This is a genomic window from Pedobacter nototheniae, assembly GCF_004335085.1.
Lineage (GTDB): Bacteria > Bacteroidota > Bacteroidia > Sphingobacteriales > Sphingobacteriaceae > Pedobacter > Pedobacter nototheniae.
This window is the reverse complement of record NZ_RQRS01000013.1, coordinates 57,672-115,342: the sequence shown is the minus strand read 5'-3', so window position 1 is coordinate 115,342 and position 57,671 is coordinate 57,672. Positions and strand designations below refer to the sequence as shown.

Here is a 57,671-nt window from a genome sequence, read left to right as displayed (position 1 = left end):
AAACCGTTAAATAAAGGTTTAAGCATGTAATCATTTTAGTTTTTTGTTATGGAAGAATTGGTTGTAGATGAGATTAGAGAACTACTTGAAAAAGAGAACGATAAGAGCTTAAAGCAATATCTCGACCAGTTAAACATATCAGATGTTGAACAACTAATCGATGAGCTACCACAATATGCCGCTAAATTTATTGAAACCATTTCTTTAAACCGTGCGGTTAATGTTTTTCGTATTCTTGATTTCCCTACACAGGAAAGAATTATTAAAAAACTTTCAGGCAATAAGCTTAATCAAATTATAAAGGATCTTCCGCCAGATGATCGTACAGCATTATTTAGTGAGCTTAAAGGTGATGTGGTAAAAAAAATGATTACTCTTTTACCACCAGAAGAACGTAAAGAATCACTAGCACTTTTAGGTTATAAAGAGGACAGTATTGGTCGCTTAATGACACCAGATTATATCGCCGTTAAACCAGAATGGTCTGTTTCCAGGGTTTTATCGCACATTAGGCGTTATGGTAAAAATTCTGAAACCATTGATGTTGTTTACGTAATCGATAAGGAAGGTGTTTTGCTTGATGATATTAGGATTCGTGAGGTTTTATTGGCAGATCCGGAAGCAATTATTGGCGAACTAACCGATAAACGTTTTATCGCTTTAAAAGCAAACGACCCACAGGAGGATGCTATTAATATCTTTAGAATGAACAACCGAGTGGCCTTGCCCGTGGTTGATGAAAATAATATTTTACTTGGTATTGTTACTGTTGATGATATTTTATGGATCGCTAACGAAGAATATACCGAGGATATGCATAAAATTGGTGGTACTGAGGCTTTGGACGAGCCATACCTTGATATTCCAATTTTAAAGCTAGTTAAAAAACGTGCAGGTTGGCTAGTGGTACTCTTTTTAGGCGAAATGCTTACAGCAACTGCCATGCAGCATTTTGAAGTTGAACTAGAAAAAGCGGTTGTGTTATCACTCTTTATTCCTTTAATTATGAGTAGTGGAGGTAACAGTGGTTCTCAAGCCTCTACACTAATTATACAAGCTATGGCTCTTGGCGAAGTTACAATTTCTGGTTGGTGGCGTGTTATGCGTCGTGAGTTAGTTTCAGGTGCTTTGTTAGGGATTATTTTAGGTAGTATTGGGTTTGTACGCATCATTTCGTGGCAAAAACTTCATTTATATGATTATGGTCAGCATTGGTTTTTAATAGCTACAACCATTTTCTTTACATTAATTGGAATTGTACTCTGGGGCAGTTTAATTGGTTCAATGATGCCTATTATCATGAAAAAACTTAAACTCGACCCAGCCACATCATCAGCCCCATTTGTAGCAACCATGGTTGATGTTACCGGAATTGTGATTTATTTTAGCGTTGCAGTATTAATTTTAAAAGGCGTGCTTCTTTAAGGTTTTTGAAATTTTAAATACCTTAAATTTATTTCAATACTGAAAAGCATTCAGTGGTTTCTTAGCAAATAAAGTCATCAAATATTTAATAACGATGACATTATTTCTCCAAATTTATGCCTAGCTTGTTGATGAGTTTAAACTAAAAAATAAACTCGATTACGCTATGGACTACAAACAAATAAGTGCCTTGTTGGGCAAAGAAAATGAAAATCTACTAACGCACACTTGTAATACTGTATCACGAGATCTTTTGCATTTACCATCACCAACTTTTATTGATGATGTAGTTTCAATCTCAAATCGCAATCCGCAGGTTTTAAAAAATTACCAATCTATATTTAATTCTGGGCGTTTAGCCAGAACCGGTTATGTTTCCATTCTCCCGGTAGATCAAGGCATTGAGCACAGTGCAGGTGCATCATTTGCAGCAAACCCTATTTACTTTGATCCGGAAAATATTGTAAAACTTGCCATAGAGGGCGGTTGTAATGCAGTTGCAACCACTTTTGGGGTTTTGGGCGCCGTATCCAGAAAATATGCACACAAAATTCCTTTCTTGGTTAAATTAAACCATAATGAGCTATTAACCTATCCAAATAAATTTAGTCAAATAATGTTTGGCTCCGTGCAAGATGCCTGGAATTTAGGTGCTACAGCCGTTGGTGCAACCATTTATTTTGGATCTGATGATAGTGATAGACAGATTATAGAGGTTGCAAAAGCATTTGAAGAAGCACATAAATTAGGATTAGTTACCGTTTTATGGTGTTATTTAAGAAATAATAGCTTTAAAAAAGACGGCATTGATTACCATGTTTCGGCAGATTTAACAGCACAAGCAAACCATCTTGGCGTAACTATTCAGGCAGATATTATTAAGCAAAAGCTTCCTGGAAATAATGGGGGCTATAAAGCTTTAAATGCGAATGGAGTTACGTACGGTAAATTTGATGAACGGATGTATACAGAATTGAGCTCAGATCATCCAATTGATTTGTGCCGTTACCAGGTTGTAAATTGTTATATGGGCAGGGCCGGACTAATTAATTCTGGAGGCGCCTCATCTGGTAAGGAAGAAGAAGATTTAATGGATGCCGTATGTACTGCAGTAATTAATAAAAGGGCAGGAGGAACAGGTGTTATTTCTGGACGTAAAGCCTTTCAAAAATCAATGAATGAAGGCGTAAAATTACTCCACGCCATTCAGGATGTATATTTAGAAAACAAAATTACTGTGGCCTAGTTTTAAAGGTCTTAATAAGATTTAATCAATGAAAAAAAATAAAATAACAACACTCTTTACAGATATTGGAGGTGTTTTACTAACAAACGGATGGGATAGACAAGCCAGATCCGAAGCGGCAATCTTATTTAAATTAGATTCTGCAGAAGTAGAAGAGCGCCACCACCTTACATTTGATACGTACGAGGTTGGTAAAATTACGCTGGATGAATACTTAGAACGCCTTGTTTTTTACGAGGATCGTGATTTTACACCCGATGATTTTAAGGATTTTATGTTCAAAAAATCATTGCCGTATAATGATATGATTCAGCTCATTTGTGATTTAAAAAAGAAATATAATTTAAAAGTTGCTGTAATTAGTAACGAAGGTCGGGAGCTTAATCAGTATAGAATTAATACATTTAAGCTAAACCAATTTATCGATTTCTTTATTTCTTCAAGCTTTGTTCATTTTAGAAAACCCGATGCAGATATTTTTAAAGTTGCAATAGATATTTCGCAAAGCGATGTAGAAACCAGTATTTATATAGATGACAGAATGCTGTTTGTGCAAATTGCTGAGGGATTAGGGTTAACCGGAATTTGCCATACAGATTACGAAAGTACTAAGCTTAGGCTTGCGGAATTTGGCTTGGAGGTATAAATTTATTAGTCCAGAAATGGTAACCTTAATTATAATCTAATACTTTAAATGGCTAATGTTGAGCTTGGTACCGTACATAAACAAAAAAAGCTGCCTTTTTGGGGCAGCTTTTCGCTCGTTATTATTTATTATACGTTAAATCTAAAGTGCATAATATCACCATCTTCAACAACGTAAGTTTTTCCTTCAACGCCTAATTTACCTGCATCTTTACAAGCATTTTCAGAACCTAAGGTTACAAAATCATTGTATTTAATTACTTCTGCACGGATAAACCCTTTTTCAAAATCTGTGTGGATAACACCGGCAGCCTGTGGAGCTGTAAAACCTTTTGTAATTGTCCATGCTCTTACTTCTTGTACACCTGCAGTAAAGTAAGTGTAAAGGTTTAATAATTTATATGCTGCACGAATTAATTTGTTTACGCCAGATTCAGTCAATCCTAAATCAGCTAAAAACTCCTGGCGCTCTTCATAACTTTCTAATTCAGCAATTTCAGATTCAATTTTTGCCGAGATAACTAAAACCTCAGCTTTTTCATCAGCAACATTTGCCTTAACTAAATCAACATATTTATTACCGTTTACTACCGAAGCCTCATCCACATTACAAACGTACATTACTGGTTTTTGAGTTAATAAACCCAAATCTTCAATAAAATCGAAATCATCTTGCTCCAAAGGCGCTGTACGGATAGATTTACCACTTTCTAAGTGTTTTTTAACGATTGTTAAAATTTCAAAAGTACGTTTTGCATCTTTATCACCACCAGTTTTAGCCATTTTCTCTACCTTTTGAATGCGTTTTTCAACAGTATCCAAATCTTTAAGTTGTAATTCAGTGTCAATAATTTCGCGATCCCTAATCGGATCAACAGAACCATCAACGTGAATTACATTTCCATCATCAAAGCAACGTAAAACATGAATAATGGCATTTGTTGCACGGATATTTCCTAAAAACTGGTTTCCTAAACCTTCGCCTTTAGATGCGCCCTTAACCAAGCCAGCAATATCTACAATTTCAATTGTATTTGGTTGTACTTTATTTGGCTTAACAAGTTCGGCAAGTTTAGTAAGCCTATCATCAGGCACTGTAATTACGCCAATATTAGGCTCAATAGTACAAAACGGAAAGTTTGCAGCTTGTGCTTTTGCGTTAGATAAACAATTAAAAAGAGTTGATTTACCAACATTAGGTAAACCTACTATACCACATTGTAATGCCATTTATATTTTTGATTTACGATTTACGATTTTGATTTTCACTTTAGTTTTAAACCTTCGGTTTATCCCTAAAAGTCGGCAAAGATAAGCTTTTAAAACCTTTAATAAAACTTATCCATTTGCATCAAATCTATATTTTATCTAAGTTTAACCCAAAATACATACAAAGATGGAAGAATTAGATCAGCAAGCGCCACAAGAAATAAAGTTAGTAGTAAGCGAAGAAATGCGCAGTTACATTTACGAATTAACGAAGTGGGCAAAATTTTTATCTATTGTAGGCTTTGTATTCGCAGCTTTTTTAATTATTGGCTCATTTGGTATCGGTGCTTTTTTAGCGAGTAATCCAGGGATGGTAGCGCAATTAGGCCCCTTGGCAAAAAGCGGCAGCACCATAGTTACAATTGTTTATCTTTTAATGGGCCTATTTTATTTCTACCCAAGTTTGTTGTTGTTCCGAATCTCAGGAAGAGGCCAGCAAGGTGTATTATACGGAGATCAGGAAAGTTTAAATGCAGCCATGCTAAACTTAAAATCGCTTTTTAAATTTTGGGGTATTATGACCATTGTTATTATTGTAGGTTATTTTGGCCTTATCTTTTTAGCGGGAGCAAGTATGGCAATGCGCTAAATTCTATTTAAAATATTTTTGCATTCCTTCCGGTTGTTTCCAGTTATAATTAGGCTCGTAGTAATTCCACAAGGTTTTACTCAGGTTTCTAATTAGCGTCCAACCCTCATTACTATAATTCCAGGAGGTATCTTTTTGGTTTTTTGTAGTGATACAAAATACGTAATCACCATGTGGCGCATTTACAAGTAAAACTTCTGATCGGGCAGCATCTACCGCACCAGATTTGGAAGCAACCTGTACCGTTGGTGGAATTTGCGATAAAGCCTCAGTATCCCAATAAATGCGGATTAAATTTCTGTAAATACGTTCGGAAGCAGCAGAATTAATCATTTTTCCATCTCTGATTAAGGTTAATAGCGTAGCCATTTCTCTGGGTGTAGTTTGTCCCCAGCCATATTTTTGTTGATGTTCCCTTCGTCCTGGCGTGCGAGAATTTACCCGTGTAAACTGTAATCCATTGCTTGCCATCACTTCATTAATAGCGGTTCCGGTTCCTGCCATTAATTGGCTCCAAAGGCTTGCCGTATTGTCGCTTGTGGTAATCATTAACATTAAAACCTTTCCAAGTTCTATCTTTTCACCATCCTTAAATGATCCTAAAATATCTTCGCCCGCATATAATAAACTATCACAATAAGTTAACCTTGCGTGATAATCTAATTCACCTTTTTCAATTTTATTAAAAATTCCACAAGAAATGGGCACTTTAACCATACTAGCCGTCGGAAAAATAGTATCAGCATTTACACTGGCAACCTTACCCGTTTTTAGGTTTTTAACATAAATACCCACTTCGCCATTAAAGCCTTTAACCAGTTCATCTAATTTTTGTTGCAACTTTCGATCGGTTTTTTCCTGTGCAGATAAAAAGTATCCGAAAGAACAAAGCAATAGAAAAGGGATGATTTTTTTCATAAAGGTGATATTAAATAAAGGACACAAAAAAAGCCTTTGTAATTAAACAAAGGCTTTGTATTGTAAATATATTACTTAAAAAGAAAAATCGTCTGATGATTTTGTAGAGTGTTCTCCATTTTCAGAATACTCATAGCGTTTTTCAACAACATCTTGGTGAGTTTTGATGTAATCAACCGTTTCATTAAGACCTTCTGCAAATTTCTCGAAATCCTCTTTGTACAAAAAGATTTTATGTTTTACAAATACACCGTCTTCTAATCTTTTCTTGCTCTCGGTAACTGTTAAGTAGTAATCACCTGAACGAGTAGCCTTCACGTCGAAAAAATAAGTTCTTTTACCTGCCCTTACTTTCTTTGAAAAAACTTCTTCTCTCTCTTTGTTGTCAAATTCTCCCATGGTTGGTATTGATGTTGGTTTTTGGTTTCGGTAAATATAAAGCAAATATTTAAAGTTCAAAATAGAATTTAACACAAATTAAATACTACGACTTTCTTCTTCAAGCAATTGGTTATTGTATAACTCCGTATACGTTCCATTAAGGTTAAGTAACTCGCTATGTGTACCTTGCTCTATAATGTTGCCATTATCCAATACCAAAATTTTATCTGCATTTTTAATGGTCGATATCCTGTGTGCAATAAGGATACTTGTTTTACCCTGCATAATTTTACCCAGATTTTGTAAAATATCTTCTTCTGTTTTCGTATCAACAGCAGAAAGACAATCATCAAATATTAAAATTTTGGGTGATTTAATCAGTGCTCTGGCAATAGATACACGCTGTTTTTGCCCTCCGGATAGGGTAATTCCACGCTCGCCAAGCATGGTTTCAAAACGCTCTTCAAAATCCATTATGTTGTTATAAACTGACGCATTTTTTGCCGCTTGGTGTACTTCATCATCCGTGGTACTATCTAAGCCAAAAGCTATGTTGTTTTTAATGGTATCAGAAAAAAGAAAAACCTCCTGTGGAACAAAGCCGACTTGCCCGCGATAATTTTTTAAATTTAAACCCTTAATGTTATCATTATCAATATTAATTTCGCCTTGCTCAACATCATACATCCTCATAATTAAATTGGCTAAAGTGGATTTTCCTGAACCAGTTTTTCCGATAATGGCTACAAACTCACCGCTATTAATTTCGAAGTTTACATTTTTTAAAGCCTGTATTCCGGTATCTGGATAAGTAAAACTTACATTTTTAAAAGTAATATTTCCCTTAATGTCCTTTTCAGTTTCATTGATCGATTGAATATCCGAAGGGATTTCTAAAAACTCATTAATCCTTTTTTGTGAAGCTGCAGCTCTTTGAATTAAAGAAGTTACCCAGCCCAACATCGTTACAGGGAAAGTAAGCTGATTTATGTAGATAATAAATTCGGCAATATTACCTGCTGTAATGCTACCATTCATTACCTGGATACCGCCAATATAAATGGTTAAAATGGTGCTTAAACCAATTAGTAAAAGCATAGTTGGGTAAAATAATGCGGATACCTTAACTAAACTCATCGAATCTTTCTTATACGCATTACTTTGGATTTCAAACATATTTCGGGTATAATCTTCCCTAACATAAGATTTGATAATTCTGATTCCTGAAAAACGTTCTTGCACAAAACTCGAAAGTTCTGAGAGGCGCTCCTGGATTTTACCACTTTTCTTAAAAATAACGGTATTTACATAATAAATAATAATAACTAACAGCGGTAGAGGTGCAAGACAATAAATAGCCAATTTAGTATTTACATCAAACATGGAGTAAATAATCAGCACAGATAAAACCAATGTGTTTGCCGCATACATAATTGCAGGGCCAACATACATTCTTACCCGGTTAACATCTTCGGTAGCTCGGGCCATTAAATCGCCAGTATTGTTTTTACGGTAAAAACCTAAGCTTAATTCCTGATAATGGTTGTAGATATCATTCTTCATATCAAATTCTATATGCCTTGACATTAAAATAATGGTTTGGCGCATAAAGAATAAGAATAAACCCCTGAGCAGATAAAGGACAATAACCATTAAACCAAAGTATAAAAGGCTGTTGCTGAAAATATCGTAGATAATTTGCTGGCGATTAAAACCATTAAAAAGATTATAGATTTGAATGTTTTCGGTAATTAAATCAAATGCATAACCTATGACCTGAGCTGGAATTACACCGAAAATATTAGATATAACAACGAAAATAATTCCTGGAATAATCCACCATTTATATTTATAGAAATACTTATTTAAATGACTAAGATGTTTCATGTAAAGGCAAACTTAGATAATTTGTGCAGGATTATATAAACATCATTTAAAAACAGGAATAAAAATACGAAACAATAACAAAACTCGCTTCTAATGGGCATAACAAGGACTGGTTTGGTTTTAACCAGTCCTAAAATTTTTAAATTGGCTCACACCTGTAACCTGTCGCGTTTCCACCACAATAATAAATTACACATTGTTCATTTACAGGGCAGCTGGAAGTTGGTCCACTCAAATCATCAAAAAAGAAGCAGTACGAAATACAGGATTCGCCAGTACCGCCAGCTACATTTTTCATTTCATTTCTGGTCATTTTCTGACCTTTGTTTTGCATTAACATAGTATAAAATTTAGGAATGATTATTTGCCCGGTCTTAAAAAGACACCCGAAGCTATGTCTGTTTTGTTGAAGTATAATAAAGATATGAAATGCTCTAAATTTCTAATCACAATTTTGGCTTGCAAGTAAATTTAATTAGCGCTCCAATCAGGTATTAGAACTAAATAGCAAGTAATTTTGTTATAGTTTAGTTAAAAGCGTGTAATAATGGTTTTTTATTTTAATTTTGCAGCAGGTTAGCTCTACGTAAAATTATGCCAGCGAATTCTTCATCAGAAACTTCAATATTAGATCAGTTAAGTGTTTACGGACATAAGAAACTGGTTTTCTGTAACGATGCGGATACAGGTTTAAAAGCCATTATTGCCATTCATGATACTACTTTAGGCCCTGCACTTGGCGGAACACGTATGTGGAGTTATGCTACAGAAGGAGAGGCTTTAGAAGACGCTCTTCGTTTATCTCGTGGCATGACTTATAAATCGGCAATCACAGGATTAAATTTAGGTGGCGGAAAAGGCGTAATCATCGGTGATTCAAGAAAAGATAAAACCGAGACCTTAATGCGTAGTTACGGCAGGTTTATTAAAAATCTTAATGGCGAATTTATCACTGCTGAGGAGATGGGAACCAATACACGCGATATGGAATACATTCGCATGGAAACCAGTTATGTTACAGGCGTACCCGAATCTATTGGTGGTGCCGGTAATCCTGCTCCGTTTACTGCTCAAGGTGTTTATTTGGGTATTAAAGCAAGTGTAAAAGAAGTTTTTGGTACAGATATGCTTGCTGGTAGAACAATTGTTGTACAAGGTATAGGTAATGTAGGTGAGCATTTAGTCGCTTTGCTGAGAAAAGAAAATGCAGAAGTATTAATTAGCGATATTAACCAGGAACAACTTACTTATGTTGCACGTAAATATAAGGCTAAACCTATTGAGGCAGATAAAATCTTCGGAATTGATGCTGATGTATATGCCCCGTGTGCAATGGGAGCTACGGTAAATAATAAAACCATAGAAAAAATGAAATTTGCAATTATTGCAGGTTCAGCAAATAATCAGTTAAAAGATGAACTTGCTGATGGCGAATTGCTATTAAATAAAGATATTTTATTTGCACCAGATTATTTAATCAACGCTGGTGGATTAATTGCATGTTATTCTGAACTAACAGGTTTCGGTAAAAAGAGAACTGTACAACTTACCGAGAATATTTACGATGCAACCAGAAATGTAATTAAATTAAGTAAAGCAGAAAAAATATCAACTATTACAGCTGCAAACCGCATTGCCGAAAAGCGGATTGAAGACATAAAAAAAATTAAATCATCATATTAATTATTATAAAAAAAGGTCTAAAAAACCGTATTCGTTCTTACATTCATGTTAAATAGAAGGCACCTTAGAATCAAAGCTTTGCAAAACATTTTTGCTTGGCACATGACAGAAAAAAAAGACATTAGAGGTTATCTGAAAACCTTGATGCAAAGTATCGACAGCGTATACGAAATGTATATTTGGATGCTTTCCTTGTTGGTAGAAGTTACGGAGTTTACAGCAAATGACGCTGCTGAACGCGCTAACAAGCACATTAAAACCGCTGATGATATTAATCCTAATTTAAAGTTACTGCACAACAAGTTCAGTGTATTAATGCAGCAAAACCCTGAATACATTGCGGCAATTAAGAAATATAAGGTAGATTGGGGTTTCGATCCTGAAATTCGTAAAACAGTTTACAATTCATTAAAAGCTTCAAAAGAATATGCTGAATATCTTGCTGATCCTAACGAAAGTTTAGAATCATCTAAAGATATTATCAAATTTATTTTCAGAAAAATCCTTTTAAAAAATCAGGCTATTCTTCAGGTTTTCGAAGAAAAATTTATCAATTGGCAGGTAGATCATGAGGTGATGAAAGGCATGGTTGCTAAAACCCTTAAAAACTTTACTTCTGAAGATCCTTTCAAGAATAAACTAACTGAAATTAGTGCAGATTGGATTGAAGATAGCAAGTTTGTTCAAGATTTATTCTTGTATACTTTGCAAAACGATGAGAAATACCAGGAAATGATTGCTGAGCGTACTAAAAACTGGGAATCTGAACGCATTGCTTTAATGGATACTATTTTAATGAAAATGGCGATTTGCGAATTGCTCAATTTTACATCAATCCCGGTAAAAGTAACCATCAACGAATATCTTGAATTATCAAAAGATTACAGTACACCGAAAAGTAATTCATTTATAAACGGTATTTTGGACAAAATTTTAGGCGATCTTAAGAAAAATAATACCATCAAAAAGATTGGTCGTGGTTTAATTGAAGAATAAAGATATAATAGAATGAAAAAAATATTTATCCTGGCTATAGCTGCATTATCTTTTTCAGCTTGTCGTAACGCAAATACTCAAAATAAAGTAGAAGCTACGGGTGTATCTGTAGGTAATGATACTTCTAAAACTGCTTCGAAAGTTGCACCAGCGGATGCTGCAATAATTTCTTTCGAGAAGGAGATTTACGATTTTGAAAAAATTCAACAAGGCGAAAAAGTTCAGCACAATTTCAAGTTTACTAATACAGGTAAAAGTCCTTTAATTATTTCTAATGCAACTGCAACTTGCGGTTGTACTATACCTGAGCCACCTAAAGAACCAATTTTGCCAGGTAAAGAAGGCGTTATTAAAGTGATTTTTAATAGTGAGGGTAAAATGGGAATGCAGGATAAGGTAATCACAATAGTTTCTAACGCAAACCCAAATGTGAGTACAGTACACTTAGTAGGCGAAGTTTTAGTTAAGAAATAAGCCTAAATAAAATTTAAACAACAAATAAATAAGAAATGACATCAACAGTAATTTTACAAGCCGCAGGTGGTAGCAATATGCTAAGTACAATTGTACCAATGGTATTAATCATGGTAGTTTTTTACTTCTTCATGATCCGTCCGCAAGTTAAAAAAGCTAAAGACCACAAAAAATTGGTTGAAGAATTGAAAAAAGGAGATAAAATTGTAACTACAGCCGGTATTCACGGTCGTATTGCTGATATGAACGATACAACTTTCTTAATTGAAGTAGAAGGTGGTGTTAAAATTCGTTTTGATAAAACAGCTGTATCTCTTGATGCAACTAAAGCAGTGGCTCCAAAAGATTTAGGCCCTAAAGCATAATTTTAAAATATTCATTTAGTAAAAGGTCATCTGAATTTTCGAGGGCACTGAAAAAGTCCCTTAATTGAAAAGGATAAAAGGAGTAGAAGACTAGTTTTTCTGCTCCTTTTTTTGTATTTTAAAGGTGTATTATTACTGTTTTTAGATGCTGCTTCAACAACAAAAAATCCATTTTAGCGCTTTTTCCAGGCTTTATGACCTGATTATCCCCAAAGAGAACTTACTGCGCAAGATTAACGAGCTTATAGATTTTGGTTTTATATATGATGAGCTTCTGGATAAATACTGCGCGGACAACGGTCGTAATGCTGAGAGTCCAGTACGCATGTTTAAATATTTGTTGCTGAAAACGATTTATACGGTTTCAGACGTTGATGTGGTAGAGCGTTCCCGCTATGATATGTCTTTCAAATATTTTCTGGGGATGTCCCCAGAAGAAGATGTGATCAATTCAAGCTCATTGACCAAGTTCCGAAAGCTCCGCCTTAAGGATATGGATCTTTTAAACCTTCTAATTGGCAAAACCGTTTCCTTGGCCTTGGAAAAAGGCATTATTAAATCCAGGTCCATCATTGTCGATGCGACGCATTCACTTTCCAGATCCAACCCATATTCACCTATTGAAGTACTCAGGCAACGCTCGAAACTGCTTCGAAAAGCAGTATATCTAATGGATGATGATCTCAAGGGTCAGATGCCTGAGAAAAATGATTCAAATGATATCCTTAAAGAAATAGAATACTGCAAGGAGTTACAAAAACTTATCGAGTCTGATGAAGCATTAAGTGAAATTCCTGCTGTGAAAGAGAAGCTAAACCTCTTAAAGGAAACAGTGGAAGATACCCGGGAGAATTATGCGATATCCAAAGATATGGATGCCAAGGTTGGCCACAAAACAGCTGACAGCAGTTTTTTTGGTTACAAAACTCATTTGGCAATGACAGAGGAACGTATTATAACGGCTGCTGTTGTCACCTCAGCTGAGAAAGGCGATGGTCCTGAACTGCCAAAATTATTGAACCAGACACAGTCAAACGGAATGGAGGTGGATACCATCATAGGTGATGCAGCTTATGCCGGCAAGAACAACCTCAAGCTTAAGGATTTGAACGGAAATAAGATTAAGATCGTTGCCAGGATGAACCCTGCTATTACCCATGGCACCAGGAAAGAGGAAGAAAAGTTCGACTATAATAAAGACGCTGATATGTTTGTATGTCCTGCAGGGCACCTGGCTATGTATAAACGGGTGCAGGGTAAAAAGGTAGATAAGAGCAATCAGGCGATGACCTATTATTTCGATATCGAAAAATGCAAAGTATGCCCGCTAAGAGATGGCTGCTATAAACCAGAAGCCAAAAGTAGGACGTACTCGGCTGCAATAAAACCAGATGAGCACAAAGAGCAGGAAATATTCCAACAAAGCGAGTACTTCAGGGAAAAGTCAAAACACAGATATAAAATTGAGGCGAAAAATAGTGAATTGAAAAATGTGCATGGATATCACAGAGCAAATTCCTATGGCCTTGAAAGTATGAAAATGCAAGGTGCAATAGCGATATTCGTGGTAAATCTAAAAAGAATACTGAAATTCTAAAGCGGGATCATTATTACCAAAAAACATCCTAAAAAGGACTATAAAACACTGAAATTCGGCGAGAGATCTTAATGAATTGGAATCAGTAAAAAATATAAAAACACTCAAAAAACAAAAAGCGGATGGAGATCTTATGACCTACTCATCCGATAATCTTTTTATAGACATTTTAAGCCTACTTTTTCAGTGCCCTCGAATTTTCAGATGACCTTTTTTTATAAACTAACTCGCTCTAAGATTGAAATTAATATTATAAGCAACCCTCACCGGAATACCATGCTGCTTTGCAGGAATCCATTTTCTGCAATTATTTAATACCCTTATTGCTTCTTGTTCAGTTCCATACCCCATATGGTTTCTTACTTTAATATCAGTTAAAGAGCCGTCTTTCTCTACCACAAAACTGATAAATATTCTTCCACTAACTCTGTTTTCAACCGCTTCTTTAGGATATTTATATTCTCTTGCTAAATAGCTGTAAAAAGATTGTATACCCCCTGGAAACGTTGGAAACTCTTCAGCATTTTTATAATTATTGGTTTTCCCATTACTCAAAGTTGCAATACCAGTTATTAGATTGCCATTTTTATACTGCTCTTCAAAAGTACCTTCGCCAACCCGACCTTTCCAAACCCCATCCTTTTCACTATTGATATAGTTACCCTCTTCAGCATAAAATTTGTCTTCAGTTTTATAATAACCGTTACCATCCTTAACCATTTGAGTACCTAAAGAATCATAAGCCTGAACAATTTTACTAAAAGTATGATCGCTTACACCCGGGATTTTTACGGAAGCATCATAAAGAATTACACTTTTAGGTTTACCATTCTGATAAAAATACGAAGCTGCTCCAATAGGTTTGCCACTCTTGAAATATGATTTCTCAATTAAAATTCCCTTATCATTAAACTTCTTTAATGTTCCTTCATAAACTAAGGCCGGTTCAAATACGGAAACAAAACCAATTGTTTTTTCAGTATTATCTGGATAAAATTCAAATAAATTAAATACGGTTGCACCAGAGTCGGGTTCGGTAATTACCCTTCGATAATCATAATTCTTCCGATCTGCGGTAGGTGCGTCATTTTTAAAGAAATAAACATTTTGCCGTTTCTGCGCATAATTATGTAAAGCTGGCAAAATCAATAGTAGCGTTAAAAAGTAGTTTTTCATTTTTTTCTAATGGTTTTGTGGATTGAAATCACAATAGGTGCTTATAAAAATACTGTTTACTTTAATGAAATAATAGTGGCGGAGAAGAAATAATCTGAGTTCGTTTTAGTTAACCTAATGATGTTATCTTTTTAATTTTAAGTTAACCCTTTCGTAAGATCGGATGTTCAGTCTATCTTTTAAAATTTTACTACATTTGGCTAAATTGTTGTGTGGTTAAGGGCAAATGTGCTCTAATTCATTTTCATTACTATATGCCTTTTATTAAGTTAACTCAAATAGAAAAAAGACGTGTTTTTAGTCTCCTGGCTTGCTTGGTACTGGCGGTTGCTGCATGGTTTTTTTTGGCATTAAATAACGAATATGAATACACGGCTAAAACAGTGTTAATTTATAAAAACTTCCCTCAAAAGAGAGCATTTCATCCTTTACAATCTGATACTGTAGATTTGAAGGTAAAAGGAACAGGCTGGCAGTTGTTATTTGCCCGTTTGCGTATAAATCCGCAATCTATTGCCGTAAGTTTAAATCAATTAAACTCAAAAGAGTTTATTGTATTTTCAGATCAATTGTACAACATAAATAAACAATTAGAAAGTTCGCAAAAAGTAATTTCAGTAAAACCAGATACCTTATATTTCGATTTTACCAAAAGAACCGTTAAAAGAGTTGCCATTAAACTTATTGAAAAAATTGATTTTACAAAGCAATATGGAATTTCAAGTGATATACAACTTAATCCAAAATATGTAACCGTTACGGGGCCAATTGAGGAGCTTGATAAGATTACAGAATGGTCTACTGATACTTTAAAGCTTAGTAAATTGCAAAATAGCGCAACCGTAAGAGTTGCTATGCAACACAGTACCCACAAAAATGTGAGTATCTTTCCGTCCACGGTAGAAGTTAAACTACCGGTAGATGAGTTTACCGAAAAAACTATTGAAGTTCCACTAAAAATTATTAATAACCGTAATTACAATAGTATTAAGCTTTATCCCAAAAAAATTAAGGTTACCTTTTTAGTTGCACTTGGCAATTATGAGCAGGTTGATGAAAGCTTTATTCAGGCAAGTGTTGATGTAGATGAATGGCTAAATTTAAATCACAACCAATTTACAGTTAAAATTACTGAGTTTCCAGATTACTGTAAATTAATCAATGTGTTTCCATCCAAAATAGATTTTGTAGTCGAAAAATAATGTATAAAGTAGGTATAACAGGCGGCATAGGTAGTGGAAAAACAACCGTATGTAAGGTTTTTGAGGTTTTGGGTATCCCTGTTTTTTATGCGGATACAGTTGCTAAAGAAATAATGGTTAAAGATTCTATTTTAGTGGAGGGAATTAAAAATACCTTTGGCCAGGATAGCTATTTCGAAGATGGTACACTAAATAATAAGCACATTGCAGCAATTGTATTTAACAATGAAACTGAATTAACTAAATTGAACGCACTTGTTCATCCAGCGGTTTTTAGGGCTTTTAATGAATGGGAGAATCAAATTGACCAAACAGTACCTTACACCTTAAAAGAGGCTGCTTTGCTATTTGAAAGTGGTTCTTATAAAATGTGTGATACCAGCATTTTGGTAACTGCCCCAATAAATGTAAAGGTAAGTAGAGTAATGCAACGCGATAATGTTTCTGCGGAACAAGTAAAAGCCCGAATGGATAAACAATTTAGTGATGAACAGAAGCGAAAAATGGCCAATCATTTTATTGTAAATGATGAGGAGAATGGCATTATTGAGCAAGTTTTAGCATTACATAAAATATTTTTAGAGGTAAGTAAAAAATAATGATACTGGAAGATTTTATTACAATTACCCCCGTGGGATTGTATTGTGTATATGGCGATTTTTATTTAGATCCTCAACAACCCGTTAAAGAAGCTGTTATTTCTCATGCGCATGGCGATCATGCGGTAGGGGGAAACCAAAATGTTTATTGTACTCAAGCCACAATGGCATTTATGAAACATCGTTATCGCAAGTTTGCTGGCGGCGATTTTCATATTAAAGAATATCATCAATCTTTCAAATTAAAAGATGTAACCATCACTTTTTATTCTGCCGGACATATATTAGGCTCCGCACAAGTAATGATGGAGTATAAAGGAATTAAATATTTATATACTGGCGATTATAAAATTGAACTTGATATAACATGTGAGCCCTTTGAGTTTGTTCAGGCCGATGTTTTGATTACAGAAAGCACTTTCGCCGACCCAGAAACTAAACATCCTGAGGCTGCAGATGAAATTAATAAGCTAAACGCTACCACAGCTAATATTATGTTGGGTGCCTATGCTTTAGGTAAAAGCCAGCGTATTATTCAGCTTATTAATCAGCATTGTACAGGTAAAAACATATTGGTACACCACAGTATTATGCCCTTTGTTAAAATTTACGAAGAGTATGGTATTAAGTTAGGTAAATATCAGGTTTACGATAGAAAAGTGATGAAGCAAAACACAGAGCATCAGGTTTATATTGTACCACCCATGGTTTTTCATAGTTACTTTAAGGCAGTAAATGTGGTTAGAGCCTTTGCTTCTGGGTGGAAAAATCTTCAGCAACAAAATGGAATTTCGCTTTATATATCAGATCATGCAGATTGGGCCGCAATATTAGAAACAATAGAAAAGGTTCAGCCTAAAGAAGTGTGGACATTGCATGGTGATGGAAAACAACTAAAACAACATTTTGCTGGAAAATTGACCGTGAAAATACTTAACGGTAAAAATGATTAATTGAAAGATAAAACGAATGAATGACGGTATGCTTGTTAAAAAGATTCAATAATCATTCATTCTCATATTCAAAATTTTTGCTTTATGTTAAAGGAAGGAGAAGACTTTTATTTTAATGAAGATGGGCTAATGGTTTTTACTGAAGCCTATCATTTAAAAAGAGGCTATTGCTGTAAAAATAAGTGTAAGCATTGCCCTTGGGGTTTTGGAAAAAAGAAGGAAAAGAAATAATTAACTTTCAATAAAAACCTTATTATAAATTTCTAATAAGGGAATTTCGAAACCAAGAGAAGTAAAGTTTAAAACTTGATGAATGTTTTTATATTCTGTTAATTCCCAGTTTTGTTTCTCATTAACATAAAAAGCTTCAATATATATTGATTCAGAATCAATTAAAATATATTCTTTCAATGAGGGGATATCCCTATAAAGTTTAAATTTATTCCCTCTATCGTAAGTTTTAGTTGAGGCAGATAAAATTTCTATAATTACAGAAGGAAGAACCGAAGTGTTTGTATCATCTTTACTTTCGATCAAATTGTTGCAATAGATAGAAATATCAGGATAAGTAAATAAACTATTTTCGGGAATTTGCAGGCGCTTATCACTACCAAAAGGACGACAGGGTTTACCTTTTAATTTAATGAATATATTTCCAAAAACGTTAGTGAAAATTTCGTTATGCGCATTACTTGCTCCAGCCATGGCAAAAATTTCTCCTTGAAAATATTCGTGCTTTTCATCAGATAAATTTTCCCTTTCAAGATATTCTGCAATGGTATACATTTGTTTATGGTAATCTACGGCAGGCTCATTAACTTCATTTTCCATTAGTCTAAATTAATGAAAATAAACTGTTTAGCGCAATAAAACTATCAACACCAAACGCAGTGTTAATGATGCAAATAAATCATCAACTAAATATTAGTTTATATTAAACAATTCAAATAAACTATTAAGTAAAACTTAATTTATATTAATAGATCTAAAGAAACTATCAAACAAATATTAGTTTACATTAAACAATTATAATAAACTATTAAGCAAAACTTAATTTGTTTTAAGAGAAACAAAGAAACTATTAAGCAAAACTTAGTTAAATGTTAATGGCAGAAAGAAAGTAGTAAGTAAACATTTATGGAGCGTTATTAATGCCCTATAAAAAAACCTATTAAGGCAACGCCAATACCCAGTAAAACGGCAATCATTTTTTTAATGTTTATTTTATGATCGGCGCTTGATTCAAATAATATAGTGGTAGAAATGTGTAGAAAGATACCAATTACAATACCCATTATTTTGTTGAAATAAGCCTCCACACCACCAATTGTTCCATTACTTAGGCCCATACTTACATAAAAACCTAAAGGAGCCATAACAGCAAATATGACAAGGTAGGCCATAATACTGCCTTTTTTAAAGTGGTTTTGCATTAAAATGCTTGCAAGAGCAAATGCAGCAGGAATATGATGTAACGAAATTCCGAAAATTAATTCGTTATGCTGATCTTTAGCTAAAGGCATTCCTTCTAAAAAAGCATGTAAGCACAAGCTAATCATAATTCCGTAAGGAAAAGCATGTCCATCATGATGTTTATGGATATGCCCATGTTCAACACCTTCAGAAAACTGTTCAAGAAAAACCTGGAGTAAGAACCCAATTAAAATAAATATTCCTATTTCTCCTTTATCCGGACCACTATATGCATCAGGAATTAAATGTAAAACAGTAATGGCGAATAAATAAGCGCCGCTAAAAGATAAAATAAGCTTTAGGAGCTTTGATTTATCGCTTTTTACCAAAAAGATAGCCGATCCACCTAAAAAGGCGCAGAAGAAAAGTACGCAAATTTTCCAGACTTCCATTTTAAAAATCGGGTTGAAGTTTTTTAAATATTCTTGAACAAATAAAACCAATTACGCTTCCTAGCAGTGCACCTGTAGTTACATCTACAGGGTAATGTACACCTACATAAACTTGTGCAAAACTAATAATGAAAGCCCAAAATAAACCAATTGGTAGAATAGGTTTCCATCTTTTGTAAAACACAAAAATTAAAAAAACAGCAATAGCAAAATGGTTCGTTGCATGGGCGGAAGGAAAACTCATACCACTACCGCAGGGCACACGGTGGATAATATCATTTATCAATGTTGGTTCGTTACATGGTCTTAATCTTGATACAAGCGGTTTAATTACTCTTGATGCAATTAAATCGCCCATGGCAAACGTAAAAAGAATCATTCCAATAATGTAGTAACCTTGCTTTTTATACTGTTTAATACAAAAAATTACAATAAATAAGTAAAGTGGTGCCCAAAAAAAACGATTGCGCATTAATGGCATCAACCAATCGAAAAACCCATTGGAAAGCCCACGATGAATTTTCAAAAACAACTCTGCATCAAACTGCTGAATGCTTTCTATCATGCTTTTTTGCAAATTAAAATTAACCGGTCAGAGTTTTCTTCGCTATAATCCTCAAGAGCATAACTGCCAAAGGTTTTTTCTATAACCATACCTGCTTTAGTTAGCATTCTTTCAAAATCCTGTAAACTAAAAGCCTGTACTCGTTCTTCAAAATTGTAAGTTTTATCATTATCTTCAAAATTAATTTTCTTGATAATTTTGCCATCCACAACCTTCTTATCAATATTAAAAGTAATATGATCTAATACTTTAGTTTCTTGATGATTTAAATTTCTAACTATTTTTTCAGTGTTAAAATAATCAATAACCAATATGCCCTTTGCATTTAAGCTTTTTCTAAAAGTTTTAAGTGCATTTACATGATCTTTCTCCGTATCAAAGTATCCAAAACTGGTGAAAAGATTTAAGGCTACATCAAAATAATTAATGTAAAATAAGCGGCGCATATCATGTACCAGAAAATGAAGTTTTTCATTTTCAAACTGCTTTGCATATTTAATGCTTTGCTCAGATAAATCGATGCCAGTTACATTAAACCCCTTTTTATTTAGGTAAATAGAATGCCTGCCTTTACCACAAGCAATATCCAGCATTTTAGAATCTCCTGTTGGATTTAGAAAATCAGTTAGGTTATCAATAAAAAATTCAGCTTCAGCGTCGTTGCGTTGTTGATAAAGGATATGATAATAAGGGGAATTGAACCAATACTGAAACCACTTGCGCTGCATATAAAAGCCGTATTTATTTTTTGAAAGGGGCAAATATAAGCTTTTGCAATGGCAACAAAACTTTTGAAGATCTATTTTATGCAATATTGTTGCATAATTATGCTGTGTTTTAATCTAAATCTATTAAATACATCGTGTAAATAGATATAAAGCGAATGTAAATTAAACGGTTAGCAAGTTCGAAACTTAAGTACAATCCTGAATTTTTTCTTATTTTTGGGCATATATAAAACTAACATAAGTGACTTTAATAAAATCGATTTCAGGCATAAGAGGAACCATTGGTGGACAAGCAGGAGATGGCTTAACACCTATTGATATTGTGAAATTTACAGCTGCATTTGGTAGTTGGGTAGTTCAAAAAACAAATAATAAAAGAATTGTATTAGGTCGTGATGCCCGTATTTCAGGCGAAATGGTTAATAATTTAGTTATCGGAACTCTTCAAGGTCTTGGTATTGAGGTTATTGATTTAGGCTTATCTACCACGCCAACTGTTGAGGTTGCTGTACCCGATGAAAATGCAGGCGGTGGTATTATTTTAACTGCCAGTCATAATCCAAAACAATGGAATGCACTTAAATTATTAAATAGCGATGGTGAATTTATTAGTGATGCTGATGGTAAGGAAGTATTAGACCTTGCCGAAAGTGCTAGTTTTGATTTTGCCGATGTAGATAAATTAGGCAAAGTAATTAAGAACGATACTTACTTGCAAAAACATATCGATAAAGTTTTGGCATTGCCTTTAGTAGATGTCGAAGCCATTAAAAAGGCCGATTTTAAGGTGGTAATTGATTGTGTTAATTCAACGGGTGGTATTTTTATTCCTGCTTTATTAAAGGCTTTAGGGGTTAATAAGGTTGTTGAACTATATTGCACTCCTGATGGTCATTTCCCACATAATCCTGAGCCACTTCCAGAAAACTTAACAGAGATTTCTAAAGAAGTTCAAAAGCAAAATGCTGATTTAGGTATTGTTGTTGATCCGGATGTTGACCGTTTATGCTTTGTAAATGAAGATGGTAGCATGTTTGGTGAAGAATATACCTTAGTTGCCGTTGCAGATTATATCCTTCAAAATACGCCAGGAAATACGGTCTCTAATCTTTCATCAACCAGAGCTTTACGCGACGTAACTGAAAAAGCAGGTGCAGAATATAATGCCTCTGCAGTAGGAGAGGTAAACGTAGTTAATAAAATGAAAGCAACAAACGCCATTATTGGTGGCGAGGGTAACGGTGGTATTATTTATCCCGAATCTCATTATGGAAGAGATGCCTTGGTTGGTATTGCCTTATTTTTAACGCACCTGGCAAAATTTGGTAAGCCTATTTCAGTTTTAAGAAACAGCTATCCTGGATACTTTATCTCTAAAAATAAAATTACCCTTACGCCAGAAATGGATATCGATAATTTATTAAAACAGGTAGAAGAAAAATATAAAAATCAACCATATAGCACTATAGATGGCTTAAAAATAGAGTTTGATAAAACATGGGTTCATTTACGTCGTTCTAATACGGAGCCAATTATTCGTATTTACAGCGAAGCAGAAAATGAAACCGTGGCCGAGAGCCTTGCCAATAAAATCATCTCTGATATTAAAGAGATTTTGAACTAAACACATACAAACACACAAATGAAAAGGGTTTATTTAGATAATGCAGCAACCACGCCTCTAGATCCTGCAGTGATTGCAGAAATGACCAACGTAATGGAAAACTACTTCGGTAATCCATCTGCCATTCATGCTTTAGGGCGTGAGGTTAGAACTTTGGTAGAGAAGGCACGTAAAACTGTTGCAGGCTTATTAGGCGCATCACCATCCGAAATATTTTTCACTTCAGGTGGTACCGAAGCGGATAATACTGCAATTAGATGTGGTATTTCAGCTTATGGTATTAAACACGCAATTACTTCTAAAATAGAGCATCACGCGGTAGAACATACTCTAAACATGATGCTAAAGGACGGACAAATTGATAAATTGAGTTTTGTTAATATAGACGAAAAAGGCAACATCGATTACGCCCATTTAGAAGAGTTATTGCAAAATAATGAGCGCACTTTTGTTTCTTTAATGCACGCCAATAACGAGTTAGGTACGTTAACGGACATGTATAAAGTTGGTGATATTTGCGAAAAATATAATGCAATTTACCATGCAGATACGGTGCAAACCATGGGACATTACGTACATAATGTTCGCGATTTAAAAGCTCATTTTATTGTTTGTGCTGCACATAAATTACACGGACCAAAAGGTGTTGGGTTTTTATATGTAAACAGCAATATTAAAATTGCACCGATGATTTATGGAGGTGCACAAGAGCGAAATATGCGTGGCGGTACCGAAAATGTTTATGGCATTGTAGGGTTAGCTAAAGCTTTAGAAATGGCTTACGCTGATATGGAAGCGCATCAAAACCACATTCAAGGCTTAAAAGATTATTTAAAAGAACAGTTAATAGCCGAAATTCCAGGAATAGCCTTTAATGGTGAAACTGACGCAAGCAAAAGCCTTTATACGGTTTTAAATGTATCATTCCCAGAAATGGATATGGCAGATATGTTGCTTTTTAATTTAGATATTAATGGTATTTGTGCTTCTGGTGGTAGTGCTTGTTCATCAGGATCAAACATTGGTTCGCATGTGCTAAATGGTATTAATGCCGATCCTAATCGTCCTTCTGTTCGTTTCTCTTTTAGTAAATACACAACTAAAGAGGATTTAGATTATGTAATTGAAAAAGTTAAAATGGTAGTTAAGCAAAACGCTTTAGCCTAAAAATATCAGTAACCAAATAGGAAGAGCCTTGACATGATTTGTTAAGGCTTTTTTTTTAACTAATATTTTAAAAGGATAAAATAATACAGCAATAATTCACCTAGATAAAAAATATGCCTTTAGTTTTGAAATAAATAAATTAAAAGAGTATATTTAAGTAGATATTAGAAAAAGGTAAATTGTAACGTCTTTATAAACAAAAGCAATTACCATCAGATATGCCAATTCCTTCAATAAAACCTTAGTCATACTCCACGCATAAGGTTAAGCAAGATTCATTTTTTTGAAATAGTTTTAATAGGTCTATACCTCAGATTAGATTAAACATTTGCTTTAAATTTTATTTAATTATAAAACCTAATTCTTATTGTTATGGAAACCAACAGCAACACTAACAACGGAACCGAAAACACCGGGTTAAAATCAGAAAGATCAAATTCAGAGAAAAAACATGTATACAATTTCGCATTGAACTCTTTTTCTATTGAATCATCCAGCCATTTCAGTAAAAGCCACAAAAGAAGATTTCATTCTTTTGGCTGCGGCCATGAACCTGGTACAACACCTGGCGGACTTTAAGCTAAGGTAATTGTAGCGGTTTTTGTATATCCTGTAAACTATATTGTATTGATGTGGTATTAAAACCTATGTGTTTTTGAATAAGAAAAACAAAAAGCTTTTTAGTATTGTTCTTTAACTATATCAATTACAATAGCTATGGAAACAAATAAAGAAAAAGGCAAAATTGTACAGAACGATTTGCTAGATAAAAAAGCAGAAGATGTTAGGGAAGATGAAAAGTTAGATGAAAATAAGTCTTCAAAAGTAACCACTAACTTATTTAATAAGGACGATGGTCGTAAAAATAATTCATTTGGTCCGGGCCACGAACCTGGAACCACACCAGGATCTGGAATTTAAATAATCCTAAATTTTATATCTAAAAAAAAATATTAAATTTAAACCACAGCAATTGCTGTGGTTTTTTAAGTTATTCCCTGCTATGGAAAGAAGAAATTTTATCAAAAGCTCTGCATTGGCTATGGCCTTGTTATCCATCTATAAAACAGATGTATTTGCACAAAACAATTTATTGCGTGCGTATAATTTTAAACCAATTCGCAATAATGTTGGCGTATTTACCGAGCAGGGAGGAACAATTGGTTGGCTAAACTCTTCAAATGGGTTTGTTGTTGTTGATGCGCAGTTTCCAACAAGCGCCCCCCACGTAATTGAAGAATTAAAGAAACTTGGCGAAAAACCTTTTAAATATTTAATCAATACACACCACCACGGAGACCATACTGCTGGAAATATAGCTTTTAAAGGATTGACAGAAAAAGTAGTTGCGCATCAAAACTCTTTAGTAAATCAAAGAAAAGCAGCAGAGAAGGCAAATAATTTAAATCAGCAGCTTTTACCTGATACCACTTTTGGAACAGGTTGGAAGGCAAAGGTTGGTGATGAAAAAATTAGTGCATTTTATTACGGTTCGGGGCATACCAATGGAGATGCCATTTATCATTTCGAAAACGCAAATATTGTACACGTTGGTGATTTAGTTTTTAATCGCAAGTTTCCATATATAGATAAAGAAAATGGAGCGCATATAGGAAATTGGATTACTGCACTTGATAAAATTACCACTCAATTTGATAATGATACCGTATTTATTTGGGGGCATAGTCTGGATCCGGAAAAGGTAACGGGGAATAAAGCTGATGTAAAAGCTTATCAAAATTACCTTCAAAGTTTACTAACCTTCGTTGGTAGTGAAATTAAAGCCGGCAAAAGCAAAGAAGATATTTTAAATGCCACAACTATACCTGGTGCACCAGAGTGGAAGGGCGAAGGCATACAAAGGAGTCTTACAGCCGCCTATGACGAGATTAAAGGCACCTAAATAAGCATGAAATTAATTTAAAAAAATGCTGGTGATTCTTATTAAAATCATCAGCATTTTTGTTTTATTAAAGTTTATTTTTACAATTTTGTAAATAGTATACGAAGTATCAATTATTTTCAATTTATAAACGTTCTATATTTAAAATAATCCTTTCATCATCACTAAATTACCATAAGCTTTAATCATTAACAGTTATATTTGTTACAATTCGATAAATAGAGCTTATGGATGATTTTATAGCTGCCCGTTCCCAAATGGCCCTATCACTGGGTTTTCATATTATTTTTTCTTGCATTGGTATGGTTATGCCATTTTTTATGGCGGTATCTCACTATAAATGGTTAAAAACAAATGATGAGGTTTATAAAAATATTACCAAGGCGTGGAGTAAAGGTGTAGCTATTTTCTTTGCAACAGGAGCAGTTTCAGGTACAATGTTATCTTTCGAATTAGGTTTGTTATGGCCGAAGTTTATGGAACACGCAGGTCCGATTTTCGGAATGCCGTTCTCTTTAGAAGGTACAGCCTTTTTTATAGAAGCTATTGCACTAGGATTTTTCTTATACGGCTGGAATAAATTAAATAAATGGTTTCATTGGTTTACTGGAATGGTAGTAGGCGTAAGTGGGTTGGCATCGGGTATTTTGGTGGTTGCCGCTAATGCTTGGATGAATAGCCCAGCCGGATTTGATTTCGTAAACGGACAATACCTAAATATCGATCCTATACAAGCCATGTTCAATAAAGCATGGTTTACCCAAGCCTTACACATGTGCTTAGCCGCATTTACAGCAACAGGCTTTGCTGTAGCCGGAGTACACGCTTTAATGGTTTTAAGAAATAGTAATAAACAATTTCACTTAAAAGCGTTTAAAATTGCAGCTACTTTTGCTTGCATAGGTGCCTTATTGCAACCTTTAAGTGGCGATTTATCTGCCAAGGATGTAGCAAAAAGACAACCAGCTAAACTAGCTGCAATGGAAGCGCTATATAAAACGGAAAAACCTGCGCCTTTATTAATTGGTGGAATTGTAAATGAGCGTGAGAAAACGGTTAAAATGGCTATTCAATTACCTGGCGCTTTAAGTTTTTTAGCACATGGTGATTTTAAAGCGGAGGTGAAGGGCTTAGATCAAATTCCTGAAGATCAGCATCCACCGGTAGCTATAACGCATTATGCCTTTCAAATTATGGTTGGCATTGGTACATTACTTTTATTAATAGCTATAATTTACTTCGTTACCATATTTAAAAAGAAACCCTTAACAGATAAGCGGTGGTTGCTTAAATTATTCGTTTATGCAATTCCTTTGGGATACATTGCTTTAGAAGCCGGTTGGATAGTTACAGAAGTTGGGCGCCAACCTTGGATTATTTATGGTATTATGAGAACAAAAGATGCCGTAACACCAATGCCAGGTATTGCTTATTCTTTTTATATTTTCTCGGCAATTTATGTTTCGCTAAGCATTATTGTTACCTTTTTACTATATCGTCAAATTAAAATGGTGCCAGTTTTATATAACAATCCATCAACAGAAACCCCAGAAAACTAATTATGGAATACGTTGTAATCACCTTTTTATGTTTGGGTATATTGTTATACTTTTTACTTGGCGGTGCCGATTTCGGTGCAGGTATTATTGAACTGTTTACCTCTACAAAAAATAGAAGCAAAACACGTAAAACCATGTATCAAGCCATTGGTCCAGTTTGGGAAGCTAATCACATGTGGCTAATTATTGCCATTGTAATTCTTTTTGTAGGCTTTCCACACATTTACACCACCATGTCAGTTTATCTTCATATTCCGCTGCTTATTATGCTTGTAGGAATTATAGCCCGAGGTACCGCTTTTGTATTTCGTCATTATGATGCCGTTCATGATAATATGCAAGAGGTGTACAACAAGATATTTGTTTATTCTAGCTTTATTACACCATTGTTTCTCGGCATTATTGCCGGAAGCGTAATTTCAGGGCATATAGATACCCAAGCCACTGATTTTGTTTCAGCCTATGTTTACAGCTGGTTAAATTGGTTCTCTGTTTCTGTTGGTTTATTTACTGTTGCACTTTGTGGTTTTTTAGCCGCCATTTACTTAATTGGAGAAACTAAAGATATTAAGGATAAAAAAAGGTTTATTAAAAAAGCCGAATTTATGAATATCGCAGCAGTGATATTTGGTGCAATGGTTTTCATTGCTTCAATTAAAGAAAATGTTCCCCTGGTAGATTGGGTTTTCAAAAATACTGTCGGACTTTCTGCTGTAATTTTAGCAAGTTTATCTCTTGTTTTACTTTGGTATTTATTGCTTAAAGGAAAAACTAAAATTCTACGCCTTTTAGCAGGCTTTCAGGTAACAATGATCTTGCTTGCTATAAGTTATGCCCACTTTCCTAATTTTATCCGTTTAAAAGGAGGTAATACAATTTCCTTGTTTAGTGCCGTAGGACCAGAGAAAACAATTTACAGCCTGGGATTGGCACTTTTACTGGGCAGTATTTTGATTTTACCCTTCTTAGGATATTTGTTTTATAAGTTTCAGCAAAAAGAAGAGTAGAAGTTTGTTAATATAGCGTAATCTCACTTTATCTTGTTGAAAATAGATAGGTTTCTATTATTGTTATTTGTTTATTCACTAGCCGCGGAGGCTTCTTTTCTTTTTGGTGTCAAAAAGAAACAAAAAACACCGGCTGAAAATTTTTGTATTTAAGTTAGTAGTTTGGCTTGGATGCTGCTACCCCAAAAATTTGTTAGGTCAGATTAAAGCTTAACGAAGAACAGTGGTTTGTCCCTTATAAATTATAAAGCATTAAGTAAAGAATAAGCTGCTTATGGAGTTTGCTATGCTTTTTTTCTTCACCCGATCATTGCCTCTTTTGAAGAGAAGCAGGAGACGATAATATTAAACCTCATACTCAATTTCGCCAAGATAATGCAAGGTAAAGTTCTTCCTTTTTACATTTACAGGTCTTTCAATCTCACTTTTGTTGATAAAAGCAATGGCATTTAAGTCTGTTAAGTTAAGTTCTTTAATTCTACTTTCCACGGTTTTCATCCACTCCGTTGAATAAGAATATTTGTTAAACTTTTCATTAAAAGGTTTAGCATTGTTTTCAAAACCACATTCTAAAAAGTCAAAGTCTATCCAATTTTCGGATTGGGAGGCAGAAAATTCTGAAACATATCCATTCTCATCAGCTTCTTCCTCATAGAACCTCTTATCTTCCTCAAAAAATTCATAAAAGAAATCTTCAGATTTAAAATTTCCAACCCAAAAATGACAGATTTCAGTTTTCATGTAGTGTATGTGTTTATAATAAAGGCCGAAATTAACAAAAAAAAAGAGGCTTCCTTTAAAAGAAAGCCTCTTAATATTAGAGATTAGAATGAATTTACCTACAATCCGCCTTTTCTCGTTGCTTTTTTCTGCTCAGGCCAAGTATTTGGCTTTCCAGTACGTTCATTTACGCCTAAATCTGTAACCTTTTCAGTTGAAGTTTTCTCAGGATCTTCACAAGCCATATAAACCATAATGGCAGCTAAAATTACGTTACTTCTAATTTCGTCGAAAACCAATTTGTCATAACTATCGCGATTGGTATGCCAAGTATATGTTCCATAATCCCAGCTTGTAGAACTTAGCGAGAAACCCGGAGCACCAACAGCAACAAATGAAGCAAAGTCTGAACCGCCACCACCTGGTGCACCAGGGAAACTGGTTTTAATTTGATTTTTAATTGTATCGGGTACCTTTGATAACCAACGCGTTAAAAAGTCTTTTGCTTTTGCATAACCCTGTCCTGATAAGTTCACCACTCTACCTGTACCATTATCCTGATTAAATAAGGCCTGTAAATTATTTACAATTTCTGGGTGATCCTCAACAAAGGCTCTTGATCCATTTAAGCCTTGTTCTTCGCTACCCCAATGTCCAACAAGAATAGTTCTTTTTGGGTTAGGATAAAATTTCTTTAAAACGCGTAATGCTTCCATCATCATAATCGTTCCAGATCCATTGTCGGTTGCGCCACTAGCACCATCCCACGAATCGAAATGTGCAGATAACATTACATATTCATTTGGTTTTTCTTTTCCTTTAATTTCAGCGATAGTATTAAAGGTAGGTACAACACCTAATTCTTTAGATTCTGCCTCAATTTTAATGGTCGGTTTTGAACCATATTGAGCCAAACGATATACTAATCCATAGTCTTCAACAGATAAATCTACTGTAGGAATTTTAGTCGTATTAGCACCAAATATTTTATCAACACCAAAACCCTGCGACCAGTTGTTGATGATAATGCCTGCTGCACCAGCATTTTCTATTGCTAAGGCTAAATTTTTAGCATTTAAGCCTGTTTTTGCAATTTTTGCCGCCCAAGCTTTAGTGGCTTCAGTTTTCTCTTTTTTAAATTTCTCAAATAAGTCTTTCGTTGCAAACTCTTCCCAGTTTTTTTCTGGGCGACCAGAAATTTGGTTCATCGAAATCATAACTAACTTTCCTTTTACAGCTGGTAACCATTTTTGGAAAGAAATTGAATCTGTAATTTCCGGTAAAATGATCGCTTCTGCATTTACGGCTTTTCCGTTGGTAGATGGGCTCCAGGCCAATTGAGTACCTTCTAATGATCTTACTCTTGGGCTAATTAAATCAATATGAGTAATACCACGTTGCCATCCTCTCCATTCGCCCCATTTTTCATTCTTGGCAGAAATACCCCAGTCGCTGTACTTTTTTACAGCCCAATCATTAGCTTGTTTCATTTGTGGACTGCCCACTAAACGTGGTCCAACGACATCTAAAAGTTCGTGGGCCAGTTTTTCTAGCTGAGAATTTTCATTTACCTCTTTAACAATTCCATCGATTACTTTATTAGTTTGAGCAAAAGCAATAGATGAGGTAAAAAGAAGGAGTGAGGGTAATAGTAATTTTTTATTCATAATTTCCAGTTAATTGATAAGCTAAATTAAGAATTAAGCTATGCTTAGCTGGAAGTTAATAGAAATGTTGCACTGGAGTATAGAATTATAACAACCTTCCATGGAGAATTTACTTCAATATTGAACTTGAAATAAATTTATTAGGCTTAATTTTTTTTAATAAGATGAATATATTTATCGCCACACTCCGATAATCGAGTATATTCATTCATGGAGTTCCCATAATTTTGAATTGCAATTTCTCCATCAGTAAGCGAACCTTGCAAATCTCCTTGATTTTCATCGCCAGGTAAACCAAAAAAAGTAATGTAATTTCCGTCTTTCTCTCTCGAAAAGTAAACCTTACCGCTCTTTTCTCTACTCTTTGTTTTTAAAAGATATAGATACTCACCTTTAGCAAAGGTTATTTTAATATTTATTTTACAATCGTTGTCGCCTTCACTTTCATTCGTACTATAATTTCCGGTTATAACCTTGGGCAATGGCCTATACTTCGTTTTAGAAACTTGTAGTTTAACTGGAAATTCTTTTTGGGTGGTTAAGTTTTTCCATATTCCATTAAAAACGCCATTTATTAAGGTGCCAATTATCTTTGCAGTTTTTTGATTTTTATAATCAGTTTCAAAGCACGTAAATTGGTTATTTTCAAGCTTCCCATCCGTTAATTTAATTTCAATACCCTTGCTTTTATAAAAATAAGTTCCAGATACGGTATTTCCATTAACCTTTAGAGATACATAAACATCAAACTTTCCAATCTTTCCCTGATAATTCTTCTCAGTATCTTGTTTTATAGAACTAAAAGAGTTTATGAATAAAAGCATTATGGAGGAGAGGAAAAATATAGATTTCATGTAAAGAAAATTTATTTAGAAAACTGTTTTTTTAATTTTATCGTCAAACCGTTGAACTACATTAATTAAATAACTTAAAAATCGAGCAGTTTGTTTTTAGCTGAGATTAGTTTTCAGCAACTGCCTTATTTCGTCTTTCCATTAGTATTAAAATAGAAGAGGCATCTTAAAATTAGAATAATTGCTTTAAAAAACGGCACAAAAAAAAGCAGGGAAGAAGTAACCTACACTCCAAAGCCCTGCTTTTTAAAAATATATAAAAAGTATACTAATTAATTGTTCATCATTTTAATAAAAGAAGCCAATTTAGCTTTCATAGCTCTTCTATCTACAATAAAATCAAGGAAACCATGTTCCAATACAAATTCTGAAGTTTGGAAACCTTTTGGTAAATCTTTCTTAATAGTTTCTTTAATTACCCGTGGACCTGCAAAACCAATTAGTGCACCAGGTTCTGCAATGTTAATATCGCCCAACATGGCATAAGAAGCCGTAACACCGCCAGTTGTAGGATCGGTTAATAAAGAAATGTAAGGAATTTTAGCCTGACTTAGCAACGCTAATTTGGCTGATGTTTTAGCCATTTGCATTAATGAAAATGCAGCTTCCATCATTCGTGCACCGCCTGATTTTGAAATCATTAGGAAAGGCACTTTGTGTTTAATACTGTAATCAATACAACGGGCAATTTTTTCGCCCACTACTGATCCCATAGAACCGCCAATGAAAGCAAAATCCATACAAGCAATAACAAGCTCTTGCCCTTCAATTTTACCAACACCAGCACGGATAGCATCTTTTAAGCCAGTTTTAGCCTGACTTTCTACCACTCTTTCCGTGTACGGTTTATTATCGTTAAAGTTAAGCGGATCACCTGAAGTTAAATTAGCAAAAAGCTCTTTAAACTCATTGTTGTCAAATAAAACCTCGAAATATTCTTTTGATCCTACCCTTAAGTGATAGTCGCAATAGTGGCAAACGTATTTGTTTTCTTGTAGTTCTGCCTGATGTAGCGGTTTTTTACAATTTGGACATTTATTCCACAAACCATCAGGTGCTTCTTTTTTCTCTTCAGTTGTGGTAATGATACCTTTATTTTCTCTTTTAAACCAAGCCATATAATTTTTTAAAGAATCGGATTGCAAAGAAACGAAAAATTATTTTAAGTCAAGTATTTCTATTTAGTGTAAAAAGTACACCATGGATAATGTAGTTTATACACTAAATACGCCTTGTTTTGATATTAAACGTATAAAACTGTTGTGATAAAAGCTTGAAATGTTATTTTTTTTTATAACTTCGGACTTAATAAAATTAACAAGAAATGAGTTTAAAAGGCTATAAAGGCGTAATTTACGGAGATGCCGTTCAAGAATTATTTGAGCAGGCTAAAAAACATCAGTTTGCTTTACCGGCAGTAAACGTTACTGGTACAAATACAGTTAACGCGGTTTTAGAAACTGCAAAGGCAGTAAATTCGCCTGTTATGATTCAATTATCAAATGGCGGTGCTCAATTTTATGCGGGCAAATCATTAGATAATGAGAAATTACAAGCATGTATTTTAGGTGCTGTATCGGCAGCTAAACATGTACATTTATTGGCAGAACATTATGGTGTTGCCGTGGTTTTACATACAGACCATGCCGCTAAAAAATTATTGCCTTGGATTGATGGCCTTTTAGACCATGGTGAAAAATTCTTCGCAGAAACAGGAAAACCTTTGTTTTCTTCTCATATGCTTGATTTATCGGAAGAATCCATTGAAGAAAACATGGAAATTTCTGCTAAATATTTGGCTCGTATGGCTAAAATGAATATGACTATCGAAATTGAACTTGGTGTTACAGGTGGTGAGGAAGATGGCGTAGACAATAGCGATGTAGATAGTTCAAAATTATATACTCAACCAAGTGAAGTTGCTTATGCATACGAAGAGTTGAGCAAAGTTTCTCCTCGTTTTACAGTTGCTGCTGCTTTTGGTAACGTACACGGTGTTTACAAACCAGGTAATGTTAAGTTGCAACCAGTAATTTTGAAGAATTCTCAGGATTTTGTTAAAGAGAAATTTAACTTAACTGCAGAGAAACCAATTAATTTCGTATTCCACGGTGGTTCAGGTTCTTCTCAGGAAGAAATTAGAGAAGCAATTTCTTATGGTGCAATTAAAATGAATATCGATACTGATATGCAATGGGCATTTTGGGAAGGTATTTTAGAATATTATAAAAAGAATGAAGCTTATCTTCAAGGTCAAATTGGTAATCCAGATGGCGATGATAAACCAAATAAAAAATATTACGATCCACGTGTTTGGTTGCGTAAAGCTGAAGAAACATTTGTTAAACGTTTAACACTTGCATTCGAAGATTTAAACTGCTTAAATGCTAACGATAAACTTTAATTCGATTCATTTTTAATAATGATCTAATTATTTAAAAATCAATCGTTCAATAATTAAAACAAAGCGCCATAGGTATAAAAACTTATGGCGCTTTGTTTTGTTAATGATATACTTAAGCAAACAAAAAATAATGAGGAGATCTAAAGACACCAAGAAGAATAGCTTTTTTGAGCGGTTTTCTGATGCAGCAACAAAGTTTACCGGTAGCTCGGCTGCATTTATAGCTGCAACAGCAATTGTTGTAATCTGGGCCATAAGTGGTCCTATTTTTAATTATTCTGAAACCTGGCAACTGGTTATTAATACGGGCACAACAATTATCACTTTTTTAATGGTGTTTTTAATTCAAAAGGCACAAAATAAAGATGGTAAGGCTATTCAACTTAAATTAAACGAATTAATAGCTGCTCATGAAAGGGCGAGTAACCGAATGGTGGATATTGAAGATTTAACAGAAAAAGAACTGGATCAATTACATAAATTTTACGTTACGCTGTCTGCATTAGCCAAAAAAGAAGCCGATATTCACTGTTCGCATTCAATTGATGTAGCAACAGAACTGAATGAATTAAAATTAGAAAAGAATAAACATTTTAAAAAATAAAATAATGAGTTTGCTGGTTCAAAAGGTAAATCACCCTGAAGATTTAGAAAAGGTTTTTGCCATCCGTAAAATAGTTTTTGTTGAAGAACAAAATTGCCCACCAGAGTTAGAATGGGAGCACGAAGAGGAATCAATACACTTTATGGCTACACAAAATGGACAGCCGTGCGGTGCTTGTAGGTGGCGAAAAACCGATGCAGGCTACAAACTAGAACGATTTGCGGTGCTTAAAGAATTTAGAGGTATGGGAGTTGGACGTGCTTTAATTGCCGAAGCTCTTTCTGATTTGCCTGAAGATGCACATTATATTTATTTAAATTCTCAACTTGATGCAATGAGCTTATATGCTAAATTTGGGTTTGTTGCCGAGGGCGAACAATTTGAAGAAGCAGGAATACAACATTTTAAAATGGTGAAGAAAGTTTGATTACAGCTTAAACTATAATTTATGGCTTATGATAAACTTTTAAATCTGATTTCTGCTCATGTAAAAATTAATGAGGAGGATATTGATTTAGTAAAGATTTTATTTAAACCCGTTAAGTATAAAAAAAATGATTTCCTGGAGTATGAAGATAAAATTCCAGGAAATTTATATTTCATAAATGATGGCTTTGTACGTGTTTTCCATTATCAAAATGGCAATGAAATAACTAGTCATATCAACTGTCCGCCTGGATTTATTACCTCATTTAACAGCTTTTTAAACTGTAAAACCTCTAAGGATAATGTAAAATGCATTACCGATTGCGAATTATTAAAAATCAGCAGAAACAACCTTGATATTCTTTATCAAAAAAGTGCCAATTGGGAAACTTTTAGTAAAATCATCTACGAAAAATCATTGTTATACAACGAACAAAGAACTCAGGAGATGATAACGTGCACAGCAGATGAGCGTTATTATAACTTAATGCAAAACTACCCTGAAATTATTCAGAATGTACCCTTGCAATATATTGCATCCTATCTGGGTATTGAACCACAATCTTTAAGTCGCATTAGAAAAAAGATAGCAACGCTTTCTTAACATTTGTTCAGTGTTTCTCGGCCTTATCTATTGAACTTTACTTCTTCAAAATCATAAAATTTTAAAGATGAAAAGTATAAATGGAAAAGTAGCTTTAGTTACAGGAGCATCATCAGGGATTGGCAAAGCTTTTGCCTATAAATTGGCAGAAATGGGTGCGATTTTAGTGTTAACAGCCAGAAGAGAAGATAACTTGAAGGAATTAGCGCTAAAATTGAATACTTTATATAAAGCGAAAGTTTATGTTTTTACTGCAGATTTAAGCAAAAAAGAAGCACCTCAGCAACTCTATAATCAAATTTTGAATTCGGGTTTAACTATTGATTTACTAATCAACAACGCTGGTTATGGTAAATGGACTAATTTTTTAGATGAAACTATAGAGGAGTACGATGATATGTTAGAGCTAAATATAAATGCAGTAGTTAAATTAACACACCTATTTATTCCTGCTATGCTTAAAAAAGGGTCGGGAGGCATTATCAATGTGGCTTCCACTGGTGCTTTACAGCCTTGCCCTTATGTGGGTGTTTATTGTGCAAGTAAATCATTTGTTTTAGCATTTTCTGAGGCATTGTATGGAGAATACCATAAAAAAGGCTTAACAATTACAGCACTTTGCCCTGGTAATACAAGTACTGGTTTTCAAAGTATTGCAAAAGCAAATACACAAGGAATGAGTGCCGATTTGCCAGACACAGTAGCAGAAGCTGGAATTAAAAGTTTGCTAAAAGGTAAAAGCTTTAAAATTGTGGGCTTTGCAAATTATTTAACTTCATTTGTTCCTAGATTTTTCCCTAGAAAAACAGTAATTAACATTGTAAGCAAAATGATGTACAAGAAAGTAAACGGGTAAATTGTATGGATTTCTTACCTTATTTTCATTAAAAATGATGTAAGAAATCTTACCCAAAAATCTGACTGGATAAAGCCATTGCTTCATTCCATTTTGCCATATTGAGGTTTAAATTTTCTCCTTTTGAATTTAAAAAGCTGATTACATCTTCTGTAGCAATGTTTCCGGTAAGATCATCTGCTGCCATTGGGCAACCTCCAAAACCTTTTAATGCAGAATCAATTCGTTTTACACCAGAATTATAAGCAGCTTCAATTTTTTCAAAACGCTCGGTAGGAGTAGAGTGTAAATGAATGCCAATTTCAATGTTTTCAAATTTCGAAATAAGCTTAGGTAAAATATCTTCGATTTTTTCGGGCGTAGAAACACCAACAGTATCGGCCAGAGAGAGAATCTGCACGCCTTTATTTATCAAGGCATCGGCCCATTTTTCTATAATTTCATAATTCCAATCATCACCATAAGGATTACCAAAACCCATCGATAAATATACAACGGCAGTTTTGTTGTTTTTATCGCAAAGCGAAATCATTTCTTCAACTGTGTTTAATGATTGTGCAATGCTAGAGTTGGTATTACGCTGCTGGAAGGTTTCAGAGATAGAAAAGGGAAAACCAAGGTAATTAATCTGCTCATGCATTACAGCCTCTTCAACGCCCCTTAAATTAGCCACAATAGCCAACAACTTGGTTGTTGTATAGCTTAGGTTTAAGTTTGCAAGCACTTCTTTAGTATCTGCCAGCTGCGGAATAGCTTTAGGCGATACAAAACTGCCAAAATCGAGTGTGTTAAAGCCTACTTCCAATAGAAGGTTTAAGTATTTAGATTTAAGCTCTGTCGGAATAAAATTATGCAGACCTTGCATTGCATCACGTGGGCATTCGATTAATTTGAATGGATTCTGGCTCATTTGGTTGAGAATTTCTTATAAAGTTCTGTTTTTATATGCATCGTAATCCGTTAGTGCTACCTGATAATTACCCAGCATATATGGCGAAGATATTAAAAAATCGGCTGTTGCCACATCACAAGCCATTGGTATATTCCATACAATGCCAATACGTAATAATGCTTTAACATCAGGATCGTGTGGTTGCGCCTCCATAGGATCCCAGAAAAAGATTAGAACATCAATTTCTCCTTGCGCAATTAAGGCACCAATTTGTTGATCGCCACCTAATGGGCCACTTAACAACTTTCTGACAGGTAAATTTAAGCGTTCTTCAATTAATTTACCTGTGGTGCCAGTAGCCAGCAACTCATGCCCGGCAAAGGCATCGCGGTTTGTAGTTACCCAATTTAACAAGTCGTCCTTACGGTTATCGTGTGCAACAAGGGCAATTTTTTTATTCGGCGTTAATGTTTTATAAGTCATTTATAAATTTTGAGATCAAACTTTTTTAACTTCTTCAACTTGTGGTACATCTGTACGATAATCTATACTTCTATCTTTTGCAAAGGTTCTAATAATCAGCCTTGCGCCTCTATCATAACTAAAATAGCACCAAAGCCAATTTACAAATACAATAATTTTATTTCTGAAACCAACCAAAGTCATAAGGTGAACAAACATCCAGGTAAACCAGGCAAATACCCCTTGGAAACGGATTTTACCTAAATCTACAACGGCTTTATTTCTACCAACTGTAGCCATTGAACCTTTATCAAAGTATTTAAATTTCTCCAGAGGTTTATTTTCTTTAATATTAATTAGGTTTTTAGCCAATTGATGCCCTTGTTGAATTGCTGCAGGAGCAACTCCAGGATGACCATTAGGAGTTTCCTCATCAATAATAGCGGCAACATCGCCAATGGCATAAATATTAGGATAACCAGAAATTAAATTCTGCGTATCGGTTTTTAATCTTCCACCTCTTACAATTTCTGCTTTATCCAATCCTGGAATAACCTGACCTTTAACGCCAGCACTCCAAATTACGGTAGATGCAAGTACAGATGGTTTATCCTGTAGCGTGAGTGTTTGTCCATCGTAACCCAAAACACGGGTACTATTCATCACATTAACGCCCATTTCGAGCAAGAAATCTTTTGATTTCTTTTGCGCCTGTGGCGACATTACGCCTAAAAGTTCTGGAGAGTTTTCTATCAAATAAATATTAACCTTACTTAAATCTAATTCAGGATAGTCGTTTGGAATAACGTGTTTTTTAAGTTCCGCAATGGCTCCAGAAGTTTCAACGCCTGTTGGTCCGCCACCTACAACTACAAAGTTTAATAGAGCAGTTTTTTTATCAGGATTGGTTTCTATCAATGATTTTTCAAAGTTTTGCAAAATTAAACTTCTTAAATCCAGCGCTTCTGGTATGGATTTCATTGGCATAGAATTATCTTCTATTTCCTGATTGCCAAAAAAGTTGCTGGTAGATCCTGTTGCAAGCACTAAATAATCGTAAGTAATACGACCTATATCTGTTAAAATACTGTTATCTGCAGAGTTAATTTCATTAACTTTTGTAACCCTGAAAATTAAGTTTTTCTGTCCTTTAAAAATCTTTCTAATTGGAAAAGCAATAGAATCAGGTTCTAAACCTCCTGTAGCAACTTGATAAAGTAAGGGTTGAAAAGTATGGTAATTATGTTTATCCAACATAACCACCTGAAAAGGTTTATTTTTTAATCTTTTTGCTAACTCAATACCACCAAAACCGCCACCAACAATCACTACTCTAGGGTATTCACTTTTAGGAAGTTCTAAATCCATTATTTTGGGTTTTATATATACAAATGTAAAATAATTATGCGCTTAAGCAGAACGTGGGATGGACAGAATAGTTTGATTTTAATAAAAATATGAAAGTAAAATTATATTTTATTTTGATGGTTAGATTAGATGCTGACGAGTTATACATCAAGCTCAAGATGTATATCTAATGGTTCCATCTTTAGTAATTCCTTATCGATATTTTCAGTGAGATTTGCGCCTTCTTTTAAATAAAAATCAACTGTTGCTTTGGTGGGGGTGGCAGAAATATAAAGTTTTTTAGCACCGAATTTTTTTGCGATTTCTTTGATTTTTAGAACTAAATTATGACCGATTTTATTTCCTCTACAACTATTGCTTACATACAAAATATCCATTTTGCAATATTGGTTTTTTTGCCCTCTTCTTTTATTTTCTACTGAACTTACACCAACTAGAGTATTATTTATAAAGGCGCCAATAATTTCTCCACCATGCGTTTTAAGTTGAATTTGATTTTGAATGATGGTACTAATTTCTGTTGGCTCGAAAGCCTCAACAATTTCTGGAGTGGGATAGAGGCGGAGTATTCCATTTTCGTACCGATAAGATTCATGGATTTCTTCGGCACGATCAATTTCAGCAATTTTATTTATTTCATCCAATCTCAATGCTCTATAAACAATATTTTGCATACGGCCCTATAATCTTTCCCCGAATGTAGATTAAGATTTGCTATAAAACAAAAAAGGGCATCTTTTTAAGATGCCCTTTAGTTTGAATATGATTGAAATTTATTTCTTCTCAGCTGAACTACCCAAATCAATTACAATAGGAGTAGAGATACATAATGATGAATATGTACCGATGATACGACCGATTAACAAGGCGAAAATAAATCCGCGGATGCTATCGCCACCGAAAATAAAGATTACCAATAACACGAAGAATACAGTTAATGATGTTAAAATAGTACGACTTAATGTACTGTTCAACGCGAAGTTGATTAAGTTGTTACGCTCTTCACCATGTAAATCTTCTTTACCAGATTCTTTTAATTTCTCACGGATACGGTCAAACACAACAACTGTCTCCGTCATGGTGTAACCCATTACTGTTAAAATTGCTGCGATGAAATCCTGACCAATTTCTAGTGAGAATGGCATAATACCATCCAAAATAGTATAGAATGAAAGTACCATTAATACATCATGGAATAATGCGATTACCGCACCTAAACCATATTGCCATTTTTTGAATCGTACTACGATATAGATAAACATGAATAAACATGAGATCAATACTGCATAGAAAGCACCGTTTACAATATCACTAGCGATAATTGGAGTAACTTTTTGCGAGCTTACAATTTCATATTTAGAACCTGATAAACCTTTATTTAAAGCATCTTCTACAACTTTATCAGTTTTAACATCTTGATCTTCAATATGGAAAGTTGTAGTAATTTTAACCTGGCTATCTTCACCTGCAGTTTTAACTTCTGGCGTTTCGTTACCGAATACCGGGTTTAACTTAGATTTTAAATCTTCAGTATTAACAGCTTTATCAAAGTGAACTAAGTAAGTTCTACCACCTTTAAAATCAACACCTAAGTTTAAACCACCGTTTTTGAAGTACATTCCAATACCAGCAAGAATAATGATGGTAGAGATTACATAATAGATTTTACGACGACCAACAAAGTTGAAGCTGATATTTTTGAATGCGTTACGAGTGATGCTGTTATCGAAGCTAACTTCAATTTTGCGGTTTAACAACGATTCGAAAACTACTCTCGAAATAGCTACAGCAGCAAATAATGAAGAAAGGATACCAATACATAATGTAGTTGCGAAACCTTGAACCGGGCCACTACCGAAAGCATAAAGGATAGCACCTAAAATAAATAAGGTAACGTTTGAGTCAATGATTGAAGGCATTGCATGTTTAAAACCTTCTTTAATTGCTGCAGAAGTACTTTTGCCATGGGCAAGTTCTTCACGCACACGCTCAAAGATCAGGATGTTTGCATCAACAGATAAACCTATGGTTAATACGATACCAGCAATACCAGGCAATGTTAAAACTGCACCTAATGATACTAAAATACCAATGATGAAGAATAAGTTTAATAACAATGCAAAGTTAGCAACCCAGCCTGCACGGTGATAATATAACGCCATGAAAACTAAGATTACAATAAATGCAATTACAAATGAAATTAAACCATCGTGAATTGCTTGTGCACCTAAAGTTGGTCCAACTACAAAGCTTCCAGCAATACGAGCAGGAGCAGGTAATTTACCAGCTTTTAAGATGTTTGATAAATCTTTAGTATCGTTTTGAGTAAAGTTACCGGTAATTGAAGAAACACCGTTAGGAATTTCGTTTTGTACTGTTGGTGCAGAATATACTGCGTTATCCAATACAATGGCAATTGCTTTTAAGTTATTTCGATCAGCAGAAGCTTCAGCAGTAATTTTTTTCCATTTTGCAGCACCTTCGCTGGTCATGTACATGGTTACTTCTGGTTTACCTTTTTGATCAAAGTCATTACGAGAATCGCTAATTGCCTCACCGCCTAAATCTGGCTTGCCATCAGCATTAACTGCTTTAATAGCATAAAGTTCGAAAACTTTAGTGTTTTCCATTGGTTTAACGCTCCACATAAACTTCATAGTAGAAGGAATAGATGCAGCAACCTCTGGAATTTTGAAGTATGCATTTACTTTAGCAGTATCTTTTTGAGCAACCCAACCAACAATTGGTCCTGGACGTAATTGTTGTTGTCCGTTTTCTGCAGTATAAGTAGGAACACTTAATACAGAGAATAATGGGTTAGATTTTGCTAATTCTGCTTTAACAGCAGTAGAATCTTTTTTACCTAAGCCAGCAAGTTTACCACCTTTATCGGTTGAATCTTTAGTTGCTGCTTTTTCTAAACCAGCTAACTTACCACCAGCAGCCGGAGCCGCAGCGGTTGTATCTTTAGCAGCAGTTTTAGTATCTTTTAAAGTAGCGGCTAAAGTTTTGTTAATTCCTTCTAATACCGGAAGAACTTCCTGTATTTGATATACTTGCCAGAATTGTAATTCGGCAGAACCTTGAAGTAATTTAGAAATACGATCTTTATCCTGTACACCTGGCATCTCGATTAAGATACGGTTGCTACCTTCTTGCTTTTGCATGTTAGGACTTACCACACCAAAACCATCAATACGTGAACGTAAGATGTAGAATGAACGATCGATAGCACTTGTTGCTTCTTTCTCTAAGAAAGATTGAACTTCACCATTGCTTGCTGTGGATTTTAACTGAGTAGCGTTATCCTGATTAGAAAAGTAATCTGCAAGTTTTACACCTGGGCTTAATTTCTCAAATTCATTAATAAATAATTTGATGTAATCTTTACCACCAGCGTTAAGTTGGGTTTGTGCATTTTGCAATGCTTTGTTAAAATTAGCATCAGTAGGGTTGCCCGCTAAAGATTTAACTAATTCTGATAACGATATCTCCATCGTTACGTTCATACCACCTTTTAAGTCTAAACCTAAGTTGATCTCTTTGGATTTAACTTCTTGATAAGTGAAGCCTAATAAAGGATAAACCTTAACTGTGCTCATCGAATCCAGATATGCCTTTTCTTTGGCCATATCCCCTTTAGCATAGTTTTTAGCATCTTTCTCTACACTGGAAGATACCAGAGTAAAGGAAAGTGCGTACGCACAAACGATAGCCAATACTATCGCTATAAACTTAATAAAACCTTTTCCTTGCATTGTTTGTTTAAAATAATTTGTCTTTCGCTGTTTTTTAACAAGTCGGCAAATCTAATTAAATTTTTAAATTATAGAACCCCTTAATTGATAATTTATTAAGATTAATTTTTATGGAGCAATTATCATCGCTTCCGTTACACTAATGTTTTTCAAAAATGGAGTGTTTCTGCTTATTTTATTTGAAAAACAGGTGTAGTAGCTTTTAGCTTCAGTTTGGCCCCGCTAATGTTTCTGCCGAAGAAAAATCGGCATCCACGAATATCGGGTTTAGATGGCTTAGACAGCCGTTACCAACGAAATACTTACAGATTTAAATGATCTATTTTCGTTCAAAAACCTCAAAAGTATAATCGTATTTGTTTTTCTCGTCGGCTTTATGTTGTTCACTACTCACTAATTTCCATTCACTTTTATCAATTTCAGGAAAAAATGTATCAGCCTCAAAATTATGGTGGATTGTTGTTAAAAATAAAGTATTTGTTTTAGGTAAGGCTTGTCTGTAAATTTCAGCTCCGCCAACAATAAATACATCCTTTTCTTCATTCTTGCTCATAGATAAAGCATCATCAAGGCTATTTACTACTTCTACGCCATCAATTTTTAAAGTTTTATCACGGGTAATTACAATATTTCTTCGGTTTGGTAACGGTTTACCAACTGAATCGAAGGTTTTGCGCCCCATAATAACCGTATGGCCACTGGTAGTTTGCTTAAAGAATTTTAAATCAGCGGGCATATGCCATAATAGCTGATTGTTTTTACCAATGGCGAAATTTTCGCCAACAGCAACTGCAATGGAAAGGAAAGGAAGTTTTTGTTCAATAGTCATTGGTCATTTGTTTATTAGTACTTTGCATTGTGCCTTAGTAGCAATGTTAAAAAAGTATGCAATTTATTAATGAATTAAGATTTGATTAAATTTTTTCCAATATACTTTATATAGGCATTAAGCTTTAAATGAATGGTTTCTAATTCAATATAAAGTTCAGAATAACGGTCCTCAGTTATTAAATTTCTGTTTTTTGATTTCCTAAGAAATGATTTTACTTCTAAAATTGAACCGCGGCTATAATAGCAAAAGTTTTTATTTTCTTTAAAATGATATCGACCATATCCTTCTGCAATATTTGCACTAATGGAATCAGCAGCTCTGCACAACTGCTTTCCAATTGTATCTTTTGCAAAGTAATCCCATTTCATAACAATAACCCAAATTTTATCCGAAATTGACTCTGATAAGTTATAGACTTCTAAATCCTCTAATTTATAATTCATTCTTCTTTTTATTATGTGAATTAAAATCAAGGGATGATTAAAAAAAATGGGGATACAAATTTGCATCCAAACCAATGAACTAATGGCTAATGAGCAACTATTTATACGGCTACAATACCTTTTATATGTGGATGGGCCTCATAATTTTCGAGTGTGAAATCTTCGAACTTAAAATCAAAGATGCTTTTTACCTCTGGATTAATTTTCATGGTTGGCAAAGGTTTCGGCTCACGACTTAACTGAAGATTTGCTTGCTCAATATGGTTGTTATATAAATGAGCATCACCTAGCGTGTGGATGAAATCGCCAGCTTCTAAGCCGCAAACTTGTGCCACCATCATAGTTAACAGGGCATAAGAGGCAATATTAAAGGGAACACCCAAAAATATATCAGCGCTGCGTTGGTACAACTGACAACTTAACTTTCCATCGGCAACATAAAACTGAAAAAATGCATGACAAGGAGGTAGAGCCATGCTTTCAATTTCGGCAACATTCCATGCAGAAACTATAATTCTACGAGAATCGGGGTTATTTTTTATGGTGTTGATGATGTTGGTAATCTGGTCTATATGTTTTCCATCGGGTGTTGGCCAGCTTCTCCATTGCGAACCGTAAACCGGGCCTAAATTTCCATTAGCATCAGCCCATTCATCCCAAATACGAACGCCATTATCTTTTAAGTATTTAATGTTGGTATCGCCAGTTAAAAACCAAATTAACTCATGAATAATAGATTTTAGGTGCAACTTTTTCGTTGTTACCATAGGGAAACCTTCCTGTAGGTTGAAACGCATTTGATAGCCAAAAACGCTAATGGTTCCAGTGCCTGTTCTATCGTGTTTTTGTGCGCCGTTATCCAGCACGTGCTGCATTAAATCTAAATATTGTTTCATTCTCGTTTGATAATTTACAAATATCTAAAATTTATAATGTCTTGCCTTTAATAGTTTTCGACAATCTTAATTTTTTAAACAAGGCTAACGATTGCGAAGAATTTACATTTTGTATGTTTGCATATGAAGTTGGCGATTATTTAATTGAATGCTGAACTTTAAGACTCACAATTCACAACTTAAAATGTTATCTTTTCCAAACGCAAAAATAAATTTAGGCTTAAACATTACCGAAAAGCGTAAAGATGGTTACCACAATTTAGAAACTGTTTTTTATCCAATACAAGTTAAAGATGCTGTTGAAATTATAGATGCTAAAGAAACCAGCTGCATAATTAAAGGTATTGATGTGCCTGGCGATGCTACAGATAATATATGTTTAAAGGCTTTTGAATTATTGAGAAAAGATTTTGAAATTCCTCACCAGCAAATTATACTCTTAAAAAATATCCCTGTGGGGGCAGGCTTGGGCGGTGGCTCTGCTGATGCTGCCTTTTTGATTAAACTGGTTAACGATAAATTTAATTTAGGGTTATCTATCGAGCAAATGCAGGAGTATTGCAGGCAACTGGGTGCAGACTGTGCTTTTTTTATCGAAAATAAGCCTGTTTATGCTTTTGGTAAAGGTGATGAATTTGAAAATCTGGAGATAGATTTGTCATCCTATTATCTTGTTTTAGTAAAACCACCCGTCCATGTTAGCACTGCTGATGCTTATGCAGGTATAATTGCCAAAAAGCCTTTGCAATCCCTCAAAGAAATCATACATTTGCCCCTAACAACATGGAAATATAAGGTTACCAACGATTTCGAGCAATCGGTATTCGATAAGTATCCCCAAATTCGTCAAATAAAAACCAGTTTATACGATGCAGGCGCTACATTCGCTCTAATGAGTGGCAGCGGTTCATCGGTGTTTGCTATATTTAACCAACCGGTTAAACTGCCCGAACTGGAAAAAAATAACATTGTATATTATAATATTTAAATTAAGGTAGAGGGTTAAAAGGTTTAGGTCTTGATGCTCGATACATGATACTATTAAAATGGAAATAAATCTCATCCGCAAAAGCGGTAAATTTAATTTTGAAGCAGAAAACGAAAGTGGTTTTACTGTACAATTAGATGGAAAACCTGCCATAGGTGGCGAGGGCAAGGGTTTTAGACCAATGGAAATGCTATTAATTGGCTTAGGCGGTTGTAGTGGTATTGATGTGGTAAATGTTTTAACCAAGCAAAAGGAACCTTTAAACGATATTAAAATTAATATTAAGGCTACAAGAAAGGACGAAGAAATGCCTCCAATTTTTGATGTAATTAACATTAATTTCGATTTATATGGAGATGTGAGCGAAGCTAAAGTGCAACGGGCATTACAAATGACGTTTGATAAATATTGCTCTGTTTCTAATATTTTAGGCCGTTCTGCAACTATAAATTTTACATACGCAATTAATAAATAACAAATTAAAATAGAATTAGAAAGTAATAAGTATCAAAAGCGATAGGCAGAGTAGAGTAACAAATATACTCCGCACAAAATAATGATACCGAAAATCTTAATACTTGATACAAATAACATAATGAAATCTGAAAATTTTGAAACCATAGCCATTCGTACTCAAACCGAAAGAAGTGGGCATAAAGAGCATTCATCACCAATTTACTTAACATCAAGCTATAAATTTGACGATGCTGAAGATATGCGTGCTTTATTTGCTGGCGAAAAGGAAGGGAATGTATACAGCCGTTATGCAAACCCAAACACTTCAGAGCTGATTGAGAAAATGGCTCTTTTAGAAGGTGCAGAAACTGGTTGGGCTACTGCTACAGGTATGGCAGCTATATTCACTACTTTTGGAACTTTCCTCAAAAGTGGCGATCATGTTTTATCTAGCCGTTCCGTTTTTGGTTCTACCCACCAATTATTAAGCAATGTATTTAGTAAGTGGGGGGTAACTTATTCTTATGCAGATTTGGATAAACCTGAAGAATGGGAAGCTCTGATTCAATCAAATACTAAAATGATTTTTGTTGAAACCCCATCTAACCCTGGTATAGATATTATAGACCTTGAGTTTTTAGGTGGTTTGGCTAAAAAATATAATGTAATGCTTGCCGTTGATAATTGCTTTGCAACACCTTACTTGCAAAAGCCTCTAAAATTTGGAGCGCACATCTCTATTCATTCGGCAACAAAATATATTGATGGACAAGGGCGTACTTTAGGTGGAATTATTTTATCTACCAAAGAAATTATTGCTGAAATTGAAGGATTTGCCCGTCATAGCGGTCCGGCAATGTCTCCTTTTAACGCATGGATTTTATCCAAAAGTTTAGAAACACTTGCTGTACGTATGGATCGCCATTGCGAAAATGCTTTAAAGGTTGCCGAATATCTAGAAAAGCATCCTAAAATAAAATTAGTTAAATATCCATTTTTAAAATCGCACCCACAGTATGAAATTGCTAAAAAGCAGATGAGTCAGGGTGGTGGTATTGTTACCATTGTTGTTGAAGGTGGCGTTGAAGGTGCTCGCAAGTTTATGGATGGTCTTAAAATGTTCTCTATATCTGCAAACCTTGCCGATACACGTTCAATTGCTACACACCCAGCAACAAGTACGCACTCTAAATTAACTGAGGAGCAACGCGTTGAAGTTGGTATTGAACAAGGATCAATCCGTTTATCTATCGGTTTAGAGCATATTAACGATATTTTAGAAGATATTGAGCAGGCTTTAGCATAAAAGTATGGTTTGAGGTTTTATCTGTAAATCAAATTTTAAAATATAAAAGTGGGGCATCCGTTACGATAGCCCCATTTTTTTGTAAAAGGAATTTAAATATTTAATTTGCAGTATGACTGATGTAGATTTCATTATTTCTGAACTTAAGCTTTTAGGTAAACCAGATTATCTGAATAAAATGGCTCATTTTGGTATCGAAAATGAAAAAGCAATAGGAGTAAGTATTCCAGATTTACGGAAACTTGCCAAGCAAACTGGTAAAAATCAACAATTATCCCTCGATCTTTGGGAAACGGGGATTCATGAAGCCAGGATTTTGGCCAGTATAATTGGCGATTATAAGTTGGTAACAGAAGCACAAATAGATAGCTGGGTTAATGATTTTAATTCCTGGGATATATGCGATCAGGCTTGTAGTAATCTATTTTCAAAAACAAATTATTTTAAATCAAAGGCTTTAGCATATTCTGCCGCTATGCCAGAGTTTGTAAAGCGGGCTGGTTTTGTTTTAATGGCTGCTGCATCTGTTCATCTTAAAAACGAACCCAACGAAACCTTTATCGACTTTTTGCCCATAATACAAAGAGAGGCCTCCGATCAACGTAATTTTGTTAAAAAAGCTGTTAATTGGGCTTTAAGACAAATTGGTAAAAGAAATGCCGTTTTACATCAGCACGCAATTGATACTGCAAATAACATTTTAGCCCAAAATAATAAAAAGGCTAACTGGGTTGCACTTGATGCATTGCGAGAGCTGCAAAGCGAAAAAGCACTTAATAAACTATCTTTATAAACTAATTTTGCATAAAGCGCTTTAAACTTCCGTCGTTATTAAATTCAATAGAATAGCGTTCTCTGCTACCTGAAATACTTAGCGGATACCATCTTACCGCACCATCGGATATGTAAATGTAAACACTGCTATTGGGCTTTGCCCCCTCAATTTGTGCTGCTTTTTCATTGTATATTTTATTAACACGGGCGGCACTTGTGAAACTAATTTTGTTTAAAGAGATCAGTTTATCTTCCATTTTCTCCCTAACGGAAAGCTGCTCAGGCTTTGGTGCCGACCATTTTCCATCTTTATATTCATAATTATCTACATACTTAGGGTTTGTAGGGTGTTGCAGTTTAATGTTAATACGCCCATCATCATAAAAGTAAGCAGTTTGATAGATAAAAATTTCCTTGCCTACATATTGGGGCAATTGTTTTAAAGCAGTTTCTGCCTCTTGAAGTTGAGTAATATCATTTAAAAAACTTTTATCTTTTGCTTTTTCATCAACATGCTTAGAAGTTTGTGCTTGCACCTCTTTAATTATAATTTGAGCTTGAGAATCAATAATTTTTGGGTCCTCCTTAACATAAAAGATATCTATATACTCTTGTTTCGTTAGATCTAAATTGAGTAGATCTACAACCTTTTTTAAGCTGACTCTATGCGTTTGGCGTTTATCATCATTATATTCTAGTTCGAAGCGAACCATTGGTTGCTCATTAATATAAGTACCCGTTTGGTTTGCCGAAAGTAGTTTTGCTGCAGTTTTAATGCCTTTAAACTTAATTAATGGCGCTTTATCTGTTCCACCTAAGGTTTTAAACATTAAACCCAATATTGCTCTATACAGTAAAAGTATAGCTGGACAAATAATTAAAGGGTGCCCGAGGCTTAAAAACCTCCACCCATAATCGTAATTTTCTGTTTGAAAAGCATACATATAATAGCCAACCACAGTGGTACAAAGTACAAGCCAACCCACAGAAGCAAGCAGTAAAATCTTTTTGTTGATGCTAGCTTCCATCGCTGCAAACACGAAATAAGGTTTGCGTTTCATATTTGGATCAATCATTAAATCTACCCTATGACCAGAAGCAAACCGACGTTCGTGTGGTTTATTGTCATTTACAACTGTTTTTTGAGTTATTTCAGTATCTGCAAGGTTTTTAAAGGCTAACTGTAGTTCATAAATATCAACTTTTGCATTGGTTTTAGAGGTTTTAGTGGAGCTTAAAATCTTAGCCTCCCTCCGGATTCCATAATTTTTTAAATAGTCGATATTTCTTTTTGTGATGAAAACTTTTAATATCCATTTTTTAAAATAACCTGCTAAAAGAATTACCCACATTACAATAGAAACAAACAAAATACTCAAGGCAAACCAAGGGCTTGTATTGCTTAAAGCATTTAAGTTAGATGAATCAATAGTGTTGTAATATAAAATTATTGGAAAAGGGACAGCAAAAAACAGCATGAAGAGTATCCAGAATATAATATAGCCACGTTTCATAGAATAGAATTAGCGGTTTTAGATTTACGGTTCGCCTAAAATACAGCAAATTACAGACCAAGCTTAGCAAAATTGGAAAACTTAATATCGGTATTCATTGTTTTTCAATGCTTTGCCATTTGGAAAGCTAATCATCTTTACAAAAAGAAATGCTGTATTACTGCAATGCCCGTTAGTAATTATAGTTTTGGCCATTTTTTACAAAAAGCGATCATTCATTACTTATCCTACATCAATGTTTGGCAGGTAAAAGGGTAGTAAATTTGTATCATAAACAAGAAAGGAAATTTATGTCACAATTTATTTTGCACAAAGAAAACACCCGCGGTCATGCAAATCATGGTTGGTTAAATGCACATCACTCATTTAGTTTTGCAAACTATTACAATCCTGAAAGGATGCATTTTGGGGTTTTAAGAGTTTTAAATGATGACAGTATTGATGGTGGTATGGGCTTTGGTGCACACCCACACGATAACATGGAAATTATTACCATTCCATTAGCAGGCGCCATTGCACATAAAGATAGTATGGGAAATGCTGCAGTTATTAAAAATGGAGAAATTCAGGTAATGAGTGCCGGTACAGGAGTAAGCCATAGTGAGTTTAATGCAAACGCCGATGAACAATTAAATTTATTGCAGATTTGGTTGTTCCCAAACAAAAAGAATGTAACGCCACGTTACGATCAACAGGCTTTGGATGTTGCGGCAAGTCATAACAATTTTCAGCAAATATTATCGCCAAACCAAAATGATGCAGGCGTATGGATTCATCAAGACGCATGGTTTTCTTTAGGTAAATTTGATGAAGGTTTTGAAACCGAATACAAAATTAAAAAAGCTGGTAACGGTGTTTATGCTTTCGTAATTAACGGCGAAGTAACCATTGATGGGCAAACTTTAAGCAAAAGAGATGGCCTTGGTATTTGGGATACTAACAAAATCAACTTTAAAGCAAACTCTGCTGATGCCGAAGTGTTGTTGATGGATTTACCAATGGAATTGTAATACAAACCATAAAAAAGACATGCTGAAACAATTTAGCATGTCTTTTTTGTTAATAATAAAATTAATATGTTACACACCATACTTTATATAGGTCGCGATGCCGAAATTACTACAGTAATGCACCGCTTGCTAAATGCCAGACCAGAGTGGAACGGCTTAACCGTTTGCAATGATGACGAAGCTATTTCTATTTGCGAGAAGCAAAAGCTTGATTTGGTTTTGCTCGGCAATGGAATCAATCCAGAGTGCGAACGTGCTTTAAGAGAAAAGCTGACAAGTATACGGCCAGGATTAAAAATTATTCAGCATTATGGCGGTGGCAGTGGCTTGCTTTATGGAGAAATTATGGATGCATTGGCTTAGGCTGAATAGCCATAGTTAAATAAACCCGATTGCATACAAGGAAAGCGGGGCAGGATGAGCCATGAAATACTGCTATTCATTTCCAAATCAAAACCTATTAATTATTTGTAAAGCAAGGTTCGGTGCTTTTTTGAAAATATTGTCCTGCTTTACCCTCGCTGCCGCAAGCGTCTCGCTTGTGGTTGTATGCTGAATCCAGTCGTCGGGAAGGTTTTGTAGGGGTACAACGGGTGAATGTCAGCTGTTCGAGATGTTCCGCAGGCATCTCGAATTAACAATAAAAAGGGTTCTGTGAACCCTTAAATAAGTAAAGCTATAAATGACCTTCAGAATTTGAAAATCCTGTTTTATCAATAGTACGAGATGCGCTGAAAAAGCTAACATCTCGAACAGCTTGGGTAAAGCTATAAATGACCTTCAGAATTTGAAAATTCTGTTTTATCAATAGTACGAGATGCGCTGAAAAAGCTAACATCTCGAACAGCTTGCGGGAGCGGGGCAGGATGAGCCATGAAATACTGCTATTCATTTCCAAATCAAAACCTATTAATTATTTGTAAAACAAAGTTTCGTGCTTTTTTGAAAATATTGTCCAGATGGGAAGCTTTTAAGCTAAAATATCCTTCAAAACCTATCTCAATGGTCATTAGGGTATCATAAATAAGTGTTTAAAAGGCATGTAAGCACCTCATTAAAACCATACTCGGTTCACTTTTTCTATCTTTGCAGCCAAATGAAACTTCCGTTGCAAAATCCCAAATACCTGATAGTTATAGGTTTGGTAATCTTTCTATGTATTACTGGTGTTACTTTTTTTACTGGTAAGGTACTGGAAAAAAGAATGCACAATATTGCCGATTTTGCTGGGGTAAATCTGTACCGCCAAAAAGTGTTGCTTTATCAATATGAATTTAACAACATTATGAAGGGCACACAAATGGTTTCTAATGTTTTTCCAGATTTGGGGCCACAATTGGATAGCCACACCATTATGCAAACATTGGGCACTGTATTAATGGCTGATGATAAGGTTAAAAATGCCTGGTACGCAATTGTTAATGGAAAAGATACTTCATACGTTTATTTGGTAAAAGAGGTAAATACTTTTAAACAAAAAGTGATGCCTGCTTATATAAAAAACTGGGTAAGGAAACAGTTTACAGCCAGCAGTATAAACAATACTCGCGGGCAACAAGATCTTATTACCGACTCGCTCCATTGGTTAACCTCTAATAATACAGTGGTTGGTAAACGCGGTAAATTATTATCAGGTTTGGATATTGATCTTTTAGAATTACAACGTGCCTTTGTTAATATAGATTCAAAAGGAATGTCTTATGCCTACATGATGGATGAAAACGGCGTTTGCATTATTAGTCCGAATGAAAGGCAAATAGGCAAGAAATTATATTTGCCTAAACTAACACCAATAACCGGAAAGAACGAAAATTTTATCCGTTTTAATAGCGAAGTAGTTGAGTCTGAATATTTGGGCCTTCCTGTTACCCGCTATTATATCCCTACAGAAATTAATGGTTTAAAGTGGACTATTGTGGTTAATATTCCTTTATTTATATTGGAAGAAGATGTGGTTGCAATTCGTAAGTACTCGGTATATCTGGGTTTAATATCTGTGAGCATTATTTTGGGTCTCATTTGGTTGTATCAACGGAAATGGCAAAGGGAATTTTTATTGCGTAGGGAAGTAGAGATTAATCGGCAGGAAGTTTCCATGGAAAAGCAAGGATTAAAACTTATTGCTTCTCAGCAAGAAAAGGAAAATGCTATGATTCAGCTCAGTAAGCTAAAGGAAAAAGTAAATCCACATTTTTTATTCAATTCATTAAGTTCCTTAAATGCTTTAATTGATCAGGATTCTACGTTGGCAAAATCTTTTGTGGTAAAGCTATCAAGGGTATATCGATATGTGCTTGAATCTAACCCAAGTGGGCTGAGTACGGTTGAGGAAGAGTTGTACTTTATGAAAGAGTATTTCTTTTTGCTAAAAATCCGTTTCGGAGATGCATTGCAACCTTTGGATATTAATATTGATGCCGCAGAATTAACGGGTAAAATTCCTTTTATAAGCTTGCAAACATTGATAGAAAATGCAGTGAAACACAATATCCTTTCCAAAGAAAAACCACTTAAAATTACTATAGAAAGTAAAAAAGGGGTTATTGTGGTAAGTAATAATTTGCAGCTACGGCCTGATGTTAAAAACTCGGTAAAGCAAGGACTTAATTACCTTAAAAGTACCTATTCATATTTTGAAAATCAGGAATTTACATCCGGTATTGAAGCCGGGTTTTTCAAGTGCTACTTGCCTGTGTTGCATTTAACTGAATATTAATCAGGACATGATATTAAGTTAACAATAAAAAATTTCACTCCTTAAGACTGCGCTTTCACTAATTATATTGCACTACTCCACTCCGAAAAATTTCATAATGTGCCGATTATCTTCCACTTTGGAACATGATTTTGAATAAGACTTTATCTTTTTTAGTAGTTATAACTGGCTTGTTTACCGCACAGGTGAGCGCACAAATCCCTAAAAAACTGCCAGCTAAAATAACTAAGAAAGTACAGGCAGACACACTAAAAAAGAAAAATGCTGCAGATAGCACCAAGAGCAAAGATCTTAAAAGCTATAGTGAATTATTGAAGAAGGCAAAAACGGTTAATGGCCTTTTTAAAGTTCATCAGGTAGAAACAGATTATTACTTCGAAATTCCTTTAAACTTAATGGGAAAGGACTTTCTTGTGGTTAATAAAATATCATCTGTACCTCTGGCTTTAAATGAATCGGGGTTAAATAAAGGGATGAACTTTGAGAACAAGGTAATTCGCTTTTCGCAAAATAAACTGGCTAAAACCATTTGGGTAAAAACCATTGTACCGCAAGTAGAATCGCCTCTGGCAGATGCCATCACCCGTTCTGTAAACGATAACTTTATAGGTTCGGTAATTGAATCTTTCAAAATTGAAGCTTATAATCCAGATTCTTCTGCCGTGGTAGTTAAAGTAAATCGGGTTTTTGATGGTACAGACAAAAGCTTTAATGATGTTTTTACAGATGTAGGCTTAGGTACTGCAGCTAAAAGTTCTTTATCAGCAATAGAGCAGATTAAAAGTTTCCCTCAAAATGTTGTGGTACGTGCATTATTAAGTACTAGGGTTACAGAAGGGCAAAATAGCATTCCTATTAGTATGGCGGTAACCACAAACTTGCTTTTATTACCCGAAAAACCAATGAAACCTCGCTATGCCGATGATAGAGTAGGTTTTTTCTCCACACCTAGATGGTATTTTTCTGATAAGCAGCACGAAATGGAGAAAAGGCAACTATTAACCAGGTGGAGAATAGAACCTAAGCCAGAAGATTGTGAGCGTTATTTAAAAGGTGAATTGGTAGAACCAGCAAAGCCGATTGTATTTTATATAGATCCATCAACACCGCCACAATGGAGACAGGAAATTATTGCCGGAGTAGTAGATTGGCAAAAAGCTTTTGAAAAGGCAGGTTTTAAAAACGCCATTCAGGCTAAAGAAGTAAAAGATATTGCAGATTATGATGGCGATGACATCCGTTATTCGGAAATTACTTATGCAGCATCTCCAAAATCTAATGCAATGGGCCCGGCAGTGGTAGATCCACGTTCAGGAGAAATATTAGAATCTGATGTAATTTGGTGGCACAATGTAATGACTTCCCTACAATCGTGGATGAGGGTTCAAACTGGAGTAATAGATTCTGGCGCAAGAAATAATAAACTTACCGATGCCCGTATGGCACACGCCATCCGCTTTGTATCATCCCATGAAATTGGGCACACACTAGGTTTAAAACACAATATGGGTGCCTCATTCTCTTTTCCTGTTGATTCTTTGCGTTCGCCATCTTTTACCAATCGTATGGGCGGCACGGCATCTTCAATTATGGATTATGCCCGCTTTAATTATGTAGCTCAGCCAGAAGATAATGTAATCAATATTACACCACAAATTGGTTTGTACGATCAATATGCCATTGAATGGGGATACCGTTGGTTGGATATTGTAGATCCGCATGATGAAATTCCAGTATTAGCAAAATGGATTAAAAACCATGAAAATGATCCATTATATTTTTATGGAGATCAGCAAAGTAGCGCTAATGTAATTGATCCAAGATCTCAATCTGAAGATTTAGGTGATGATGCCGTAAAAGCAAGTCGCTATGGCTTATTAAACTTAAAGCGATTAATCCCTCAGATTATAAACTGGTCTGCAAAAGATGGTGAAGATTATTACCAGGCTGGTAAATTATACATGGCGGCTATTTTTCAATGGTCTACCTATGCAGAGCATGTAACCGCAAATATTGGTGGTTATTACCTTGAAAAACCAGTTAACGGCGACAAAAAAGATGCTTATACACCGGTGCCCAAAGCGATGCAGATTAAAGCGTTAAACTACCTTAAAGAAGAGGTTTTAAAAGATCCTGAGTGGTTGTTTAATAAAGATTTATTGAAGAAAACCTTCCCGATTAAAGATTCTCCGGCAGGACCGTATGAATATGCACCTTATAATTTAAGGCGTGAGTTTCAATATGGCGCCCTTTACAGCTTAGTATCACAAGAGCGCTTGCTTAGAATGTTGGAGATGGAAGTTTTGTTGGGCAAGGATAATGTATTTACTGTAGCCGAATTACTTAAAAACCTTCGAGAAACTGTATTCGCTAAAACTGTAAAAGGTAAAGCGCTTTCGATTACCGACCGCATGTTACAACAAAATTATGTAGATGTATTGCTGGTAAGTACCGATAAAATGTTGGAGAAAATTACCAAGACAACCCTAAACGATAACAGATTAAAAATTCAAAACCAATTGCAAACTTGTGATTTCAGCAATGAGGGTAAAGCCGCAGTAAATGGTGATGAAGCATCATTAAGAAACATTCAGGTAAGCTCCATGAGCAGAACATCAGATGTGGCTGCCGCAAAACGTACAGAGCTTTTACAGATTGTAACGCTTTTGGAGAAAAATAAAAACACAGGCGATGATGCAACCAAGGGTCATTATATGGACTTGATTTTAAGGATTCGTCAAAGTTTAAAAATGAACTAATGTAAAACCAATCAAAACTATTATAGAAGAAATATGAATAAACAATTACTAATAATGCTACTGTTGCTGTTTGGCTTTGGTCTTTCAGGTTTCAGTCAGAAACAAAAAACTATTACCGGGCAGGTGCTCGATGAAAAGGATGGTTTACCTATACCAGGTGCTTCGGTATTTGTAGATAATGCCATGATTGGCGAACAAAGTGGCATGCCAGGCGTAATTCAGAATACTGTGGTGGGTACCGTAACAGATGGAAATGGTAAATTCAGTTTAAAAGTACCAGAAGGTACAACTGCACTTAGAATTAGCTATTTGGGGTACAATTCTACACAGATAAGTATCATAAATAAAACACAGATTGTTGTTTCTTTAAAAAATAGCGAAAATACACTTGGCGAGGTTGTAGTAAATGGTTATACGGATATTGCTAAACGTAAAAATACTACAGCTACAGCAAAGCTTGAGTACGATAAGGTACGCCAAACTGGTGTTTCAGGGATCGACCAAATGCTTGAAGGGCAAGTAGCGGGAGTTTCTGTAGGGAATATTACAGGTGGGCCTGGGGCTGCTCCACAAATAAGAATTAGAGGTACAGTTTCTTTAAATGGAGCGCAAGATCCTCTTTGGGTGTTGGATGGACTTCCTTTAGACGGTACCAATTTGCCCAATACAATTGGTAAAGATCAAATAGATCAGCTGCGTAACCTGCCAATTGCTGGATTAAACCCTGATGATATTGCCGATATTACAATACTAAAAGATGCTGCGGCTACAGCCATTTATGGTGCAAGGGCAGCAAATGGCGTGATTGTAATTACCACCAAAAAGGGTAAAAAAGGACCAATGGCTATTAATTTTTCTGCAAACTCTTTCATTTCTCAACGCCCTGATCTTGATAAGCTTAACATGATGAATGCATCTGAAAAGGTAGATTTTGAATTGGGCTTAGCCTCAAGGTCTGATCTTACTTACAGAGATAGCCAAGGTGGAATTGCTAGAATTTTAAATAAAAGTGGCGAGCTTAATAAATATAGAACCGGTGGTTTTTCTGCATTGAGTACACAAACGCAAGCTGCAATTAATGCTTTAAGAGCAGATGGTACAGATTGGGAAAAGGAAATGTATCAAAATGCTGTTAACCAGCAATACACTTTAGGTTTATCTGGTGGTAGCGATCAGGCAACTTATTATTTCTCTGGTGGCTATTACAATGAAAAAGGTACAACCAAGCAAACCGGATTAGAACGCTACAGCTTAACACTAAAAACAGATTATAATATTACCGATAAATTAAAGGCAGGGGTAGGAGTTTTTGGCTCAAAAACAAAAAGAAATAACTTTTATACCGATCCTGATGGTTTTAGTAACCTAAGTAATTACACCAGAAACGTAAACCCTTATTTAACGGTAAGAGATGCAAATGGAAACTACAATTATGATCCTGATATTTTTGGTAACAAAGGTGGAGATGCTTATGTACCATTTAATATTGTTGAAGAACGCGAAAACACCCGTTATACTTTAGATAACAAAAGTTTAAAA

At 34.7% G+C, this 57,671-nt stretch carries 57 protein-coding genes (1 of these 57 only partly in view); 34 read left to right on the top strand and 23 right to left on the bottom strand.

The features are described 5' to 3' along the window. The first annotated feature begins 48 nt into the window (after positions 1 to 48). The 3 genes from mgtE to EHC72_RS13000 all read left to right on the top strand — a co-directional run bounded on the left by mgtE (position 49) and on the right by EHC72_RS13000 (position 3,317). Complete coding sequence (gene mgtE / locus EHC72_RS13010; RefSeq protein WP_131538143.1) at positions 49 to 1,425, top strand: magnesium transporter; 1,377 nt, start codon at positions 49 to 51, stop codon at positions 1,423 to 1,425. Between the two features lie 166 nt (positions 1,426 to 1,591). Further along, on the top strand, positions 1,592 to 2,671 hold the full coding sequence (locus EHC72_RS13005; RefSeq protein ID WP_131538142.1) for a class I fructose-bisphosphate aldolase: 1,080 nt from the start codon (positions 1,592 to 1,594) through the stop codon (positions 2,669 to 2,671). Positions 2,672 to 2,699: 28 nt separating this feature from the next. Continuing rightward, entirely contained in the window at positions 2,700 to 3,317 is a 618-nt protein-coding gene (locus tag EHC72_RS13000; protein WP_131538141.1) for an HAD hydrolase-like protein, read from the top strand. Positions 3,318 to 3,445: 128 nt separating this feature from the next. On the opposite strand, the gene ychF is transcribed toward EHC72_RS13000, so the two are convergent. Further along, positions 3,446 to 4,546 (bottom strand): redox-regulated ATPase YchF, encoded by a 1,101-nt coding sequence (ychF, locus tag EHC72_RS12995; RefSeq protein WP_131538140.1) that lies wholly within the window; start codon positions 4,544 to 4,546, stop codon positions 3,446 to 3,448. A gap of 166 nt (positions 4,547 to 4,712) precedes the next feature. Between ychF and EHC72_RS12990 the strand changes: the two genes are divergently transcribed. Then, positions 4,713 to 5,174: a hypothetical protein gene (locus tag EHC72_RS12990; protein WP_131538139.1), complete on the top strand. Its 462-nt coding sequence runs from the start codon at positions 4,713 to 4,715 to the stop codon at positions 5,172 to 5,174. A gap of 3 nt (positions 5,175 to 5,177) precedes the next feature. Here the strand turns inward: EHC72_RS12990 and EHC72_RS12985 are convergent, their stop codons facing one another. From EHC72_RS12985 to EHC72_RS12970, 4 genes are all read right to left on the bottom strand, one after another. Further along, positions 5,178 to 6,092, bottom strand: a complete 915-nt coding sequence (locus EHC72_RS12985; RefSeq protein ID WP_131538138.1) for a serine hydrolase — start codon at positions 6,090 to 6,092, stop codon at positions 5,178 to 5,180. A 75-nt stretch (positions 6,093 to 6,167) separates the two neighbouring features. Continuing rightward, the gene (locus EHC72_RS12980; protein ID WP_131538137.1) at positions 6,168 to 6,491 is read right to left on the bottom strand and encodes a DUF3276 family protein; all 324 of its coding nucleotides are present in this window, start codon (positions 6,489 to 6,491) and stop codon (positions 6,168 to 6,170) included. 78 nt (positions 6,492 to 6,569) lie between these two features. Next, the gene (locus EHC72_RS12975; protein WP_131538136.1) at positions 6,570 to 8,360 is read right to left on the bottom strand and encodes an ABC transporter ATP-binding protein; all 1,791 of its coding nucleotides are present in this window, start codon (positions 8,358 to 8,360) and stop codon (positions 6,570 to 6,572) included. Positions 8,361 to 8,499: 139 nt separating this feature from the next. Then, a complete protein-coding gene (locus tag EHC72_RS12970; protein ID WP_131538135.1) occupies positions 8,500 to 8,694 on the bottom strand; it encodes a hypothetical protein in 195 nt (64 codons plus the stop codon). 260 nt (positions 8,695 to 8,954) lie between these two features. Between EHC72_RS12970 and EHC72_RS12965 the strand changes: the two genes are divergently transcribed. The 5 genes from EHC72_RS12965 to EHC72_RS12945 all read left to right on the top strand — a co-directional run bounded on the left by EHC72_RS12965 (position 8,955) and on the right by EHC72_RS12945 (position 13,475). After that, the gene (locus EHC72_RS12965; protein ID WP_131538134.1) at positions 8,955 to 10,043 is read left to right on the top strand and encodes a Glu/Leu/Phe/Val family dehydrogenase; all 1,089 of its coding nucleotides are present in this window, start codon (positions 8,955 to 8,957) and stop codon (positions 10,041 to 10,043) included. A 45-nt stretch (positions 10,044 to 10,088) separates the two neighbouring features. Further along, positions 10,089 to 11,039, top strand: coding sequence for a transcription antitermination factor NusB (nusB, locus tag EHC72_RS12960; protein WP_131538133.1), 951 nt, complete (start codon positions 10,089 to 10,091; stop codon positions 11,037 to 11,039). 12 nt (positions 11,040 to 11,051) lie between these two features. Continuing rightward, the gene (locus tag EHC72_RS12955; RefSeq protein ID WP_131538132.1) at positions 11,052 to 11,513 is read left to right on the top strand and encodes a DUF1573 domain-containing protein; all 462 of its coding nucleotides are present in this window, start codon (positions 11,052 to 11,054) and stop codon (positions 11,511 to 11,513) included. Between the two features lie 35 nt (positions 11,514 to 11,548). Then, entirely contained in the window at positions 11,549 to 11,878 is a 330-nt protein-coding gene (yajC, locus tag EHC72_RS12950; protein ID WP_131538131.1) for a preprotein translocase subunit YajC, read from the top strand. A gap of 145 nt (positions 11,879 to 12,023) precedes the next feature. Further along, positions 12,024 to 13,475 (top strand): IS1182 family transposase, encoded by a 1,452-nt coding sequence (locus EHC72_RS12945; RefSeq protein WP_131538130.1) that lies wholly within the window; start codon positions 12,024 to 12,026, stop codon positions 13,473 to 13,475. A 222-nt stretch (positions 13,476 to 13,697) separates the two neighbouring features. Here EHC72_RS12945 and EHC72_RS12940 read toward each other — a convergent pair whose 3' ends face one another. Next, on the bottom strand, positions 13,698 to 14,651 hold the full coding sequence (locus tag EHC72_RS12940) for an energy transducer TonB (RefSeq protein WP_131538129.1): 954 nt from the start codon (positions 14,649 to 14,651) through the stop codon (positions 13,698 to 13,700). Positions 14,652 to 14,905: 254 nt separating this feature from the next. Between EHC72_RS12940 and EHC72_RS12935 the strand changes: the two genes are divergently transcribed. The 4 genes from EHC72_RS12935 (at position 14,906) to EHC72_RS22685 (ending at position 17,636) form a co-directional block, all read left to right on the top strand. Further along, entirely contained in the window at positions 14,906 to 15,853 is a 948-nt protein-coding gene (locus EHC72_RS12935; RefSeq protein WP_131538128.1) for a CdaR family protein, read from the top strand. After that, complete coding sequence (gene coaE, locus EHC72_RS12930) at positions 15,853 to 16,452, top strand: dephospho-CoA kinase (protein ID WP_131538127.1); 600 nt, start codon at positions 15,853 to 15,855, stop codon at positions 16,450 to 16,452. Before EHC72_RS12935 ends, coaE begins: the two co-directional genes overlap by 1 nt. After that, positions 16,452 to 17,405, top strand: coding sequence for an exonuclease (locus EHC72_RS12925; RefSeq protein WP_131538126.1), 954 nt, complete (start codon positions 16,452 to 16,454; stop codon positions 17,403 to 17,405). The genes coaE and EHC72_RS12925 overlap by 1 nt, the downstream gene beginning before the upstream one ends. Positions 17,406 to 17,489: 84 nt before the next feature. Further along, positions 17,490 to 17,636, top strand: a complete 147-nt coding sequence (locus EHC72_RS22685) for a DUF5522 domain-containing protein (RefSeq protein WP_165585820.1) — start codon at positions 17,490 to 17,492, stop codon at positions 17,634 to 17,636. Here the strand turns inward: EHC72_RS22685 and EHC72_RS12920 are convergent, their stop codons facing one another. The 4 genes from EHC72_RS12920 to EHC72_RS12905 all read right to left on the bottom strand — a co-directional run bounded on the left by EHC72_RS12920 (position 17,637) and on the right by EHC72_RS12905 (position 20,563). After that, positions 17,637 to 18,236 (bottom strand): Uma2 family endonuclease, encoded by a 600-nt coding sequence (locus tag EHC72_RS12920; protein WP_131538125.1) that lies wholly within the window; start codon positions 18,234 to 18,236, stop codon positions 17,637 to 17,639. It abuts the gene before it with no gap. 317 nt (positions 18,237 to 18,553) lie between these two features. After that, positions 18,554 to 19,270, bottom strand: a complete 717-nt coding sequence (locus EHC72_RS12915) for a ZIP family metal transporter (protein ID WP_131538124.1) — start codon at positions 19,268 to 19,270, stop codon at positions 18,554 to 18,556. A 1-nt stretch (position 19,271) separates the two neighbouring features. After that, positions 19,272 to 19,835, bottom strand: a complete 564-nt coding sequence (locus EHC72_RS12910; protein WP_131538123.1) for a phosphatase PAP2 family protein — start codon at positions 19,833 to 19,835, stop codon at positions 19,272 to 19,274. Continuing rightward, a complete protein-coding gene (locus EHC72_RS12905) occupies positions 19,832 to 20,563 on the bottom strand; it encodes a class I SAM-dependent methyltransferase (protein ID WP_131538122.1) in 732 nt (243 codons plus the stop codon). Before EHC72_RS12905 ends, EHC72_RS12910 begins: the two co-directional genes overlap by 4 nt. Positions 20,564 to 20,804: 241 nt before the next feature. Between EHC72_RS12905 and glmM the strand changes: the two genes are divergently transcribed. From glmM to EHC72_RS12870, 7 genes are all read left to right on the top strand, one after another. Then, a complete protein-coding gene (gene glmM, locus EHC72_RS12900) occupies positions 20,805 to 22,187 on the top strand; it encodes a phosphoglucosamine mutase (protein ID WP_131538121.1) in 1,383 nt (460 codons plus the stop codon). An 18-nt stretch (positions 22,188 to 22,205) separates the two neighbouring features. Further along, on the top strand, positions 22,206 to 23,354 hold the full coding sequence (locus tag EHC72_RS12895; RefSeq protein ID WP_131538120.1) for a cysteine desulfurase family protein: 1,149 nt from the start codon (positions 22,206 to 22,208) through the stop codon (positions 23,352 to 23,354). 372 nt (positions 23,355 to 23,726) lie between these two features. Beyond that, a complete protein-coding gene (locus tag EHC72_RS12890) occupies positions 23,727 to 23,933 on the top strand; it encodes a hypothetical protein (RefSeq protein ID WP_131538119.1) in 207 nt (68 codons plus the stop codon). Positions 23,934 to 24,071: 138 nt separating this feature from the next. Continuing rightward, the gene (locus EHC72_RS12885; RefSeq protein WP_131538118.1) at positions 24,072 to 24,275 is read left to right on the top strand and encodes a hypothetical protein; all 204 of its coding nucleotides are present in this window, start codon (positions 24,072 to 24,074) and stop codon (positions 24,273 to 24,275) included. Between the two features lie 82 nt (positions 24,276 to 24,357). Continuing rightward, positions 24,358 to 25,257, top strand: coding sequence for an MBL fold metallo-hydrolase (locus tag EHC72_RS12880; RefSeq protein ID WP_131538117.1), 900 nt, complete (start codon positions 24,358 to 24,360; stop codon positions 25,255 to 25,257). A 227-nt stretch (positions 25,258 to 25,484) separates the two neighbouring features. Continuing rightward, positions 25,485 to 26,816 (top strand): cytochrome ubiquinol oxidase subunit I, encoded by a 1,332-nt coding sequence (locus EHC72_RS12875; protein WP_131538116.1) that lies wholly within the window; start codon positions 25,485 to 25,487, stop codon positions 26,814 to 26,816. 2 nt (positions 26,817 to 26,818) lie between these two features. Further along, the gene (locus EHC72_RS12870; protein WP_131538115.1) at positions 26,819 to 27,823 is read left to right on the top strand and encodes a cytochrome d ubiquinol oxidase subunit II; all 1,005 of its coding nucleotides are present in this window, start codon (positions 26,819 to 26,821) and stop codon (positions 27,821 to 27,823) included. Between the two features lie 345 nt (positions 27,824 to 28,168). Here the strand turns inward: EHC72_RS12870 and EHC72_RS12865 are convergent, their stop codons facing one another. The 4 genes from EHC72_RS12865 to accD all read right to left on the bottom strand — a co-directional run bounded on the left by EHC72_RS12865 (position 28,169) and on the right by accD (position 32,182). Beyond that, positions 28,169 to 28,564, bottom strand: coding sequence for an immunity 22 family protein (locus tag EHC72_RS12865; protein ID WP_131538114.1), 396 nt, complete (start codon positions 28,562 to 28,564; stop codon positions 28,169 to 28,171). A gap of 98 nt (positions 28,565 to 28,662) precedes the next feature. Then, complete coding sequence (locus EHC72_RS12860; protein WP_131538113.1) at positions 28,663 to 30,210, bottom strand: M20/M25/M40 family metallo-hydrolase; 1,548 nt, start codon at positions 30,208 to 30,210, stop codon at positions 28,663 to 28,665. Positions 30,211 to 30,356: 146 nt separating this feature from the next. Beyond that, a complete protein-coding gene (locus tag EHC72_RS12855) occupies positions 30,357 to 31,064 on the bottom strand; it encodes a hypothetical protein (RefSeq protein WP_131538112.1) in 708 nt (235 codons plus the stop codon). Positions 31,065 to 31,336: 272 nt separating this feature from the next. Continuing rightward, complete coding sequence (gene accD / locus EHC72_RS12850; RefSeq protein ID WP_131538111.1) at positions 31,337 to 32,182, bottom strand: acetyl-CoA carboxylase, carboxyltransferase subunit beta; 846 nt, start codon at positions 32,180 to 32,182, stop codon at positions 31,337 to 31,339. A 206-nt stretch (positions 32,183 to 32,388) separates the two neighbouring features. Here accD and fbaA point away from each other — a divergent pair, with 206 nt between their 5' ends. The 5 genes from fbaA (at position 32,389) to EHC72_RS12825 (ending at position 35,958) form a co-directional block, all read left to right on the top strand. Then, a complete protein-coding gene (gene fbaA / locus EHC72_RS12845) occupies positions 32,389 to 33,468 on the top strand; it encodes a class II fructose-bisphosphate aldolase (protein WP_131538110.1) in 1,080 nt (359 codons plus the stop codon). Between the two features lie 130 nt (positions 33,469 to 33,598). Further along, positions 33,599 to 34,072, top strand: coding sequence for a low affinity iron permease family protein (locus tag EHC72_RS12840; RefSeq protein WP_131538109.1), 474 nt, complete (start codon positions 33,599 to 33,601; stop codon positions 34,070 to 34,072). A 4-nt stretch (positions 34,073 to 34,076) separates the two neighbouring features. After that, complete coding sequence (locus EHC72_RS12835) at positions 34,077 to 34,499, top strand: GNAT family N-acetyltransferase (protein WP_131538108.1); 423 nt, start codon at positions 34,077 to 34,079, stop codon at positions 34,497 to 34,499. A gap of 21 nt (positions 34,500 to 34,520) precedes the next feature. Continuing rightward, positions 34,521 to 35,102, top strand: coding sequence for a Crp/Fnr family transcriptional regulator (locus tag EHC72_RS12830; protein WP_131538107.1), 582 nt, complete (start codon positions 34,521 to 34,523; stop codon positions 35,100 to 35,102). 67 nt (positions 35,103 to 35,169) lie between these two features. Further along, positions 35,170 to 35,958 carry an SDR family NAD(P)-dependent oxidoreductase gene (locus tag EHC72_RS12825; RefSeq protein WP_131538106.1) on the top strand — a complete coding sequence of 263 codons (789 nt, stop codon included), beginning with the start codon at positions 35,170 to 35,172 and terminating at the stop codon, positions 35,956 to 35,958. Between the two features lie 49 nt (positions 35,959 to 36,007). Here the strand turns inward: EHC72_RS12825 and EHC72_RS12820 are convergent, their stop codons facing one another. The 8 genes from EHC72_RS12820 to EHC72_RS12785 form a co-directional block, all read right to left on the bottom strand. Further along, positions 36,008 to 36,868: a hydroxymethylglutaryl-CoA lyase gene (locus EHC72_RS12820; RefSeq protein WP_131538105.1), complete on the bottom strand. Its 861-nt coding sequence runs from the start codon at positions 36,866 to 36,868 to the stop codon at positions 36,008 to 36,010. A gap of 15 nt (positions 36,869 to 36,883) precedes the next feature. Next, on the bottom strand, positions 36,884 to 37,333 hold the full coding sequence (locus tag EHC72_RS12815; RefSeq protein ID WP_131538104.1) for a methylglyoxal synthase: 450 nt from the start codon (positions 37,331 to 37,333) through the stop codon (positions 36,884 to 36,886). Positions 37,334 to 37,348: 15 nt separating this feature from the next. Then, the gene (locus EHC72_RS12810; RefSeq protein WP_131538103.1) at positions 37,349 to 38,680 is read right to left on the bottom strand and encodes an NAD(P)/FAD-dependent oxidoreductase; all 1,332 of its coding nucleotides are present in this window, start codon (positions 38,678 to 38,680) and stop codon (positions 37,349 to 37,351) included. 140 nt (positions 38,681 to 38,820) lie between these two features. Continuing rightward, a complete protein-coding gene (locus tag EHC72_RS12805; protein WP_131538102.1) occupies positions 38,821 to 39,354 on the bottom strand; it encodes a GNAT family N-acetyltransferase in 534 nt (177 codons plus the stop codon). Between the two features lie 99 nt (positions 39,355 to 39,453). Further along, the gene (gene secDF / locus EHC72_RS12800) at positions 39,454 to 42,438 is read right to left on the bottom strand and encodes a protein translocase subunit SecDF (protein WP_131538101.1); all 2,985 of its coding nucleotides are present in this window, start codon (positions 42,436 to 42,438) and stop codon (positions 39,454 to 39,456) included. A gap of 319 nt (positions 42,439 to 42,757) precedes the next feature. Then, complete coding sequence (locus tag EHC72_RS12795) at positions 42,758 to 43,267, bottom strand: dihydrofolate reductase (protein WP_131538100.1); 510 nt, start codon at positions 43,265 to 43,267, stop codon at positions 42,758 to 42,760. 74 nt (positions 43,268 to 43,341) lie between these two features. After that, complete coding sequence (locus EHC72_RS12790) at positions 43,342 to 43,713, bottom strand: four helix bundle protein (RefSeq protein WP_170311729.1); 372 nt, start codon at positions 43,711 to 43,713, stop codon at positions 43,342 to 43,344. Between the two features lie 101 nt (positions 43,714 to 43,814). After that, complete coding sequence (locus tag EHC72_RS12785; RefSeq protein WP_131538098.1) at positions 43,815 to 44,609, bottom strand: thymidylate synthase; 795 nt, start codon at positions 44,607 to 44,609, stop codon at positions 43,815 to 43,817. 184 nt (positions 44,610 to 44,793) lie between these two features. Here EHC72_RS12785 and ispE point away from each other — a divergent pair, with 184 nt between their 5' ends. The 4 genes from ispE to EHC72_RS12765 all read left to right on the top strand — a co-directional run bounded on the left by ispE (position 44,794) and on the right by EHC72_RS12765 (position 48,152). Then, a complete protein-coding gene (ispE, locus tag EHC72_RS12780; RefSeq protein ID WP_131538097.1) occupies positions 44,794 to 45,597 on the top strand; it encodes a 4-(cytidine 5'-diphospho)-2-C-methyl-D-erythritol kinase in 804 nt (267 codons plus the stop codon). Between the two features lie 58 nt (positions 45,598 to 45,655). Then, on the top strand, positions 45,656 to 46,072 hold the full coding sequence (locus tag EHC72_RS12775) for an OsmC family protein (RefSeq protein ID WP_131538096.1): 417 nt from the start codon (positions 45,656 to 45,658) through the stop codon (positions 46,070 to 46,072). A gap of 120 nt (positions 46,073 to 46,192) precedes the next feature. Further along, entirely contained in the window at positions 46,193 to 47,359 is a 1,167-nt protein-coding gene (locus EHC72_RS12770; protein ID WP_131538095.1) for a trans-sulfuration enzyme family protein, read from the top strand. 112 nt (positions 47,360 to 47,471) lie between these two features. After that, positions 47,472 to 48,152 carry a DNA alkylation repair protein gene (locus EHC72_RS12765; RefSeq protein ID WP_131538094.1) on the top strand — a complete coding sequence of 227 codons (681 nt, stop codon included), beginning with the start codon at positions 47,472 to 47,474 and terminating at the stop codon, positions 48,150 to 48,152. Between the two features lies 1 nt (position 48,153). Here the strand turns inward: EHC72_RS12765 and EHC72_RS22950 are convergent, their stop codons facing one another. After that, positions 48,154 to 49,647 (bottom strand): hypothetical protein, encoded by a 1,494-nt coding sequence (locus EHC72_RS22950; RefSeq protein ID WP_211660311.1) that lies wholly within the window; start codon positions 49,645 to 49,647, stop codon positions 48,154 to 48,156. Positions 49,648 to 49,937: 290 nt separating this feature from the next. Between EHC72_RS22950 and EHC72_RS12755 the strand changes: the two genes are divergently transcribed. The 5 genes from EHC72_RS12755 to EHC72_RS12735 all read left to right on the top strand — a co-directional run. Then, positions 49,938 to 50,657: a pirin family protein gene (locus tag EHC72_RS12755; protein ID WP_131538093.1), complete on the top strand. Its 720-nt coding sequence runs from the start codon at positions 49,938 to 49,940 to the stop codon at positions 50,655 to 50,657. A 66-nt stretch (positions 50,658 to 50,723) separates the two neighbouring features. Next, positions 50,724 to 51,020 (top strand): hypothetical protein, encoded by a 297-nt coding sequence (locus EHC72_RS12750; protein ID WP_131538092.1) that lies wholly within the window; start codon positions 50,724 to 50,726, stop codon positions 51,018 to 51,020. A gap of 733 nt (positions 51,021 to 51,753) precedes the next feature. After that, positions 51,754 to 53,373, top strand: a complete 1,620-nt coding sequence (locus EHC72_RS12745; protein ID WP_131538091.1) for a histidine kinase — start codon at positions 51,754 to 51,756, stop codon at positions 53,371 to 53,373. 125 nt (positions 53,374 to 53,498) lie between these two features. Continuing rightward, complete coding sequence (locus EHC72_RS12740; protein WP_131538090.1) at positions 53,499 to 56,132, top strand: zinc-dependent metalloprotease; 2,634 nt, start codon at positions 53,499 to 53,501, stop codon at positions 56,130 to 56,132. A 33-nt stretch (positions 56,133 to 56,165) separates the two neighbouring features. Continuing rightward, on the top strand, positions 56,166 to 57,671 hold the 5' end (the start) of the coding sequence (locus EHC72_RS12735) for a SusC/RagA family TonB-linked outer membrane protein (RefSeq protein ID WP_131538089.1). It continues 1,857 nt past the right edge of the window; the window shows 1,506 of its 3,363 coding nt (coding positions 1-1,506); it begins with the start codon at positions 56,166 to 56,168; the stop codon falls past the right edge of the window.

What these genes read in the sequence shown, in the direction of transcription:
- EHC72_RS12855 (WP_131538112.1), bottom strand. Translation starts at nt 31,064, where the DNA reads ATGAAATCTATATTTTTCCTCTCCTCCATAATGCTTTTATTCATAAAC.
- EHC72_RS12915 (WP_131538124.1), bottom strand. Translation starts at nt 19,270, where the DNA reads ATGGAAGTCTGGAAAATTTGCGTACTTTTCTTCTGCGCCTTTTTAGGT.
- EHC72_RS13000 (WP_131538141.1), top strand. Translation starts at nt 2,700, where the DNA reads ATGAAAAAAAATAAAATAACAACACTCTTTACAGATATTGGAGGTGTT.
- EHC72_RS12910 (WP_131538123.1), bottom strand. Translation starts at nt 19,835, where the DNA reads ATGATAGAAAGCATTCAGCAGTTTGATGCAGAGTTGTTTTTGAAAATT.
- EHC72_RS12810 (WP_131538103.1), bottom strand. Translation starts at nt 38,680, where the DNA reads ATGGATTTAGAACTTCCTAAAAGTGAATACCCTAGAGTAGTGATTGTT.
- EHC72_RS22950 (WP_211660311.1), bottom strand. Translation starts at nt 49,647, where the DNA reads ATGAAACGTGGCTATATTATATTCTGGATACTCTTCATGCTGTTTTTT.
- EHC72_RS12905 (WP_131538122.1), bottom strand. Translation starts at nt 20,563, where the DNA reads ATGCAGCGCAAGTGGTTTCAGTATTGGTTCAATTCCCCTTATTATCAT.
- EHC72_RS12965 (WP_131538134.1), top strand. Translation starts at nt 8,955, where the DNA reads ATGCCAGCGAATTCTTCATCAGAAACTTCAATATTAGATCAGTTAAGT.
- fbaA (WP_131538110.1), top strand. Translation starts at nt 32,389, where the DNA reads ATGAGTTTAAAAGGCTATAAAGGCGTAATTTACGGAGATGCCGTTCAA.
- secDF (WP_131538101.1), bottom strand. Translation starts at nt 42,438, where the DNA reads ATGCAAGGAAAAGGTTTTATTAAGTTTATAGCGATAGTATTGGCTATC.
- EHC72_RS13005 (WP_131538142.1), top strand. Translation starts at nt 1,592, where the DNA reads ATGGACTACAAACAAATAAGTGCCTTGTTGGGCAAAGAAAATGAAAAT.
- EHC72_RS12955 (WP_131538132.1), top strand. Translation starts at nt 11,052, where the DNA reads ATGAAAAAAATATTTATCCTGGCTATAGCTGCATTATCTTTTTCAGCT.
- yajC (WP_131538131.1), top strand. Translation starts at nt 11,549, where the DNA reads ATGACATCAACAGTAATTTTACAAGCCGCAGGTGGTAGCAATATGCTA.
- EHC72_RS12770 (WP_131538095.1), top strand. Translation starts at nt 46,193, where the DNA reads ATGAAATCTGAAAATTTTGAAACCATAGCCATTCGTACTCAAACCGAA.
- EHC72_RS12860 (WP_131538113.1), bottom strand. Translation starts at nt 30,210, where the DNA reads ATGAATAAAAAATTACTATTACCCTCACTCCTTCTTTTTACCTCATCT.
- EHC72_RS12840 (WP_131538109.1), top strand. Translation starts at nt 33,599, where the DNA reads ATGAGGAGATCTAAAGACACCAAGAAGAATAGCTTTTTTGAGCGGTTT.
- EHC72_RS12975 (WP_131538136.1), bottom strand. Translation starts at nt 8,360, where the DNA reads ATGAAACATCTTAGTCATTTAAATAAGTATTTCTATAAATATAAATGG.
- EHC72_RS12790 (WP_170311729.1), bottom strand. Translation starts at nt 43,713, where the DNA reads ATGAATTATAAATTAGAGGATTTAGAAGTCTATAACTTATCAGAGTCA.
- EHC72_RS12835 (WP_131538108.1), top strand. Translation starts at nt 34,077, where the DNA reads ATGAGTTTGCTGGTTCAAAAGGTAAATCACCCTGAAGATTTAGAAAAG.
- EHC72_RS12745 (WP_131538091.1), top strand. Translation starts at nt 51,754, where the DNA reads ATGAAACTTCCGTTGCAAAATCCCAAATACCTGATAGTTATAGGTTTG.
- EHC72_RS12820 (WP_131538105.1), bottom strand. Translation starts at nt 36,868, where the DNA reads ATGAGCCAGAATCCATTCAAATTAATCGAATGCCCACGTGATGCAATG.
- mgtE (WP_131538143.1), top strand. Translation starts at nt 49, where the DNA reads ATGGAAGAATTGGTTGTAGATGAGATTAGAGAACTACTTGAAAAAGAG.
- EHC72_RS12765 (WP_131538094.1), top strand. Translation starts at nt 47,472, where the DNA reads ATGACTGATGTAGATTTCATTATTTCTGAACTTAAGCTTTTAGGTAAA.
- EHC72_RS12990 (WP_131538139.1), top strand. Translation starts at nt 4,713, where the DNA reads ATGGAAGAATTAGATCAGCAAGCGCCACAAGAAATAAAGTTAGTAGTA.
- EHC72_RS12740 (WP_131538090.1), top strand. Translation starts at nt 53,499, where the DNA reads ATGATTTTGAATAAGACTTTATCTTTTTTAGTAGTTATAACTGGCTTG.
- EHC72_RS12970 (WP_131538135.1), bottom strand. Translation starts at nt 8,694, where the DNA reads ATGCAAAACAAAGGTCAGAAAATGACCAGAAATGAAATGAAAAATGTA.
- EHC72_RS12945 (WP_131538130.1), top strand. Translation starts at nt 12,024, where the DNA reads ATGCTGCTTCAACAACAAAAAATCCATTTTAGCGCTTTTTCCAGGCTT.
- EHC72_RS22685 (WP_165585820.1), top strand. Translation starts at nt 17,490, where the DNA reads ATGTTAAAGGAAGGAGAAGACTTTTATTTTAATGAAGATGGGCTAATG.
- EHC72_RS12920 (WP_131538125.1), bottom strand. Translation starts at nt 18,236, where the DNA reads ATGGAAAATGAAGTTAATGAGCCTGCCGTAGATTACCATAAACAAATG.
- EHC72_RS12925 (WP_131538126.1), top strand. Translation starts at nt 16,452, where the DNA reads ATGATACTGGAAGATTTTATTACAATTACCCCCGTGGGATTGTATTGT.
- EHC72_RS12880 (WP_131538117.1), top strand. Translation starts at nt 24,358, where the DNA reads ATGGAAAGAAGAAATTTTATCAAAAGCTCTGCATTGGCTATGGCCTTG.
- EHC72_RS12870 (WP_131538115.1), top strand. Translation starts at nt 26,819, where the DNA reads ATGGAATACGTTGTAATCACCTTTTTATGTTTGGGTATATTGTTATAC.
- EHC72_RS12875 (WP_131538116.1), top strand. Translation starts at nt 25,485, where the DNA reads ATGGATGATTTTATAGCTGCCCGTTCCCAAATGGCCCTATCACTGGGT.
- EHC72_RS12985 (WP_131538138.1), bottom strand. Translation starts at nt 6,092, where the DNA reads ATGAAAAAAATCATCCCTTTTCTATTGCTTTGTTCTTTCGGATACTTT.
- EHC72_RS12805 (WP_131538102.1), bottom strand. Translation starts at nt 39,354, where the DNA reads ATGCAAAATATTGTTTATAGAGCATTGAGATTGGATGAAATAAATAAA.
- coaE (WP_131538127.1), top strand. Translation starts at nt 15,853, where the DNA reads ATGTATAAAGTAGGTATAACAGGCGGCATAGGTAGTGGAAAAACAACC.
- EHC72_RS12750 (WP_131538092.1), top strand. Translation starts at nt 50,724, where the DNA reads ATGTTACACACCATACTTTATATAGGTCGCGATGCCGAAATTACTACA.
- EHC72_RS12885 (WP_131538118.1), top strand. Translation starts at nt 24,072, where the DNA reads ATGGAAACAAATAAAGAAAAAGGCAAAATTGTACAGAACGATTTGCTA.
- EHC72_RS12895 (WP_131538120.1), top strand. Translation starts at nt 22,206, where the DNA reads ATGAAAAGGGTTTATTTAGATAATGCAGCAACCACGCCTCTAGATCCT.
- EHC72_RS12755 (WP_131538093.1), top strand. Translation starts at nt 49,938, where the DNA reads ATGTCACAATTTATTTTGCACAAAGAAAACACCCGCGGTCATGCAAAT.
- EHC72_RS12935 (WP_131538128.1), top strand. Translation starts at nt 14,906, where the DNA reads ATGCCTTTTATTAAGTTAACTCAAATAGAAAAAAGACGTGTTTTTAGT.
- nusB (WP_131538133.1), top strand. Translation starts at nt 10,089, where the DNA reads ATGTTAAATAGAAGGCACCTTAGAATCAAAGCTTTGCAAAACATTTTT.
- EHC72_RS12785 (WP_131538098.1), bottom strand. Translation starts at nt 44,609, where the DNA reads ATGAAACAATATTTAGATTTAATGCAGCACGTGCTGGATAACGGCGCA.
- EHC72_RS12815 (WP_131538104.1), bottom strand. Translation starts at nt 37,333, where the DNA reads ATGACTTATAAAACATTAACGCCGAATAAAAAAATTGCCCTTGTTGCA.
- EHC72_RS12825 (WP_131538106.1), top strand. Translation starts at nt 35,170, where the DNA reads ATGAAAAGTATAAATGGAAAAGTAGCTTTAGTTACAGGAGCATCATCA.
- ispE (WP_131538097.1), top strand. Translation starts at nt 44,794, where the DNA reads ATGTTATCTTTTCCAAACGCAAAAATAAATTTAGGCTTAAACATTACC.
- EHC72_RS12795 (WP_131538100.1), bottom strand. Translation starts at nt 43,267, where the DNA reads ATGACTATTGAACAAAAACTTCCTTTCCTTTCCATTGCAGTTGCTGTT.
- ychF (WP_131538140.1), bottom strand. Translation starts at nt 4,546, where the DNA reads ATGGCATTACAATGTGGTATAGTAGGTTTACCTAATGTTGGTAAATCA.
- accD (WP_131538111.1), bottom strand. Translation starts at nt 32,182, where the DNA reads ATGGCTTGGTTTAAAAGAGAAAATAAAGGTATCATTACCACAACTGAA.
- EHC72_RS12980 (WP_131538137.1), bottom strand. Translation starts at nt 6,491, where the DNA reads ATGGGAGAATTTGACAACAAAGAGAGAGAAGAAGTTTTTTCAAAGAAA.
- EHC72_RS12890 (WP_131538119.1), top strand. Translation starts at nt 23,727, where the DNA reads ATGGAAACCAACAGCAACACTAACAACGGAACCGAAAACACCGGGTTA.
- EHC72_RS12775 (WP_131538096.1), top strand. Translation starts at nt 45,656, where the DNA reads ATGGAAATAAATCTCATCCGCAAAAGCGGTAAATTTAATTTTGAAGCA.
- EHC72_RS12830 (WP_131538107.1), top strand. Translation starts at nt 34,521, where the DNA reads ATGGCTTATGATAAACTTTTAAATCTGATTTCTGCTCATGTAAAAATT.
- EHC72_RS12940 (WP_131538129.1), bottom strand. Translation starts at nt 14,651, where the DNA reads ATGAAAAACTACTTTTTAACGCTACTATTGATTTTGCCAGCTTTACAT.
- EHC72_RS12865 (WP_131538114.1), bottom strand. Translation starts at nt 28,564, where the DNA reads ATGAAAACTGAAATCTGTCATTTTTGGGTTGGAAATTTTAAATCTGAA.